Here is a 40,785-nt window from a genome sequence, read left to right as displayed (position 1 = left end):
GTTACTCTTATAATAGACGATATTATGAGAGAAAACGAAAAACAAACAAACCGATAAAGTAATCACTACGCTAGGTGATGAAATATCATATTAGAACATGCTGAAAAGTGTGACCTAATACAAAGGTTAAGCTAATAAGAGCGTATGGTGGATGCCTTGGCACTAAGAGCCGATGAAAGACGTGATAAGCTGCGATAAGCTACGGTGAGGAGCAAATATCCTTTGACCCGTAGATTTCTGAATGGGGAAACCTAATGGAGCAAACCTCCATTGACGTATGGTGAATACATAGCCATACGCCGGGAACCCGGGGAACTGAAACATCTAAGTACCCGGAGGAAGAGAAAGAAAACTCGATTTCCTGAGTAGCGGCGAGCGAAAGGGAAGGAGCCTAAACCGTGAGTTTACTCACGGGGTTATGGACCGCAATAAGTGACTTAGAGGGTAGAAGAATGGTTTTGGGAAAGCCAGCCAGAGAGAGTGAAAGCCTCGTATTCGAAACCTAAAGAGAGCGAGCGGTATCCAAAGTACAACGAGACACGAGAAACCTTGTTGGAAGTCCGGGGGGACCACCCCCCAAGGCTAAATACTACTTAGTGACCGATAGTGCATAGTACTGTGAAGGAAAGGTGAAAAGAACCCCGGGAGGGGAGTGAAAGAGAACCTGAAACCATATGTTTACAAGCTGTGGAACCACCTTATGAGTGGAACCGCGTACTTTTTGTAGAACGGTCCGGCGAGTTACATCCAGTGGCAAGGTTAAGGACAGAAAGTCTGGAGCCGAAGGGAAACCAAGTCTGAATAGGGCGCTGAGTCACTGTGTGTATACCCGAAACCGGGTGATCTATCCATGGTCAGGTTGAAGCTGCCGTAAAAGGTGGTGGAGGACCGAACACACATCCGTTGAAAAGGGTGGTGATGAACTGTGGATAGGGGAGAAATTCCAATCGAACCCGGAGATAGCTGGTTCTCCTCGAAATAGCTTTAGGGCTAGCCTCGATAAATCCTGCTTAGGCAGGCTCAAGTCTAACGGAGGTAGAGCACTGAATACCCTAGGGGGCGTCAAAGCTTACCGAAGGTTATCAAACTCCGAATGCCGTATAGATGATGATCGGGAGTCAGACTACACGAGATAAGTTGGGTAGTCAAAAGGGAAAGAGCCCAGACCACCAGCTAAGGTCCCAAAGTGTGTGTTAAGTGGAAAAGGATGTGAGATTTCAGAGACAACTAGGATGTTGGCTTAGAAGCAGCCATACATTCAAAGAGTGCGTAATAGCTCACTAGTCGAGAGATCTTGCGCCGAAAATGTCCGGGGCTAAAACACACCACCGAAGCTGTGGAATCATACTTCGTATGATTGGTAGAGGAGCATTCTTAACTGCGACGAAGCTGTACCGTAAGGAGCAGTGGAGTGTTAAGAAGAGAGAATGCCGGAATGAGTAGCGAGATAGAAGTGAGAATCTTCTAGGCTGAATATCCAAGGTTTCCAGAGTAAAGCTGATCTGCTCTGGGTAAGTCGGGGCCTAAGGCGAGGACGAGAGTCGTAGTCGATGGACAACAGGTTGATATTCCTGTACCATATAGTAACAGAACTGTGGGGACACAGAAAGGTAGGAAAAGCCGGGAATGGAAAAACCGGCGCAAGCACAAAGTCGAGCTGGATAGGCAAATCCGTCCGGTGATGGTGAAGTGTGATGCGGAGTGAAGTTTAAGTAACGAAGTTTCTGAACCTATGCTGTCGAGAAAAGCCGCTATTGTTTGCTATATGCCCGTACCGTAAACCGACACAGGTGGATGAGGAGAGAATCCTAAGGCCGACGGGAGAAGCATTGTTAAGGAACTCGGCAAAATGACCCCGTAACTTCGGGAGAAGGGGTGCCTGGGAAACCAGGCCGCAGAGAATTGGCCCAAGCAACTGTTTAGCAAAAACACAGGTCTATGCAAAACCGAAAGGTGAGGTATATGGGCTGACGCCTGCCCGGTGCTGGAAGGTTAAGGGGAGAGGTTAGACGCAAGTCGAAGCTTTGAACTTAAGCCCCAGTAAACGGCGGCCGTAACTATAACGGTCCTAAGGTAGCGAAATTCCTTGTCGGGTAAGTTCCGACCCGCACGAAAGGCGTAATGATTTGGGCACTGTCTCGACAATGCACCCGGTGAAATTGAAATACCAGTGAAGATGCTGGTTACCTGCGCCAGGACGGAAAGACCCCATGGAGCTTTACTTCAGCTTGATACTGGGATTCGGTGCTGCATGTACAGGATAGGTGGGAGACTAGGAAGTAGGAACGCCAGTTCTTACGGAGTCGCTGTTGGGATACCACCCTTGTAGTACTGGATTTCTAACCTGTAGCCGTGACCCGGCTAGGGGACAATGTCAGGCGGGGAGTTTGACTGGGGCGGTCGCCTCCGAAAGGGTATCGGAGGCGCTCAAAGGTTCTCTCAGAATGGTTGGAAACCATTCGTAGAGTGCAAAGGCATAAGAGAGCTTGACTGTGACACCGACGGGTGGAGCAGGTACGAAAGTAGGACTTAGTGATCCGGTGGTATAAAGTGGGATTGCCATCGCTCAACGGATAAAAGCTACCCTGGGGATAACAGGCTTATCACTCCCAAGAGTTCACATCGACGGAGTGGTTTGGCACCTCGATGTCGGCTCATCGCATCCTGGGGCTGTAGTAGGTCCCAAGGGTTGGGCTGTTCGCCCATTAAAGCGGTACGCGAGCTGGGTTCAGAACGTCGTGAGACAGTTCGGTCCCTATCCGGCGTAGGCGTAGGATATTTGAGAGGAGCTGCCCTTAGTACGAGAGGACCGGGGTGGACTGACCTCTGGTGTATCGGTTGTTCTACCAAGAGCATGGCCGAGTAGCCAAGTCGGGACGGGATAAACGCTGAAGGCATCTAAGCGTGAAGCCCCCCTCAAGATAAGATATCCCATTGCGAAAGCAAGTAAGACCCTTAAAGACGATAAGGTTGATAGGACAAAGGTGGAAGTGTGGTAACACATGTAGCTGATTGTTACTAATAGGTCGAGGGCTTAACCTAAAAGGTTTGTTTCAATATTATTGTATATAATATCAATATGAAGTTTTGAGAGTACAATGCTACAAGAGTAGAAAAATATTCTTAGGCTCCATGGTCAAGCGGTTAAGACACCGCCCTTTCACGGCGGTAACAGGGGTTCGAATCCCCTTGGAGTCATATTGAAAGAAGTCGATTACTTTAGGGTAATCGACTTCTTTATTATTCATGTCAAGGAAAAGTATGCTTCGCAAACTTTTCCTTGTTTAAAAAGTAAAGACAATTCTTAAAGTGTACATAAAATAAAAATAGCATCTCAGTAATCAGTAAATTTGACATAATAATTGCTTAGATATAAAATATATGGTAGAATATAACAAGTCGTGGACGGAATGAGCATGACATCATACTCAAGGGGAGGTAATAGGTGACGATATGTTACATATTAAGAACTTAGAAGATGGATTAAGCGTTTTCAAGGCACTTGGTTCCAGTGTGCGTATACAAATTATTAATCTTTTACTAGATAATAAAGAAATGAATATGAACGAGCTAGCATCAGCACTTAATATAACCAATGGTGCATTAACCGGACATATGAAGAAATTAGAGGAAAGTGGAATTATACAGCTAATTCCGGAGTATGCGGGACATGGAAACCAAAAGATTTGTCGAGTTGACGTTGATAAAATATTTATTGAAATTATGGATTTGGAAAATTCTTATGACAATAATATATACGAAACAGAAGTGAAAATTGGTCATTACTCGGATTATTGTGTATTACCTACCTGTGGTATTGCTACGAAAGATATGTTAATTGGTGAAGTAGATGATCCTCGTTATTTTTCCCATGTAAAACGTGTGGATGCGAATATTTTATGGTTTACAAAAGGATTTATTGAGTACAAGATACCTAATTTATTACCAGCGGGTCAGAAAGTAGACCAGATTACATTTTCACTAGAGTTGGGATCTGAAGCACCTGGAGTAAATAATGAGTGGCCAAGTGACATTTCTTTTTATATAAATAATAAGAAAATTGGTGTTTGGACCAGTCCAGGAGACTTTGGGGATAAGAGAGGAATTTTTACACCAAAGTGGTGGTTCACAAACTGGAACCAATATGGCTTATTAAAAATATTAGTGATTAATAAATCTGGTACATACATTGATGGAAGAAAAATATCTTCTATGACAATTGATCAGTTTAATTTAAACTATCGAAGTGATATTTGTTTTAAACTTGCTGTAGAGGAGGAGTCAGCTAATGTTGGAGGCTTAACTGTCTATGGCAGTGGTTTTGGAAATTACAATCAAGATATCAAGGTAAGAATCCATTATGAACCGATGCAATAAAAAATAAATGAATGAATTTAAACTTATAGTGTTATCTGACAAAATGCGAGAATCGATAAACTAACTGAATTAAGATATACTTAATTTAGAAGGTTTATTTGTTCTCGCATTATTGACTCTAGGTCAAATCTTTTGGGATGATTGTTCTTAATGTGTTTCAGTACTGGAGGTATAGTAATTTTACTTATGTTGTGCATGATTCATTAAATATATAAAAAAATATCAGACTAAATGGTATGTTTAACGAGGAATCTAGCCTGTTTGCTCATAAGATTTATATGGGATGCTGAATTATTATTTACCGCTAATCTTAATTAGTTAAATAGCCGATAATTATAGGGAATAAAGATATACTATTAGATTCTATTGCAGAATAAAAATGGAAAATAGTGTCGTTTTAACTATGTTACAATTGAATTATTTGTCATTTTGTCATATAATATATGTATATATACACAAATAAGGTAATTTCTAACGGATAAATTAAACTCAAGATGATATGGGGGTAGACCTATGGATAACAATATATTATTAGAAAGTGGCACAAATGAATTAGAAGTGCTTGAATTTACCATTGGCGGAAACAGCTATGGTATTAATGTGGCTAAGATTAGAGAGATACTTCCCTTTGTAAGCCCAACACCAGTACCTAATGCTCACCCTACGGTTGAGGGTATTTATATGCCCCGTGATTTTATTATGACAATCATAGACTTAAGAAAGACTTTAAACATGCAACAAGAGTCACATCAGGATGGGAAAGATATGATTATTGTAACGAACTTTAATAATTTACATGTTGGTTTTCATGTAAATAAAGTTTTAGGTATTCATCGTATCTCTTGGGGGGATATCACAAAACCAGATGCTACTTTAAGTAATGCTGGAATGGGAGTTGCAACTGGTATTATTAAATTGGAAAATAAGTTAATTATCCTACTTGATTTTGAAAAGATAGTAGCCGATATAAGTCCTGAAACTAGTTTGAAAGTATCAGATATGGATACATTGAAAAACAGAAGACGATGTGATTTACCAATTATTATTGCTGAAGATTCCCATTTGCTAAATCAATTACTAGTCGATTGTCTTGCGAAAGCAGGTTATACCAATATCACTAGAACGGAAAATGGGAAAGAAGCCTATGACTTACTTCTGAAGTACAAGCAAGAAGGAATTGTTGACAAAAAGGTTGCTTTAATAATTACTGACATTGAGATGCCAATAATGGATGGCCACCGTTTGACAAGGCTTGTTAAGGAAGATACAAAACTAGCACAAATTCCTGTCGTAATCTTTTCTTCTTTGGTGAATGAGGATATGCGTAGGAAGGGTGAAGCTTTAGGTGCAGACGCTCAATTATCAAAACCAGAAATCGGACAATTAGTGGCAAAGATCGATGAGTTACTTTTAAACGAATAATTCCTATAAAAAATATTAGGTGGTGTACAAATGGATAGATGCAAGATATGTCATGCAGAAGTAAAAGATAATAGCGAATATTGTTTAAACTGCAAAGAATTAGGCTTAGACGATCAATATCTTAACACGTTATCTGCATCTATGGAGTCACTACATAGTAACAAAGATATTACTACTACGGAAGAAGCAGAAGATTATCTAACAAAGAATTATAGTATATTTGATATGGAATCAGAGAGTATCACCGATAATAAGGAACTAAAAGATTTACTAAATCAAACAGTGTTAGATGAGCGTGATAATATTGAGGATTCCGTAAAAAAAATACAAAGAGAAACTGATATAACAGAACTTCAGCAAGAAATAGATATAGAAGAGCGGCAAGAAATAGATATAAAAGAGCAGCAAGAAATAGAGTTAGAAGGGCAAGATGATGCTAGTTTAGAAAATGACGTAGCTAATTTATCTTTTTCTGAGTTAGTTACAACGAAAGAAGATAACTTGCAAGAGAAAGAAAAGCTAAACATAAGCGATTCGCTGGAGAATAAAATAACTAGCAACTATTATAAAGAAGCAGAGGGAGAATTTGTGGTGGGTAGTACGCCTGATTTTGATGGAAATCAAGATATACTTGATTTATTAAATGAAATAAATAGAACACCGGAAGACGATAGTCAAGAGGATTATGCTTCAGATGTACTTTCCATTGATGATTTTATGGATAATGAAGAGTCTGGAGAAGACCCGTTATTAAGTCTATACGGTGATTCGGATGATTTGTTAAATCCTTCGGTGAAAGACATCGGTGGCATCTATCAGGATGCACTTGGTGGAATTTCTAGTTTAGAGGATGTAGGAATTGATGAAGATTTACTTAAATTAATACCAGATGTTCCTAACCAAGAGGAAGTTCAGTCAAAGGAAATAGAGAATCTTGAAACAAATATAAAGAAAAATAAAAAGAAAAATAAAAAGAAAAACAAAGAGAAAAATCCTACTGGTAGAAAGAAAAATATATTTGCTCGTGTTTTCGGAAATATAAAAGAGGAATTAACTGAGGAAGAAAAGGAGCAACTTAAGCAGAATGTAGTAGAAGAATCAAAGAAAAAAGAAACTGAAACCAGAGAAGCTGAAAAGGAAAAAGAGGCTACTAAGGCAAAGAAAAAAGCAGATAAATTAGCAGCAAAGAAGAAGGCTAAGGATGACGCTATTAAGGCAAAACAAGCCAAGGTGGAGCGAGCAAAAGCAAAGAAAGAAGAAAAAGAGCGGCTTTCGAAAGAAGTACAAGAGTTAATCGATGAGATTGATGAAAATGAAGGTAGAATTAATCGAATTGGCGCTTCCTTCGTATTTGCGTTATTTGCAAGTATTGCTTTATTTGTTGTGATAGGTACTAATGTATATAGTTATGCTATTAACATTCAAAATGCAACCAAGAATTTCGGTATGCAGCGTTATAATGATGCTTATAACGAGGTGTATGGTTTAGAGATTAGAGATGAAGACATTGAAATCTATGATAAGATAATGACAGTAATGTTTGTTAATAAGCAGTTAAATTCTTATAATAATTATTCTGCTATTGGTATGTATCCAGAAGCCTTGGATTCTTTATTAAAAGGGTTGGAGCGTTACGATAAGTATTATGCTCTTGCAATGAAACTTGGCATACAAACAGATTTAGATTATGTACGAAATCAAATTGTAAAAGAGTTAGATAATATATTTTATCTATCAGTTGAGGAAGCATATAATATCATCAATAGTCCTACACAATTGGATTACAGCGTGGCAGTTTATAATGTCGTATTAGAACATCTTGATGATAAGCTTGTTCAAAAAACAGAAAACGATAAGTAAGTAAAGGGACAGTATCCTAATGTTATTGAATAGGTTACTGTTCTTTTCTTATCTACTTTTTTCATAAAGGTTGAGTTTCTTGGGGTGTGATTACTATTATCATTGTTATTAGTGAGTTTCATCGTGCACTTATTAAACAGTTTCGTGGTATACTTATTATTAATTATCGCAAGAAGATGTTTACGGGGCACTTTTTTATATTTACTCCTTTACCACTTTAACAAATTATCTTGAAAAAATCTTTATTATCTATTATGATATACAAAAGGAAAAACTTTGAATTGATACTTTAGTAATCTACGATATCCGTTTGGCTATCGTTTATAAAATAAAAAAGGATGTGGCACTATGATAGCAATCATTGATTATGACGCAGGAAATTTAAGAAGTGTTCAAAAAGCTCTTCATCTTCTAGGAGAAGAGGCAGTGATAACAAGAGATCACGATGAGATTATGAACGCAGGGAAAGTAATATTGCCAGGAGTGGGGGCTTTTGGAGATGCTATGAAGAAATTACATAGCTATCATCTTGTTAATACAATTAAGGAAGTTGCTGATAGCAAAAAACCATTGATGGGAATATGTCTTGGTCAGCAGCTAATGTTTGAAGGCAGTGAGGAAAGCGATGGAATAGAAGGACTTGGCTTATTGCCAGGAAAGATCATTCGTATTCCTGAAGGGGAAGGGCTAAAGATACCTCATATTGGATGGAATAATTTAAACATAGCAAACGGAGCTTCTTTGTATCAAGGAATCGAAGGATCTCCTTATGTATATTTTGTACACTCTTACTATTTAAAATCAGAGGATCGAAGCATAGTTGCTGCAACCACGGATTATGGTACACGAATTGATGCATCTGTAGAAAAAAACAATCTATACGCCTGCCAGTTTCATCCGGAAAAGAGCGGAGAGATTGGTCTAAAGATTCTTAGCAATTTTGCTAGACTAGAAGAAAGGTAGGAAGGACTATGCATACAAAGAGAATTATACCATGTCTGGATGTACATAATGGTCGAGTTGTAAAGGGAACAAATTTTATTAATCTAAGAGACGCAGGAGATCCTGTATTAGTTGGTGCCGAATATGGTCAAGCAGGGGCAGATGAACTAGTTTTCTTAGACATTACCGCTTCTTCTGATGCAAGGACGATAAAGTTAGATATGGTACGTAAGGTTGCTGAAACAGTATTTATCCCATTTACTGTAGGTGGGGGAATCCGTACCATTGAAGATTTTAAGTTGATTTTACGTGAGGGAGCTGATAAGATAGCAGTGAATACTGCAGCTATTATGAATCCTAGCCTTATTAGTGAAGCAGCAGATAAGTTTGGTAGTCAATGTGTTGTTTTAGCCATCGATGCAAAACGTAGACCAGATGGTAGTGGGTGGAATATTTACAAAAATGGTGGTAGAATAGATATGGGCATCGACGCTGTGGAATGGGCTATGAAAGCAAATAAACTTGGTGCTGGCGAAATTCTATTAACGAGTATGGACTGTGATGGAACAAAAAATGGATACGACTTGGAATTAACGAGGCAGATATCAGAGAATGTATCGATACCAGTAATTGCATCGGGTGGAGCCGGAAGGAAAGAACATTTTTATGAAGCTTTCACTATAGGAAAAGCAGATGCTGTTTTAGCTGCATCCTTATTTCACTATAAGGAACTAGAAATTAATGATTTAAAAAAATACCTAAGATCGAAAGAAGTAAGCGTAAGATTAGAAGACAGGAGTTGTTAGAATGTCAATGATACAAAACGATTGGTTAGACTCTATCGGGGAGGAGTTTCATAAACCATATTACAAGCAATTATACAATTTTATAAGAGAAGAGTATAACCAGACTACAATTTATCCGCCAGCAGAGGATATCTTTAATGCTTTTCATTTTACCCCATTAAGTAAGGTAAAAGTGCTGTTACTGGGACAGGACCCATATCATAATGTCAATCAAGCACATGGGCTTAGTTTTTCGGTATTACCGGAGCAAAAGGATATTCCTCCTTCCTTACAGAATATTTACAAAGAATTGCAAGCTGATTTGGGGTGTTATATACCAAACAATGGATACCTTAAGAAGTGGGCAGATCAAGGAGTTTTACTATTGAATACGGTACTAACGGTAAGAGCACATCAGGCAAACTCGCATCAAGGGAGAGGCTGGGAGCAGTTTACTGACGCCATTATTCAAGCTGTTAATGCGCAAGATAGGCCAATCGTATATCTTCTTTGGGGAAAGCCAGCACAAAGTAAGATACCAATGCTAACGAATCCAAAGCATCTTATTTTAAAAGCTCCACACCCTAGTCCATTGTCTGCTTATCGAGGATTTTTTGGTAGTAAACCATTTAGCCAGACTAATGAATATTTTAAAGCAAACGGTATGGAACCAATCGATTGGCAGATTGAAAATATTTAATTTAAGATAAAAGAATTCCTTATGCTATATAATGTTTATAAACAATATCATATGCGTTAGGGATTTTTTTGTATCTTTAAGCAATGGTTATATATGGTTTAATTTGCTATATATCTAAAAATACAAGTGGGATTTTAACTTGAGAGGATATAAGGGGAAAGGGGAGGATCAACGATTGAAGTTACATAAAGGGGGAGAATGTAAGGAGAAAAAGTAATATTTCTTACATTTTAGAGACTATGCAATAAGGGAGAATGAGAGTTTATGTATCACCTATAGTAATGGAAGATTTCGACTATGCATATCGTATTGGAGATGGGATACACTTTATCGTTGCGAAAGATAACAGGGTGCATCATATCAGATTGATTGGATACGCAAGCAGTGAGCAGGAAGAAATAGAAACTAGATTATTTGTTGCTTTATCAAAGAACTTTCGATAATCTTTCACGTCCCTATCGGGAACATGCAGGTATCCGTACAGGAAGGAGATATTGTTGATGATGTGTCAAATTAAGAAATCAGAATTGGAAGTGAGAGAAGAAAAAGTCCGTGGGAAGAAATTAGCTTGTCTGATTATGAGAATCATATGAAATTGGATTCTGTTATGCAGCTTCAAACTATGAAATGGTTCTTCCTCATGTTGATTTGGTGGTAGCTAATTTGTTAATTGAATATATCGGATAAACTTTTCTTTGTCATGATTTATTAAAAAAACTGCTAAGAGTATGGAACTCTTAGCAGTTTGTCATTTATAATTCATCAGACCGCTACATTCGGTATCTTATAGTGGTGGTATCATGAATACTCTTTTATAAAATTAGTAAAGGAGGATATCGCATTTTGATACTCTGCCTTAAAGGATGGGTATAGTTCTTCAATCCCACTGAAAGATTGTTTGTGTCCGTATTTTTCTAACTCACAAGCGATACGGGAAAGCTCGATTGCGCCAAGCGTTTTAGCTGCTGACTTTATTCCATGAACTATTGTAGTAAACAGTAGAATATCCTCAAGGTCTTTTGCATTTGATAACTGCTCTGTTGTAGCTCTTGCATCATGTAGGAACTGTTTTACTGCGGTGATATAAATCTCAGTCTGGTTTGCACAGTTTACTAGACCGCTTTGATAATCAATGTTACCAAAATCCGCAACCTCTTGATACAATGGCTCACTAACCTCGGACTTTTGTAATTTTAGAAACGAGGATGGCAACCATCGTTTCAATAGAGCTTCCAAGTGGCTGATTGCAATTGGCTTACTTAAGTAATCATTAAATCCATTTGCAAGAAACATCTCTTTGATACCAGAAACAGCATTTGCTGTCAATGCGATGATCGGAACATTCTGGTGATACTGGGATGGAAGAGAACGAATTTCTTTGAGTGTTTCCAAACCATCCATTTGTGGCATCATGTGATCAAGAAAAATAATATGATAAGCTTCCTTTTGAATTAGTTTTAGACACTCAGTTCCGCTTAATGCAACGGTTACTGAGAGATCAAATAACTTTAGTAGACCACTTGCTACTTTTAGATTCAAACGATTATCATCCACTACAAGTACTTTAACTTCAGGTGCGGTAAATGGTGGTGAAATCTTATAGATAGCACCTGGCTTTAAGGTAGAAGCAGAGTTTTTTTGATGCTCTTGCGAATATACTTTTTGAGGCAAGGTGAATGAAAAATCACTACCTACCCCAAGGTCGGATTCTACCTGTATGGTTCCTCCTGCAGATTCTATAATTCTTTTACATATTGTTAAACCAAGGCCGGACCCCTCCACCAAAACTTCGTTACCTACAGATCCTTGTTCAAAACTGTGAAAGATACGCTTTTGATCTTCTTTTGCAATACCAAGACCGGTGTCTTTTACATGAAATAACAGTAGAGCAGTCTGGGTATCAAGATCATAACTCGTTAGTTCCACTTGGAGAGAAATAGTCCCTTTTTCCGTGAACTTTGCAGCATTATTCATGAGATTTATGAGAATTTGACGAAGTCGTAGCTCATCTCCATAGAAGTACTTCGGTAACTGATCAGAAATTGAAACCTGTAAGGAAATTGGTTTTGACATTAATTTTACACCAATAATATTGATTACTTCATGGATAACACTAGTTAGTTTATATGGTTCATCTACTAAGCTAAGTTTACCGGACTCTATTTTAGTTATGTCAAGAACATCATTAATCAGACTTAGGAGCGTTCCGCCTGCATGCTTAATATTAAGAATATCATTATGTAATTCATAATCAGTATCTTTATGAAGAAGGATATCCGTAAGACCAATAATGGCATTTAATGGAGTACGTATTTCATGCGACATATGGGCTAAAAATAAACTTTTTGCAGAGTTTGCTTTTTCTGCTTGCTCTCTCATATCAATCAGGTTCTTCATATAGTTTTTACTTTCTGTAATATCGAATATCCATGCAGAATATCCAACCAACTCATCATTATAACAAATTTTATTTATATGTGCGTTGTATATGCGTATCTCTTTTTGAAACTCATAAACCTGGTTTTGATGAAATAAACAGTCCAATTCTTTGGAAAGTTTGTGTAGGGGACTATTTAATTCAGATTTTTTTAATTCCGGAAATAATTTTTTAGCAGCAGGATTATAGTCAAGGAGATGAAAGTCGGCATCAACAACAACTAATGCCTCATCCATAACTTCGATAACGCGGTCTCTTGCGGTATGTATGATATCAAATAACTGATGGCGATAAATTGCTATTAATACTAAAACACCAGAGATTACAAAACTTGCAGAAGAAGGATCATATTCACGGAAGAAACTCATAAAATAGGAGGCGCAAGTAACACTAGGGAATAAACATGCACCAACGAAATTAAGTTCTTGCTTTCTTCTTTTTTTCCCTTGGCGAAAGTAATAATAAATTACGATAAAGAATATAATAAAATTTATTACTAAAACTTCAGCTTTAAATAAATTATAAAGAATTCCCTTGGTAAATACAACGTGGGGGAAAGAACCTTCTTGTACAAACTGAATGGAAGAGTAGTAATATGGATGATACTCACATGTGACTACTGCAAAGAGAATGAATGTATTAAACAAAAAGGGGCTGTGAAAAAAGCCCCTAACACAGAGACGTCGGTTTAACCGACGTCTCTAGTTGTTTTTAATCTAAATCAACACTCTAAAAAAGAGCATAAATCCCCCTACCCCATAGAATCAGCATTTTGGATTTTATGCTGATTTTTGAAGTCGCATCTTTTTATTATGATATTTATATAGATTTTGTCCGATAGAAACTAAAAAAATCTCTAATCGTACAGAATTGATTCCTCTTCTGACAATTCTTTTATAGTTTCGATCATTTTTCATGATTCCAAATGTTCCTTCTGCTTGAATGGATCGATTCATTCTTAAAAGTGCACCATGTATACTTTCAAGATTTTCAATCACTTCCTGATGCATCGCTGTCAGTTCTTGATTGATTCTTATAGTACGATTATTCTCTGTTTTCTTGCATTGAGCTGTATATGGACAGTTGCTGCAGTCTTCGCAGACATAGATTTCTTCCTGACGTCCGTATTCATTTCCACGTACTGCTCTTCGGTGAGAAAAAATAAATCTCTTTTCATTTGGACATATCATGTATCCTTCCGAATTAAATCTGAAATTGACAGCTCTGAACGGATCATTATGGTATTTTTTATCTTCGGTTTCCTTCTTGAACATAGTGAATTTCATGTATTTTTCCATATCATGCTGTTCACAGTAAATATAGTTATTATATGAACCATATCCGGCATCCGCAGTTGGATATTTCGGGTAAAATCCATATGTCTTTTTGAATTGCTCCATGAGTGGTACAAAACAGTCCATGTCTGAACGATACTGGTTAACGTCAACAACTGCTATATATTCATCAGCTACCCCAACCTGTACATTGTATGCCGGAAGTAACTGATCATTTCCCATGTAATCCGTTTTTATCCTCATAAATGTGGCGGAATGATCTGTTTTGGAATAACTGTTACGTGCAGGGCCACAGATATTCACCTTTTCTATGTATTCCTCCAGCTTTGAGGCATACTCTAAAAGCTTCTCATACTGCCTCTGCTGACAGGTTTTTCGATGTCCCTTTCCATAAACAAAATCGGATCTATCAACGTTCCAAACCTTGGCATACTGATCAGCTATTTCACGTAGCTGTTCAGGTGCATACTCTACGTTTGCTTCTATTTTAAGCCCTGACCATTCAAGGTCTGTATTGATTTCATGAAAAAGGGCAGTTATCTTTTCAAACAGTCGGTATCTGGATTTCTCAGTAGCTTTTTTCCATACCCAGCTGTACTTATTCGCATTTGCTTCAAATTTTGAACCGTCTATGTAAAGGTGGTTGAGGTCTACATTTTCCTGTTCAAAAATCTTTTTATTGATATCGTTGAAAATATCTTCAATGGAGTCACCTAAAACATCATTGATGAAATAGGAAAAAGTCCTGTAGGAAGGTCTTTCGTTATCAATTAAATACATGAATCTGATATTTACTCTGCAGTTATCTTCCAGTTCTCTTAGTGACATGTAGCCCTGGGTCATAAATCCAAAAAGCACCGTTTTCAGCATGTTGACGGGATTATATCTGATGCGCCCAGTTTCATGTTCTGGTATGTTTCTCAGATACTTAGCTAAGTCAATTCCCTCCATGAATTCGTCAAATGTCAAAACCGGATCACAAATATCAAGAAAATCTGAAATAAACATTGGCAAAATGCCTTGTTTTGATTTAGAATAAGTTGTGGTTTGATTTTTCATTGCAGATAAATTTTACCACAAAAAGAGGATTTTTAACTCACTAACGTGAATTAAAAATCCTCTTTTCTAGTTAGGTGCTTTTTTCACAGCCCCTTTTTGATTTTGCAATAATCTAACAAGAAGGATAAAAACAGAATATTCACATAAGCACTTCCAAGGTACTGGATTTTAATAGAAACCATCGCAGCATCCAAAGAAGTACTTGTAATCTCAAGTGTATAACCAAAACATTGAACCAGTACAGCTAGGCACAGTGCTAAAAAGATAGCTTGTCCACGAAATGGTTTCTTAATCAACAACACAAGGATAACTGTGAAGTTGGTTAAGAGAGCTATTATCTGGATTGTAAGCATCAGTGAATACATAATAATCTCCATTCTGGCGCATGTTCTTTGCGCATACAAAATTTGTACTGAGGATTACGCAAGCAGAAATTTTAGTGTGAAAAAACTAGATTTTTCACACTTGAAACCATGCCCGCTTAGTAGTAGGCCGGAAGTTTGTGCCGAGGACGACGCAGGCACAAACTTCTGTGTGAAAGAAATCGAAGATTTCTTTCACACTAACTCCGTCAGTAAGATATCGCTATTCTAGGTTTTTAACAGCGGTTGCTAACATAAGTTTGATTCGATTTAATTGGTTTACTTCGCTGGCTCCTGGATCATAGTCAACAGCAACTATGTTAGAGGATGGATAACGATTCCGAAGCTCTTTAATAACACCCTTACCGACAATATGGTTTGGTAGGCAGGCAAAAGGTTGCGCACAAACAATATTTGGAACACCAGTGTGAATTAATTCTACCATTTCACTAGTTAGGAACCAACCTTCACCAGTCTGGTTACCGATCGATACAATCGGCTCAGCCATTTTGGCTAATTCATGGATGTACTTTGGTGGATTGAAACGTTTACTTTCCTCTAATGCCTTTCTTGCTTCTTTTCTGGCGAATTCAAGAAAACGTATAATCAAATTATTATAAAAGGCATCTATTTTCTTTTTACCAAGGTATTGTGCTTTATAATTTGCATCATAAGAGCAGTATAAGAAGAAATCAATCATATCAGGCATTACAGCTTCAGCACCTTCAGCTTCTAACAAATCAACCAAGTAATTGTTAGCAGCAGGTAGGAACTTAACCAAGATTTCACCAACGATACCAACCCTTGGCTTTTTGATACTTTCATCTAATGGAAGTGTATCAAATGCTTCAATAATACCACGACAGTTATTACGGAATTCTTTCCATTTACCGTTCTGAACAGATTTAACACAGACATCTCTCCAGTGTGCATGTAGGGCATTAGCAGAACCAGGTTCTTTCTCATATGGTCTCGTACGATAGAGGACTCTCATAAAGATATCTCCATATACAAGTGCCTGTACTGCACGGACTACCATATTGTAGTTGATTTCAAAGCCCGGATTTTTTTCCAGACCAGAAGTACTGATTGATACAACTGGTATCTGCTCAAAACCTGCTTTCTTTAACGCTCTTCGAATAAAACCGATGTAATTGGTTGCGCGACAACCTCCTCCGGTTTGGGTGATCATAACAGCAACCTTATTTAGGTCGTATTTTCCGGAAAGAAGAGCATCCATAATTTGTCCTACAACCATTAAGGATGGATAACAGGCATCGTTATTTACATACTTAAGTCCAGCATCCACTGCAGCCTTGTTGTCATTATTTAATACTTCAAGGTGATAACCACAGGATTTAAAAGCAGGCTCAAGGAAGTCAAAATGGATTGGTGACATCTGAGGAGCCAATAAAGTATAGTCTTCTCGCATTTCTTTCGTGAAAACTACTCGGTGATAAGCAGGAGATTCTACTTTTATTCCAATGTGTTTACGATTACGATCGTTTACTGCGGAAAGAAGTGATCTGATTCTGATTCTTGCTGCACCTAGATTATTAACTTCATCTATCTTAAGTACAGTATAGATTTTTCCTGCACTTGTGAGGATATCACTAACGCCGTCAGTGGTAACAGCGTCAAGCCCACAGCCAAAGGAGTTTAATTGTATCAGTTGCAGGTTTGGTTGATTTCTAACATAAGAGGCAGCAGCATATAAGCGGCTATGGTACATCCATTGGTCTACAACAATCATTGGACGTTCCACAGTTCCAAGGTGAGAAACGCTATCTTCTGTAAGAACAGCAACCCCATAAGAGTTAATTAATTCTGGAATACCATGATTTATCTCAGGGTCCACATGATAAGGACGTCCAGCGAGAACAATACCCATACGACCAGTTTTTCTTAAATACTCCATAGTCTGCTCGCCTTGCTTTTTCATATCTTCTCTGGCTTCTTCTAATTCAGCCCATGCTAGGGAAGCAGCAGCCCGTATTTCTGCTTCTGTAATTTTACTGTTAGAAAAGTTATTCGTACATGCAAATTCACTTGTGTAATCCAATGAAGATTGGGAAGCCATACGTTGCTCCGAGAGAAGATATTCGACCAAACGGTTCGTGAGTATCTCCTGATTCTCAAAGGAGAGGAAAGGATTTTGATAACAGATGTGCTCAGATTTTAGTTCCTCCACATTGTTCTTTATGTTCTCCCCGTATGAAGTTACAATAGGACAATTGTAATGATTACCCGTACCCGATATTTCTTTTCTTTCATAAGGTACACAAGGATAGAATATATAAGGGATTCCTTGCTTAATTAGCCACATAATGTGTCCGTGTACGATCTTTGCTGGATAACATTCTGACTCACTTGGAATCGACTCAATACCTAGCTCATAGATACCTCTGGTAGAATCCGGGGATAGAATTACCCGATAACCTAGCTTTGTGAAGAAGGTGAACCAGAATGGATAATTCTCGTACATATTTAAGACACGAGGAATACCGACTACACCACGAGGAGCGAGGTCTTTCGCAAGTGGCTCATAATCCATATAGCGATGAAGTTTATATTCATAAAGGTTAGGAATATTATCTTTATTCTTTTCTTTTCCGATCCCTTTTTCACAACGATTACCAGAGATAAACTGTCTTCCACCTGTAAACTTATTAATTGTGAGCAGACAGCTGTTCGTACATCCTTTACAGCGAGCCATACTCGATTCAAATTTAAGTTCGTTAATACGCTCAATAGGAAGCATAGTAGTTTCTTCCTGATTGTAGTGTTCTCTAGCAATTAAGGCGGCACCAAAAGCTCCCATGATACCTGCGATATCTGGGCGTACTGCTTCGCAACCAGAGATTCGTTCAAAACTTCTTAAGACAGCATCATTGTAGAAAGTGCCACCCTGAACTACAATATGTGATCCCAGGTCTTTTGGGTCTGCTATTTTAATAACCTTATAAAGTGCATTTTTAATAACAGAATAAGCGAGTCCAGCGCTGATGTCAGCAACAGTCGCCCCCTCTTTTTGAGCTTGCTTTACTTTAGAATTCATGAAAACAGTACAACGGGAGCCTAGATCAATCGGATTTTTTGCAAATAATGCAATTTTAGCAAAATCAGCAACCTCATAATTTAAGGACTTCGCAAATGTTTCAATAAAAGAACCACAACCAGAGGAACAAGCCTCATTTAATTGTACGCTGTCGACAGTACCATTTTTTATCTTTATACATTTCATATCCTGACCACCAATGTCAAGGATACAATCCACCTTTGGATCAAAGAAGGCAGCAGCATAATAGTGTGCTACAGTTTCAACTTCACCTTCATCTAGCATCAGGGCAGATTTAATAAGGGCTTCTCCGTACCCAGTGGAGCAGCTTCGAACTATGTTAGCTTCCTTTGGTAATAACGTATAGATCTCTTTTATTGCTTTGATTGTAGTTTTTAAAGGACTACCATTGTTATTACTATAGAAAGAATATAAAAGGGAACCATCCTCACCAACAAGGGCTGCTTTCGTTGTCGTAGAACCAGCATCAATTCCAAGATAACAATTTCCCTGATAGGTGGTTAAATCACCTTTTCTAACTGCATGAGTGTTGTGTCTATGTAAAAACATCTCATAAGATTCTTCGTTATCAAAGAGTGGGTCCATTCGATTAACTTCAAAATCAAGAGTAATACCAGTTGTTAGATGGTCAATAAATGTTTGAAGGGAAGTGGTCACTTTTGGATTATGATTCATTGCAGATCCGATTGCTGCAAACAAATGAGAATGATCTGGTGCAATCGTCTGTTCTTTTGTTAGATTTAGTGTTCGTACAAATGCATTTTTCAGTTCAGATAAGAAGTGTAAAGGCCCACCAAGGAAGGCTACATTACCACGAATTGGCTTGCCACATGCAAGACCACTTATCGTCTGATTTACGACCGCTTGAAAAATAGATGCTGCAAGATCAGGTTTTGTTGCACCTTCGTTAATTAAAGGTTGGATATCTGATTTTGCAAATACACCGCATCGTGCGGCAATTGGATAGATAGCTTGATAATTTTTTGCGTAATCATTTAAGCCGGCAGCATCTGTTTTTAAAAGAGTTGCCATCTGATCAATAAAAGAACCGGTTCCTCCAGCACAGATACCATTCATTCTTTGTTCGATACCATTCGTAAAGTAAATTATTTTGGCATCTTCTCCACCGAGTTCAATGGCGACATCTGTATCAGGAGCATAATCTTTCAAAGAGGTTGCCACTGCAACAACTTCTTGTACAAAAGGTACATTAAGATGCTTGGAAATCGCCAATCCGCCGGAACCGGTTATTACAGGTGCTACTGTAAGGTCAGAAAGTGCAGATTTTGCACGAGTCATTAAGTCCGCAAGAGTACCTTGTATGTTGGCAAAATGACGCTCATAATCAGAAAATATCATCTGATTGTTGATGTCTAATACAGCGATTTTTACCGTCGTGGAACCGATGTCGATTCCTAAGGAATAGTTGGATTTTAACATAATAAACCTCTCGTTCTAAAACCATGGATAAGCTATCGATGATTTTTTACATTTTAAGCCATAAATTGGTGATAATCATAATATACCAGTTACTTATTATACGACACCCAGAACTTTAGTTCAACCAAATAATCCTCAATTTGTAAAAGTTAATGAAATTATAACGGAATCCTTGCTAATTACTTACTTGACAAAATTTAAGAATGTAGATACATATCATCACATTATCGAGGTAAATTTCATATATTATCTTGATACTATTTCTTCAAGGACTGCTATGGATCAAAAATCATGTAATGGAATTATTCATACGATTAAGTCCGGTGATACGCTATACAAATTAAGTGGATATTATAAGGTTCCACTGGCAGAAATTCTTCAAGCTAATCCATATGTGGATGTATACAACCTTCAAATCGGGGAGCGTATCTGTATTCCTAATGTAATCACTGGAACACCAACAATGCCGGCGACACCAATGCCACCAACTACATCAATGCCAACAACACCGGTAACTCCGATGCCACCAACTACATCAATGCCAACAACGCCGGTGACACCAATGCCACCAACTACATCAATGCCAACAATGCCGGTAACACCAATGTCACCTACTACATCTAATTCTACAGCTTCAGGAAAGCCAGTTCCTCCTATGATGCCGTCAAGTCCAAAGCCATCGAAGCCAAGTAAGCCAATGGAGAGACCACTTACCTGTGATGGAATGTTTCATGTGATTCGGTCTGGGGACACATTTTATAAGCTAAGTTTACAATACAATGTTCCACTGGATGCAATTATCCGTGCAAATCCTTATGAAGACCCATATAATCTTCAAATTGGACAGCGTGTATGTATTCCGGGTGTGTCAGGTGGAATGCCAGTACCGCCAGTGATGCCACCAGTGAAACCAATGCCACCAGTGATGCCACCAGTGAAACCAGTACCGCCAGTGATGCCACCGGTGAAGCCAGTACCACCAGTGATGCCGCCAGTGAAACCAGTACCGCCAGTGATGCCACCGGTGAAGCCAGTACCACCAGTGATGCCGCCAGTGAAACCAGTACCGCCAGTGATGCCACCGGTGATGCCAGTACCACCAGTGATGCCGGTGCCACCAAAACCAGTACCACCAAAACCAGTACCACCAAAACCAGTGCCACCAAAACCGGTGCCACCAAAACCAGTGCCACCAAAACCGGTGCCACCAAAACCAGCACCACCAGTTATGCCTCCAACTCCACCATGTGAAGATGGTATGTTGTATACAATAAAAGCAGGGGACACTCTTTATAAGTTAAGTTTAGAGTATAATGTTCCACTTGCTCTCATTATGCGAGCTAACCCTAATGTTGATGTTTATAATTTACAGATTGGTCAGCAAATCTGTATTCCTAGATTGCCTGAAGAGGTACCAGTACCACCAACAGCTCCAATGCCACCAGTAATGCCTCCGGTGCAACCGTTACCACCAGTATCACCAGCACCACCGGTAATGCCACCAGTGAGACCAGTACCACCACCACCACCTCAGATGCCTATACCAAAACCACCAATACCAATAATACCACCGATACCAGTACCACCAAGACCAGTTCCAAAACCTGAAATACCTCAATTAAGACCAATTCCACAAAGACCTCCGGTAACTCCGAAACCTGAAAAACCACAAAGACCTCCACTAAGACCTATTTTCCCAATATTACCGGAAGAGAAGGAAATCGTAATAATTCCAATTATACCGGTGATACCAGAGATTCCAACCTGTCCAATGGAGCCAGAATGTGAAGTTATGCCAGTCTGCCCAGTGGAGCCAGAATGTGAAATAACACCAATCTGTCCAGTAGAGCCAGAATGTGAACCAGTACCGATTTGTCCATTGTGTCCAGAAGAACCAGTTTGTAAAGTTCCGAGAAGAAATACCATGATTCATACCGTGAGAGAATGCGAATCACTTGGTGATATTCTTCACAATTGTGATATGACATTAGATGAATTTTTCATGATCAATGATCCATGTGATGTTTGTCTAAAACCATGTTCCGAAGTGAAAGTATTTCAAAAAGAACGAGGACCAAGGAGAAGGTTTTACTAGTTATTAAAAATTTGTTCACAGAACTAGGGGTTCCCAAAATAAGATATTGGGAACCCTTTTTCTAGGTCTAACGAATTATGAAAAAATTTTTCAACGAACTTGTTAGAAATTACTAAATATGCTATAATTTTATAATGTTCGACATAATATATTAAGATATGTGAAAGAGAAAAGAAAATAGAATAGCATATTAATGGGATTGTAATAAGAAAGAAGAAAACGAGAGCGATTTCGTAGTATGGTAGGTGCATGACTTACGAAGGAGGTGCTAATGACCTATAACAAGGATGTGTTAGGAACGCAGTTTACCCTAGAATTATCGAGCTATGCCTTGGAACTTATAAGTAGAGTAAATGATGTATCGGAAGCTATTTCCCTTCTTTTAGCAAAGGTAGGGAAGCAATTTTCATTAAGTCATATTACAGTGCTAGAAAAGCAACGCAATTTGCCATGTTTTATGGCAACTTATGAATGGCATACCGCTGAAAATGAGCCAATGCGAAATCATATTATAACCTATACTGAGGAATTAAAAGAGGTATTTTTCGAACGAAGGGATCAGTCGGAAGAGCTTTTTACTTTGCAAGAACTAAAAGGTATGAAAGAAGCAAAGAATATTATTCCTATTATTGAACAAAACAAAGCAGATAATGTGATATTGTGTGCATTAAAACAAAAAGAGAAATTTATTGGATTTTTGAATATTGAGACAAGGAATGGAATTGATAAGTTTTCTGAGGAGGAAATAAGCGCTTTCTTGCAAACAAAACGAATTCTTGAGAACTTTTTTCTGGTATGTAGAGCAAATCAGGAGGCTCAAAGACGTATTGAGCAAGTTACCTTATTTGATCCTGTTACGGGGCTAATTAAATACGATTCCTTTTTAGAGCAAGCAGAATTAATATATAAAAATGATTTAAATAATCAGTACATATTGTTTTATGCAGATATCAATAATTTCAAGTACTTTAATGAAACCTATGGATATGCAGCAGGGGATGAGGTATTGCGATTATTTGAACAACATTTTATGTCACAAAGTTCGCGATATATGATAGGTAGCCGTATTTTTTCTGATTATTTTATTGGAATGACTTCGTTAAGGGGGCCAATAATTGAACGAAAACTGATTCAAGAAACACAGATGTTAAGTTATAGCTTTCAAAAGAAGATACAAAGTATCTACCCAGAATCCTCGATTCATATTGCTGCAGGAGTGATATTGATTGATAATAAAAATTTAGATCTTCAAACCTATATAGATAATGCGAATCAAGCTAGAAAAATCGCAAAATTTAATCGAATCAACTGTGTTCTCTTTGATAAGGATATGGAAGCGGAAAGAAAAAAATATTACCGCATCACAAGTATTGCTGAGGAAGCTTTAAAGAATAACGAATTTTATTTTGAGCTACAGCCAAAGATTGATTTGAGAACAAAGAGGATTGTGGGTGCAGAAGCATTGGCTCGCTGGGCGCGCCCAGATGGAACTGTTGTCTATCCAAATGAATTTATACCGATTTTTGAGCAGAATGGCTTTATTACAAAGTTAGATTTTTATGTCTATGGAAAAGTATGTGAGTACTTATTAAATAGAATTAGGAACGGGATGGAGATTGTTCCTATCTCAGTGAATGTTTCAAGGGTACATCTGAAACAAGATAACTTTGCAAAAAAGGTAATCCGCTTAGTGGAACAATATAGGATTCCGCCAAAGTATCTTGAGTTTGAACTGACAGAGAATATCTTCTTAGAAAACTCGGAACAAGCGAAAAAAACATTAATGGAATTAAAAAAATATGATTTTAAAGTATCGATGGATGATTTTGGATCGGGATTTTCTTCTTTAAATCTCTTAATGAACTTAGAGTTTGATATCTTAAAATTGGACAAGGACTTCCTTACAGATAATATAATTACAAAAAAAGAAGAAGTAGTTATAAAAAGTATTATACGAATGGCAAAACTCATGAAAATGACTGTTCTTTGTGAAGGTGTTGAGACAAAAGAGCAGGTTGATTTTCTCGAACGTATGCAGTGCGATATGGTGCAAGGTTATTATTTTGGAAAGCCAATGAAAACGGAACTGTTTGAAATTTGCATGAGCTCTTAACTTAAATATGAAGAATGTATTCTATTGAAACGAAGATGTAGCTTAGATTCCCTCAGATATTAAGGAGATTAACTTAAAATCTGGGGGGATCTTGTTTTTATGCTATTTTGTATAAGAACTAAATGGCTATAATTTTACATAGATTTCACATAACTTATACAATAGTGTGATAGTTCACGCTTTTTTTTTATGTTAAATTAAGAGTGTCAAAAGGAAATGAAAGAAAAATAAAACTCATGGGAAAAGGAGAGTAAGTATGATGATAAGTAAATTTATGAAGAAGGCAGCAGTTATGGCTTGTTGCGTAGCATTAATCGGAGGAGTGCTTACCGGTTGTGGAAAGAGTGATGATAGCAAAGATGCAAACAATTCAAATACAGGGAATCCAGGTGTAACAAATGAACCTACAAAATCAGAAGATAATAAACAAGAAGATAATAAACAAGAAGATAAAAAATTAAGCGGAACAATTACTTTAATCGGCTCCACCTCAATGGAGAAGTTAAGCAATGCAGTAGCAGAAGATTTTATGAATAAAAATGGCAATGTAACAGTAACACCTGAATTCGTTGGTTCTGGCGCAGGTATTGAAGCAGTATTAAATGGAACAGCAGACATCGGTAACTCTTCGAGAAACTTAAAAGATGCAGAGAAAGAAGCGGGAGCAGTTGAAAATATTGTAGCTATCGATGGTATTGCAGTAGTTCTTGATAAATCTAACACGGTAACAAACTTAACCAAAGATCAGTTAATCGGTATCTATACCGGCACTATTCGTAACTGGAGTGAATTAGGCGGCAATGATCAGCCAATCGTTGTTATCGGTAGAGAAGCTGGATCTGGTACAAGAGGTGCATTTGAAGAAATCTTAAAAGTAGAAGATCAGTGTGTCTATGCAAATGAATTAGACAATACAGGTGCGGTAATGGCAAAGGTTGCTTCTACTGCAGGTGCAATCGGATATGTATCACTTGATGTTGTTGATGATAGTGTAATTGTAGCTGATTTAGACGGTGTAGCTGCAACAGCAGAGAATATCAAAGCTGGTAATTACTTTTTAAGCAGACCATTTGTAATGGCTACCAAAGGCGAAATCAGCGAGCAGAGTGAATTAATTCAAGCTTTCTTTGAATATATGAAATCAGAAGATGGAAAAGCAATCATTGAAGCAGTAGGTTTAATAACTGTAGATTAAGATGCGAACTAATTGACGAAAATTAGAAGAAGAAAATGGTTGCATAGGAGTTTTCTCCTATGCAACTAAGTACTTAGGTATAGAATGCTATAGAAAGAGGAAGGCAGTGTATGAAAAATAAGAAAGAGGAAAAAGCGATGCCAGTAAGTAGCACAATACATGGCGGGATGAATCATAAGGCTGCTGATAAAGTAGAGAAAATTGCGCATGGTATTTTTATTACCTGCGCTTTTGTTGCTGTCCTTGCGGTAGTATCTATCTCACTCTACATGATTATCAACGGTGTGCCAGCGATATTTAAAGTAGGACTAAAAGAAATTCTGTTTAGTACCGTATGGAAACCTACGGCGACAGAGCCTAGCTTTGGTATTGCTTATGTTATTCTAACCTCCATTGTTGGTACGTTTGCAGCAATTTTAATCGGTGTACCAATCGGTGTTGGTACTGCTGTATTTTTAACAGAAATCGCAAATAAAAAAGTAGCAGCAATCATAACTCCTGCAGTAGAATTACTGGCGGGAATCCCGTCCGTAGTATATGGTTTACTTGGTTTATTAATCTTAAATCCACTCATGTACAAATTAGAGATGTATTTGTTCAAGGATTCACCAACACATATTTTCACTGGTGGTGCAAATTTAATTTCTGCGGTACTAGTACTTGCAATTATGATTTTACCGACAGTAATCAGTATCAGTTCTTCTGCACTTCGTGCAGTTCCTGCTTCATTAAAAAACGCCTCTTTAGCAGTAGGAGCAACTAAAATTCAAACGATAACAAAAGTGTTACTTCCAGCTGCGAAATCTGGTATTGTAACCGCGATTATTTTAGGTATCGGTCGTGCGATTGGAGAAGCGATGGCGATAAGTTTAGTAAGTGGTAGTGTTGTTAATATTCCACTTCCATTTAATTCAGTACGTTTCTTAACAACTGCGATTGTTAGTGAGATGTCGTATTCTCAGGGAACCCATCGTCAGGTACTCTTCACAATCGGATTGGTATTGTTTGTATTTATTATGATAATAAACCTTTCCTTAAATAAAATCCTAAAGAAGGGAGGGAAGGTTGAAAGATAAAACATTCTTTCAATCGAAGTAAAGATGGATAGAAAAATTAGTATCTATGAAAAAAGAAGAAGGCCAAAAGATAAGATTCTAATCGGTTTTACTATTCTTTGCGCAGGAATTTCCATTGCTTTGTTCGTTGGTATCGTATCTTATGTTTTCATAAGGGGAATTAGGAGTGTTAACTGGGAGTTTTTAACGACTGCCCCAAGTGCTATTAAGGGTACGTTTGGTATTGCAGGAAATATTATTAATACTTTGTACATTGTCATCTTAACTTTATTATTAGTAACCCCAATTGGTATTGGTGCAGCGATTTATCTGAATGAATATGCAAAACCAGGAAAGGTAGTTCGATTGATTGAGTTCACGACAGAGACGTTAAGTGGTATTCCATCGATTATCTTTGGTTTATTTGGTATGGTGTTTTTCGGAACGACCCTTGGATTATCCTACTCCTTATTAACTGGTGCCCTAACCTTAAGTTTGATGGTGCTTCCCCTCATTACAAGAAATACCCAGGAAGCATTGAAGACAGTTCCAAAAAGCTATCGTGATGGTGCACTCGGTATGGGTTCTACCAAATGGCATATGATTAGAACAATACTGTTACCTTCTGCGATGCCTGGAATTATAACCGGTATTATTCTTGCCATAGGCAGAATTGTCGGTGAGTCAGCAGCTCTTTTATTTACTGCAGGTAGCGGTTATTTACTTCCGAAACTTGGAGAATATGGAGAAGGCTTAATCACAAAGGTAACCCAGCCAGGTGGTACATTGACCATTCAGCTTTATCTTAGTATGACAAAGGCAAAATACGATGATGCTTTTGGTATCGCGGTTGTTTTGTTAACGATAGTTTTAGGTATTAATATTCTAACAAAAGTGTTAGCACGTAAATTTGACGTGAATCGGAGGTAATAAAGTGAGCAAGGATAAGATTATAACAAGAGATTTGCAATTATATTATGGAACAAATCATGCACTCAAAGGGATTAACATGGACATTAAAGAAAAGTCCATCACAGCTTTTATAGGGCCTTCCGGATGTGGTAAGTCAACCTTTCTTAAGACATTAAACCGTATGAATGATTATGTAGATGGAGTTAAGATCACCGGACAGATACTTCTTGATGGGGAGGATATCTATGGAGAGAGGGTAGATACCACCTTACTAAGAAAAAAGGTGGGTATGGTATTTCAGCAACCCAATCCATTTCCTATGAGTATTTATGATAATATAGCGTATGGACCAAGAATCCATGGAATAAAAGCGAAAGCAGAGTTAGATGAAATTGTTGAGAAATCTTTACGTGGTGCAGCATTGTTTGAAGAGGTAAAAGACCGTTTAAAGAAATCTGCGCTTGGTTTATCCGGTGGGCAGCAGCAAAGATTATGTATTGCCAGAGCTCTTGCGGTAGAGCCAGAAGTATTACTAATGGATGAACCAACTTCAGCACTTGACCCAATCTCAACATTAAAGATAGAAGACTTAATGAGTGACTTGAAAGAAAAGTACACAGTTGCGATTGTTACTCATAATATGCAACAGGCAGCTCGTATTTCGGATTATACTGCATTTTTCTTAGTAGGAGATATGGTTGAATTTGCGGAAACAGAAACGTTATTTACAAGACCAACCGATAAGAGAACAGAAGATTATATTACAGGTAGATTTGGATGATAAAAAGTATATGGGTTAGGTTGAAAAATATTTTCAATCTGCATATTGTGATAGCGTACAAATATGCTATCATAATTAGTAGGCGTAAAAGCCCTGAATGGAGGATAATATGGCACCAAGAGTAAGTTTTGAATACGAGTTAACAATATTAAACAATAATTTAAGAGATATGGGTACCTTAATAGAATCAGCCATTGATAAAGTTATCAAGGCATTTGAAAATGAAGATGGAACGTTAGCCACAGAGATTATTCAAGGAGACCGTACCATTAATGATATGGAACGAGTGATTGAATCCAGATGTCTATCTTTAATACTACGCCAGCAGCCGGTTGCAAAAGACCTTAGGATTGTGACTACTGCACTTAAGGTTGTAACTGATATGGAGCGTATTGGGGATCACGCAGCAGATATTTCAGAGTTAATTCTTCGTAATATCAAGCAAAATACGTATACTATCGTAAAAGCAATACCAAAGATGGCACAAGTTGCAAAAGAAATGGTGCATGATGCAGTTGAGGCATTTATTTCTTGTGATACAGAGGCAGCAAGAGTAACAATAAAAAAAGATGATATTGTCGATGATTTATTCAATGAAGTGAAAAGTACTGTCATTGAGGCAATGAAAAATAGCGGTGAGAATGCAGATAGTTATATCGATATCTTAATGATAGCGAAGTATATGGAGCGAATTGGCGATCATGCAGTGAATATTTGTGAATGGACTGAGTTCCATGAAACTGGTTCTCTTAATAATGTACGGATTTTATAAGTGGTAAAGGGATGGTAAGCTATGAGAAGAGCGATTATGAAACGATTTATTCTAGTGCTGGTAGGGGCTATGGTGTTCAGTGGTATCTTATTTTATACAACAGTAAGTAATACTATGCACAAGAATACGAAGGAAGATATGAGACTAAGTCTGATTACGCTTGATAATTCGCTTGACTATACCGAATCTTTAATGAATCAGATAAAAATATTATCAACGACACTAGACCAGAAAAAAGCACGGTATACCATACTTAATGATAAGGGAGACGTTGTCGCAGATACTGGTACCAAGGATATTGAACGCTTAGAGAATCACTTAGAACGTGAGGAAGTGAAAGAAGCATTAAAGGATGGGCTTGGTTATGCGAAGCGATATTCTACTACAATGGAAACACAGATGCTTTATACCGCTATTTCTTCCAATAAGTCAGACTATATCCTAAGAATTGCGATTCCATATTCCGGTAACTCGGAATACTTGTTATGGTTACTTCCCTCCATCGTGATCAGTATTACTGTATCAGCATTATTAGCTGTTGTGATGTCAGACACCTTGACAAAATCAATTACAAGGCCGTTATATCAAATTGCATCCATTATGGATAATTATAAAGAGGAAAATCCAGAACTTTCCCTGCCGAGTACACCCTATGAAGAGTTAAACATCATTGCGCAATCAGCAAAGAAGATGGCTGATTCTGTTAAGAAGTATACGGAAGGAATTGAATTTGAGCGAATGGTGCGTCAGGAATTCTTTTCGAATGCGTCACATGAATTAAAAACGCCAATCACTTCTATTCGTGGTTATACCGAATTATTACTGGGCGGATTTACATCTGATAAAGCAACCAGTGAAGATTTTATGAAGCGAATACTAACGGAAACAGAGAATATGACGAATCTCATTAATGATATTCTTATGATTTCAAGACTTGAAACAAGGGACTATGAGATTGAAACGACTGAAATTCGCATGGCGATATTATTACAGGATGTCATTAACACGCTTCAACCAATCGCTGTAAAGCAAGGAGTTCATCTACAAACCGAATGTAAGCCAGCCATTATCAATGCAAATAGACAGCATATGAGAGAATTATTGAACAATCTAATTGGGAATGCGATTAAATACAATAAGCCAAATGGTATGGTTTATGTAACAATAAACACCTTAGGAAGAGATTTGATGATTGTTGTTAAGGATACAGGAGTTGGAATTCCAAAGGATTCGATGGCAAGAGTTTTCGAACGGTTCTACCGAGTGGACAAAGGAAGAAGCCGCAAGGTTGATGGAACTGGTCTTGGCCTATCCATTGTAAAACATATTGTAAATTATTATGGTGGTAATATAACATTAGAAAGTGAGCTAAATGTGGGCTCTACTTTTACAGTACGTTTACCCGAGGTGAAGGCAAATAGCTAGAAATCATAGATTTTATAAAAGGTTGTGTAAAAAGAAAGTGTAATGTTATAATGAAATTATAAACTTTAGCAATACTATATACAAAAATATGTTTTGCACACTGTGAGAAAGTACACACAATGCAACTGGATGGAGGTCTTAAGTGATAACATTTGCAGAGTTAGAGAAAAATGAAGCGGTAAATACGTATATTAGAAAAGCAGATGAAACATTAATCGCTCTTGGATATACAGAACATAGTTTTGCACATGTAAGAAAGGTAGCATTTACAGCAAGGAATATTTTATTGACTCTTGGTTACTCAGAACGGGAGGCAGAACTTGCCCAGATTGCAGGATATCTGCATGACATCGGGAATGTAATCAATCGAATTGATCATGCACAAAGCGGTGCTGTTATGGCATTTCGTATCCTTGATAAGCTAGGTGCTGATCCAGAGGATATTGCAACGATTATTACAGCAATCGGAAATCATGATGAATCGACAGCGTTTCCAGTCAATCCAGTTTCTGCAGCCCTGATATTAGCAGATAAAACTGATGTTAGGGATACAAGAGTGCGGAATCAAGATATTGCTAGTTTTGATATTCATGACCGTGTCAATTACTCTGTGAAAAAGTCTGAGATTACAATTAATACAGAGAAGACAATCATTGAATTAAAATTACATGTCGACACTTCTGTTTGTGCAGTAATGGATTATTTTGAAATATTTATGGGACGAATGCTTTTATGTAGAAGGGCGGCTGAAAAGTTAAACTTAAAGTTTCAGCTTGTCATAAACGAGCAAAAACTTATGTAGTAGGGGGATAAAAAATGGCTACGGAGGAAAAAGCATTGATCTATATTGTGGAAGATGATAGAAATATTCGTGAAATTGAAGGGTATGCATTAAAAAATAGTGGATTTGAAGTGGAAGTTTTTGAAACGGGAGAAGAACTATATAGAGCTTTGGACCAAGAAGTTCCAGAATTAATTTTACTAGATGTTATGCTGCCGATGGAAGATGGACTGAGTATTCTTTCTAATGTTAGAAAGAATCCAAAAACAGCGAATATTCCTATCATGATGGTTACAGCAAAAACCACGGAGATGGATAAGGTTAAGGGATTAGACCTTGGTGCCGATGATTATATTACGAAACCATTTGGGATTATGGAATTAGTCTCTCGCGTGAAAGCATTATTACGTCGAGCTGGAGGAAATGGTCAAAACTCTGGTTCTCTAAGCTTTCATAATGTGTCCTTACACGTTGAAAAACATAGTGTAACTGTGGAAGGTGAAAGCTGTGAACTTACGTATAAGGAGTTTGAACTACTTCGCTATCTTTTAGAGAACCAGGGAATTGTTTTATCCAGGGATCGCATCATGGAACGTGTATGGGGCTTTGATTACGAGGGAGAAAGTAGAACCGTAGATATGCACATAAAAACGTTGCGCCAGAAGTTAGGTGTTGGTGGTGATATCATAAAAACCGTCCGTAACGTAGGGTATAAAGTCGGGGACTAACAAATAGGAGGAAGTCCTATGAGTATGAAAAAAAGGATAACGGTACAGTTATGTGTAGTAGGTGGCATTGCCATTGTGGTTACCACGATGCTTTCAATGTTCGTCTACTATATGATGTTTCAAAGGCAAATCTTTAGTGATCTTGAAACAAACCTTGAGGTGATAGAGGTCTTGTTCGGAGATGGAACTATTGAAAATGGTTGCCAGATACCTTCGGAAGATGTGCTTCGCGTGACTCTAATTGATCAAGAGGGAGCGGTATTATACGATAGTGATGCTAATTCTTTTAGTATGGAGAATCATAAAGAGCGACCAGAGATTAAAGAGGCGCTAAAAGAAGGAATAGGTAAGGACATTCGAGTATCCAATACGATAGGACAGAACACCTATTACTATGCGAAGCAAATAGGAAATAATTATGTTTTACGTGTTGCCAAAGAAGCGAATGGTATGCTTGCTTTATTTTATGAAGCTCTTCCAATTATCATAGTGGTTGCAATCCTATTATTGCTTATTTGCTCGTTATTAGCGAAATATCTTACAAAGCGAATTGTTCGTCCAATCGAGAATATGGCACAAGAATTGTCACTTATTACGGAGTTTGAAGAGATAGTTCCTTATGAGGAGTTGATTCCATTTGCTACGATGATTAAGGATCAGCATAGTAATATACATAAGCAGCTAAGAGATTTGGAACACAGTGAAAAAATTCGTCAGGAATTTACTGCAAATGTATCTCATGAGTTAAAGACTCCATTAACCGCGATTACTGGATATTCTGAGCTGATTGAGGAAGGGATAGCCTCGCAAGGGGATACGATACGATTTGCAAAAGAAATAAGGAAGAATGCAACAAGGTTACTTCATCTTATCAATGATATCATTGAATTATCTGAACTTGATATTGCAGAAGAAGAGGTAAAGAAGGAAGAGTTAGATTTATATGAGATAGCTAAAAATTGCACGGATACTTTGAAAATAACTGCAAAAAATCATGAGGTAGAGTTAAAACTAATTGGAAATAAAGTAATGCTTTATGCGAATAAAAATATGATGGAGGAGTTAATCACAAATCTTTGTGATAATGCAATTCGATATAATAAAAAGGGTGGTATTGTAAAGGTTGTTCTCTATTCAAAGGATGAGAATGTGATACTTACAGTAGAGGATACTGGTATAGGGATTCCCAAGGAGCATTTTGCACGAGTATTTGAACGTTTTTATCGTGTGGATAAAAGTCGTTCCAAGCAAACTGGTGGTACCGGACTTGGACTTGCGATTGTAAAACATATCGTAGCGAAGCACGGTGCTAAGATTACATTAAAAAGTGAAGTAATGATAGGAACAACGGTTACCATAGAGTTCCCATCGCAGAATAAAGTAGAAAAAAAGTAAGGTGCTGCTTAACTAATAGCACCTTACTTTTTTATTCATGACAAGGAAAGGTTCGCAAAGCGAGCTTTTTCTTGTTTATACAATATAAACTCCGCAATGCGTGTTTTTCTTGTCTTACATTTGCAAGAAAGCTTGTTGATTTATCTTGTGATGCTGTTAATCATTTTGATATTTCTGTATCATCAGGAGAAAAAATAATGACACTACTCGTTAGTTATCTCTGGTAGAGCATATTTTTTCTTATTTGCTTCAAATTGTTCTGTAAAAGAACGATCACCAGTGTATTTTACATCATGAAGATATTCATGAGTATCAAAGCTGTTTTCACTTAACTGTAGCATGCTTACAGCAATGTTAGAACAGTGATCCGACACACGTTCATAGTTTGTTAAAATATCAGTATAGACAAAACCAAGTTCTGTTGTGCACTGTCCTTTTTGTAATCGTTTAATATGTCGATCTTTTAACTCTTTTCTTAAGTGGTCAATTACTTCTTCCAGTGGTTCGATTCTTTTTGCTAATTCTAAGTCATCAGTAACAAATGCTTTTATTGTCATATTTAATATATCGGTTACAGCGCTTGTCATAACATCTAGTCCATCTTGTGCTTCTTTCGAGAAGTTAATCGATTTTTGATGAATCTCCTTAGCAAGATCTAATAGATTAACTGCATGGTCACTGATACGTTCTAGATCACCAATGCTGTGCAAATACATAGAAACTGAGTTACTATCAGTGATTGACAAATTCTTGGTACTTAATTTAACAAGGTAGGTCCCAAGCATGTCCTCATATTTATCAACCTTATCTTCATTTACCATAATGGATGCGCCTACTTTATCATCAAATTCTGTAAGCAGACGAATAGAAGTTAAGATTGTTTCTTTTGATAACTCAGCCATTTGTTTGGTGGCTTCACTACACTGATCTACTGCATAACCTGGGGATGCTAGAAAACGCTCGTCAATTCCGGTGATTTTATCTTCTGAAACCTTAGAATCCTCACCATCCTTTATTGTAATACAAGCCAGTTTCTCAAGGCCTCTTGTAAATGGAAGTAATAATGCAGTAGCTAATAAGTTAAAGGTTGTATGAACCGCAGCGATAGAAACAGCATCTACGGAATCATTAATAAACGGAAATCCTATGGTATATTGAATCGTGTAAAAAATTAATAAGAATATGATTGTACCAATCATGTTAAAGTAAAGGTGAACTAATGCAGCACGTTTTGCATTCTTGTTGGCACCGATACTAGAAATTAATGCAGTTATACAAGTTCCTATATTCTGACCCATGATAATTGGGATAGCTGAGCCAAATGTGATACCACCAGTCATAGAAAGTGCCTGTAGGATACCTACTGAAGCAGAGGAACTTTGGATGACTGCTGTTAAGATTGCACCTGTTAATACGCCAAGGACTGGATTTGAAAACATCGTAAGAATATTTCTGAACTCTGGGATATCTGCTAAAGGTTTCACAGCACCGCTCATTGTATCCATACCAAACATAAGGATGGCAAATCCAATTAGGATGCTTCCGACATCTTTTTTCTTATCTTTCTTTGCAGCCATAACTAAGATAATTCCAATGAACGCAAGAATTGGCGCAAAAGAAGAAGGCTTTAAGATTTTTACGAGAAAACTGTCACCTTCTAATCCGGAAAGGCTTAGAATCCACGCAGTCGCAGTGGTACCAAGATTAGCACCCATAATGATGCCGATTGCTTGTCTTAATTTCATGATACCAGAGTTTACAAATCCAACTACCATAACAGTAGTAGCAGAAGAAGATTGAATGACAGCTGTAACAAGAGCACCAAGTGCCACCGATTTAATTGGATTTGAGGTTAATTTTTCTAATAGTCGTTCTAATCGACCGCCAGCCACCTTATCCAAACCTGCGCCCATAACATTCATTCCGTAAAGAAAAAATGCTAATCCTCCTAACAGGGTAAATAACGAAAAAATATCCATAGGGATTCTCCTTTTTATCAAGTTATCATTTGTCTTCCTAGACCAATTGCCTTTTTAGGATAGAAGATAAATGTAAAATGAAATAGGTGTATTTGTAAAATCTGTGTAAAATTTATAATGTTGCTTTATTTTTATATTAAACTAAAATACGATATAGTATTAGTTTTTCACTATATTATGAAAATATGACATAAAAAATAAAAAAATTGATCAAAAGCTATGAAATGAATAGAAAAAAATTGATAAAATATAGAAGAATAGGAACTAGTGAGAAGAAAAGATTATAAAATAGATCATCAATTAAAATAGCTAAAAAGATTATTCATAGAATTAATACGAAAGAAGTGGAAATGAAGAGAAAGAATAAAGAAAGATGAAGAAAGAATAGAAAAAGAACAGAGAAAGAATAAAGAAAGAACAGAGAAAGAATAAAGAAAGAACAGAGAAAGAATAAAGAAAGAATAGAGAAAGAATAGAGAAAGAATAGAGAAAGAATAGAGAAAGAATAGAAAAAGAATAGAGAAAGAAGTAGAGAAGAAGCAGAAAAAGAATAGAAAAAGAATAGAAAAAGATGTAGAAAAGAAGCAGAAGAAGTAGAGAATGGAGTTAAGAAACATAAAAGTGCCCAGAACATTAGTTGAGTGTTCTGAAACTAATGTTCTGAGCATTAGAAACGGAGGTATGGTTGTTCTTTTAAAAAAGTTATTGTGGACTTTTGTTAATAGCTTAATTTAATGGAATAGTTTATTATTCTCGTAGGTTGGTTCAGAGGTTAAGTGCACACCTAGCTTTTTAAATACTTTTCGGTCAACCTCAGATAAAATAACGCTGGTATGAACTTCACAACCTTTTAATTGTGGAAGCTGTTCCATTGCCTTTCTGGCATACTCATCTTCTTTCGCACTGATGGAAAGAGCAATCAGGACTTCATCCGTATGAAGTCTTGGATTAGAACTTCCGAGATACTGAGTTTTTAATTGCTGTATAGGTCCGATAGCAAGTGGTGAGATGACATGAGTCTTATGAGGAATTCCAGCAAGAGCTTTTAACGCATTTAATAACACAGCTGCTGATGCGCCTAGTAATTCACTTGTTTTACCGGTAATTATGCTTCCGTCTGCTAATTGCATAGCAACTGCTGGAGATTTACGAAGGTCTGCTAAGTCATTTGCAGCTTTTATAACAGGACGATCCTCTACGGATACACCTACCTGATTTAGGAGAAGCTCCAGCTTATATACTTCATCACTATCACTTACACCTGTTATAACATTGCAGAGTGTCTGGTAGTATCTTCGCAGAATTTCTTGTTTGGAGGCATCTCGACAGGCCTGATCGTCTATGATACAATTCCCAGCCATATTAACTCCCATGTCGGTTGGTGATTTGTATGGACAATGTTCATCAATCCTTAAGAAAATTGCTTTTAGTACTGGGAAGATCTCAACATCTCGATTGTAATTAACCGTTGTTACACCATAGGCTTCCAGATGGAACGGATCAATCATATTAACATCATTAAGATCAGCAGTTGCTGCTTCATAAGCTACATTCACTGGATGCTTTAAAGAAAGATTCCAAATTGGGAAAGTCTCGAATTTAGCGTAACCTGCGCGTACGCCACGTTTATGCTCATGATAGAGCTGAGAAAGACAAGTTGCCATTTTACCGCTACCAGGGCCAGGAGCAGTAATTACAACAAGTGGTCTGCTAGTTTGGATAAATTCATTTTTTCCATAACCATCGTCACTTAAAATCAATGAGATATTATTTGGATAACCTGGAATAATATAATGAAGGTATACTTTCACTCCTAATGCTTCTAGTTTTGATTTAAAAAGATCAGCACTGCTTTGACCTGAATACTGGGTGATAGTAACACTACCAACATATAACCCCTTACTCTGGAAAGCATCGATAAGTCGGAGTACATCCAAATCGTAAGTAATTCCTAAATCCCCACGAACTTTACTCTTTTCTATATCAATGGCACTAATTACGATTACAATCTCCGCTTGATCTTTTAGTTCCAGAAGCATCTTTAATTTACTATCTGGTTCAAATCCTGGTAATACACGGGATGCGTGATAATCATCAAATAATTTACCTCCAAACTCTAGATAAAGTTTGTTATCAAACTTACTGATTCTTTCCCGTATATGCTCCGATTGCATCTTTAAATACTTTTGATTGTCAAATCCGACTTTCATGTGGTACCGTCCCTTCTTTATTTATCCTATTACATTTTTATTTTGATAAGAGAGGTCAACTCAACCTCTGTTTTGACTACCAATTAGGGTATTACTATAAAATACAACAATATGGGTCAATAGATCTCAAACACGACTATTATAGCACAGGAAAATACAGTACTCAACCCAAAAGAGTTATCATTTTTGTGACTAAATATTCGTTTTTGGTATATTAGTATAATCTAATAGAATAAATGTATTCTATTTTCTATAATTTTCAATATTGATAATCATTGCTATTTCTTATATAATGATGCTAAGAACTTGGAATAGATTTTTTTACAATATATTGTCTATTTTTTAACAACTCATCAATATGTTGTGGTTTACTGGTCAAGCTTTTCGTAATAATAAGCTTGCTCCCGAGTTCATTCCACACAGCTGCAACAGCGTAAGGAGGATAATGATGACTTCAGTTATGAAACAGGAATGGGAAGGTTTTAAGCAAGGAAGATGGTGCACCACAGTAAATGTTCGAGATTTTATCCAGAACAATTATACAATGTATGATGGTGATGAATCCTTTTTAGCAGGACCAACCGAAGCCACCAATAAACTTTGGGCTCAGGTTATGGAGCTTTCTAAGAAAGAATTAGAAAAGGGCGGAGTCCTTGATATGGATACTAAAGTAGTATCTACTATCGTTTCTCACGGTCCTGGTTATTTAGATAAAGATCTTGAAACAATTGTTGGTTTTCAAACCGATAAACCTTTTAAGAGATCCCTACATGTATTTGGCGGTATTCGTATGGCACAGAATGCATGCCATGAAAATGGATACGAGGTAGATGATGAGGTAGTGCGTATTTTTACGGATTACCGTAAGACACATAATCAAGGTGTATTTGATGCGTACACGGATGAAATGAAACTCGCCAGAAAATCAGCAATCATTACTGGTTTGCCAGATGCCTATGGTAGAGGTAGAATTATTGGAGATTACCGTAGAGTAGCACTTTATGGTACAGATTTCCTTATAGAAGACAAAAAAGAACAACTTGCAACATCTCTAAAGAGAATGACAAGTAAGAATATACGTTTAAGAGAAGAATTAGCAGAGCAAATTCGTGCATTAAAGGAACTAGCGAAGCTAGGTTCAATCTATGGATATGATATTACTAAGCCAGCTACCAATGCAAAAGAAGCAATTCAGTGGCTCTATTTCGGATATCTTGCAGCGGTTAAGGAGCAAAACGGTGCGGCTATGAGCTTAGGCCGTACATCTACCTTCCTTGACATTTATATCCAGAGAGATTTAGACAATGGTGTTATTACAGAAAAACAAGCACAAGAATATATCGATCATTTTATTATGAAACTTCGTCTTGTGAAGTTTGCAAGAACACCTGAATACAATGCCCTATTCTCCGGTGACCCTACTTGGGTAACAGAGAGTATCGCAGGTATTGGGACTGATGGACGTCATATGGTAACAAAGACTTCCTTCCGTTACCTTCATACTCTTGATAACCTTGGTACTGCTCCAGAACCAAACATGACAGTGCTATGGTCTACTAGACTTCCAAGATATTTTAAGGAATACTGTGCGAAGATGTCAATTAAGTCATCCTCCATTCAGTATGAAAATGACGATATCATGCGTCCAACTCATGGTGATGATTATGCAATCGCTTGTTGTGTATCCTCTATGAGAATTGGTAAAGAGATGCAGTTCTTTGGAGCTCGTGCAAATCTTGCAAAATGTCTTCTTTACGCTATCAATGGTGGTGTGGATGAAGTCCTTAAGATTCAGGTAGGACCAAAATACCGTCCAGTTGAGGGTGAGTACCTAAATTATGATGATGTTATGGCAAAATACAAAGATATGATGGAGTGGCTTGCAGAGCTTTATGTGAATACATTAAATGTAATCCACTACATGCATGACAAATACAGCTATGAGAGAATTCAGATGGCACTTCATGACCGTGATGTAAAGCGTTACTTTGCAACTGGTATTGCTGGACTTTCTGTTGTAGCAGACTCTCTAAGCGCAATTAAGTATGCTAAAGTAAAAGTAATTCGTGATGAGAATGGCATTGTAACAGATTACGAAATCGAAGGGGATTATCCAAAGTACGGTAACAATGATGACCGTGTTGACGATATCGCGGTACAATTAGTTCACGACTTCATGAATATGATTCGTAAACACCACACTTATCGTGATGGATACCCAACTATGTCAATTTTAACTATTACTTCTAATGTAGTTTATGGTAAGAAGACTGGTAATACTCCAGACGGACGTAAGAAAGGTGAGCCTTTAGCACCTGGTGCTAATCCAATGCATCGCCGTGATACTCATGGTGCAGCAGCCTCACTTGCATCTGTTGCAAAACTTCCATTCCGCGATGCTCAGGATGGTATTTCCAATACCTTCTCCATTGTACCAGGAGCATTGGGTAAGAATGATGTATTATTTGCTGGAGACTTAGACTTAGATCTTATGGCTGACGACTAAGAAAGGATGGGTCCGATATGACTGAACAAGAAAGAATTAATGAACTGGTTGCTATGCTTGACCAATTTGTCGAAGGCGGTGGCGGGCATATGAATATAACAGTAGAGGATTCTAATTTTATGGCAGCGGACCGGATAGATAAGAAGTCCATCAGTGCAGATTGTAGGGGTGGCAACGTTGCATGCCAGGTTCCGACATTGCATAAAGGTTTTGATGACATGTAAGAAGGGTCCTAGAAAAATAAGTTAGAAAATTTGTTGTTTTTCTATTATCTTAGTTATAAAAAATTCCATAGCATAAGACTAAGATTAGTTAAAAACAGCATACCAAGATAATCTAAAGTTAAGTCCTTTTGGATTTTATCATAGATTTTTATATTTATATACTATATAACGGTATATCGCTCTAAGGTGTGCCGACATGTGGCAGAAGGAGGTTAGTATGTCGAATCAACAGGTAGAAAACTTAGTATCTTTATTAGATGGTTATGTTGAAAAAGGTGGCCATCACTTAAATGTTAATGTGTTCACAAAAGAAACTTTATTAGATGCACAGGCTCATCCAGAAAATTACCCACAGCTAACAGTACGTGTTTCTGGTTATGCAGTAAACTTTACAAAACTTACAAAAGAGCAGCAGGATGATGTTATCTCAAGAACATTTCATCAGTCTATGTAAGTAATTATTTTGTGAGTAAAAGTGAACTCCAATCACTTTTAGGAAAATAAAATATGAAGTGAAGTCGATAGGAGTTTGCTACCGTTTTATTCATGACAAGTGAGACAGCTTGCTGGCTCAACTTAGGCATGGTGGTAGTGGGCTCCTATTGTTTCTATTATATGGTGTTATATAGAAAAGTTAAAATTATGGAGAGGCGTTTTAACTCGAAAAATAGCGATGAGATGTATATTTAGTCATTGACTTGAATTCCAATATTTGGTATATTATAGCTAGTCCAATATTACTAGTTTTGCATAAAAAAGGAGTAATATTGCCTTGCATTTTCTTGGTTTGTGTTGTAATTTCCTTGTAAAATGCGTTTCGACCAGTGATTTAGTTTTTTTTGCTGGCGAATCTTAT

Annotated in this window: 27 protein-coding genes, 1 tRNA gene and 1 rRNA gene; 23 read left to right on the top strand and 6 right to left on the bottom strand. The window is 37.3% G+C overall.

Annotated elements, in window-relative coordinates; all coding sequences use genetic code 11:
- Positions 1-124: 124 nt before the first annotated feature.
- The 9 genes from CC92_RS0105315 (at position 125) to CC92_RS22415 (ending at position 10,529) form a co-directional block, all read left to right on the top strand.
- Positions 125-3,042 (top strand): 23S ribosomal RNA (locus tag CC92_RS0105315).
- Between the two features lie 84 nt (positions 3,043-3,126).
- Positions 3,127-3,198, top strand: a tRNA-Glu gene (locus CC92_RS0105310).
- Positions 3,199-3,453: 255 nt separating this feature from the next.
- Positions 3,454-4,377 (top strand): ArsR/SmtB family transcription factor, encoded by a 924-nt coding sequence (locus CC92_RS0105305; RefSeq protein WP_029504022.1) that lies wholly within the window; start codon positions 3,454-3,456, stop codon positions 4,375-4,377.
- A gap of 513 nt (positions 4,378-4,890) precedes the next feature.
- Positions 4,891-5,799, top strand: a complete 909-nt coding sequence (locus CC92_RS0105300) for a chemotaxis protein (RefSeq protein WP_029504023.1) — start codon at positions 4,891-4,893, stop codon at positions 5,797-5,799.
- A 30-nt stretch (positions 5,800-5,829) separates the two neighbouring features.
- Entirely contained in the window at positions 5,830-7,659 is a 1,830-nt protein-coding gene (locus tag CC92_RS20755; protein WP_034218461.1) for a hypothetical protein, read from the top strand.
- A gap of 348 nt (positions 7,660-8,007) precedes the next feature.
- Positions 8,008-8,622 (top strand): imidazole glycerol phosphate synthase subunit HisH, encoded by a 615-nt coding sequence (gene hisH, locus CC92_RS0105290; protein ID WP_029504024.1) that lies wholly within the window; start codon positions 8,008-8,010, stop codon positions 8,620-8,622.
- A gap of 8 nt (positions 8,623-8,630) precedes the next feature.
- Complete coding sequence (gene hisF / locus CC92_RS0105285; RefSeq protein WP_029504026.1) at positions 8,631-9,407, top strand: imidazole glycerol phosphate synthase subunit HisF; 777 nt, start codon at positions 8,631-8,633, stop codon at positions 9,405-9,407.
- Position 9,408: 1 nt separating this feature from the next.
- Positions 9,409-10,086 carry a uracil-DNA glycosylase gene (locus CC92_RS0105280; protein ID WP_029504028.1) on the top strand — a complete coding sequence of 226 codons (678 nt, stop codon included), beginning with the start codon at positions 9,409-9,411 and terminating at the stop codon, positions 10,084-10,086.
- 254 nt (positions 10,087-10,340) lie between these two features.
- Positions 10,341-10,529, top strand: coding sequence for a hypothetical protein (locus CC92_RS22415; RefSeq protein WP_029504029.1), 189 nt, complete (start codon positions 10,341-10,343; stop codon positions 10,527-10,529).
- A gap of 355 nt (positions 10,530-10,884) precedes the next feature.
- Here the strand turns inward: CC92_RS22415 and CC92_RS21460 are convergent, their stop codons facing one another.
- From CC92_RS21460 to CC92_RS0105250, 4 genes are all read right to left on the bottom strand, one after another.
- On the bottom strand, positions 10,885-13,170 hold the full coding sequence (locus CC92_RS21460; protein ID WP_051650822.1) for an ATP-binding protein: 2,286 nt from the start codon (positions 13,168-13,170) through the stop codon (positions 10,885-10,887).
- Between the two features lie 132 nt (positions 13,171-13,302).
- Positions 13,303-14,877: an IS1182 family transposase gene (locus CC92_RS0105260; protein ID WP_029501492.1), complete on the bottom strand. Its 1,575-nt coding sequence runs from the start codon at positions 14,875-14,877 to the stop codon at positions 13,303-13,305.
- Between the two features lie 83 nt (positions 14,878-14,960).
- The gene (locus CC92_RS0105255; RefSeq protein WP_029504032.1) at positions 14,961-15,242 is read right to left on the bottom strand and encodes a histidine kinase N-terminal 7TM domain-containing protein; all 282 of its coding nucleotides are present in this window, start codon (positions 15,240-15,242) and stop codon (positions 14,961-14,963) included.
- A gap of 220 nt (positions 15,243-15,462) precedes the next feature.
- The gene (locus tag CC92_RS0105250) at positions 15,463-19,761 is read right to left on the bottom strand and encodes an acyl-CoA dehydratase activase-related protein (protein WP_242841394.1); all 4,299 of its coding nucleotides are present in this window, start codon (positions 19,759-19,761) and stop codon (positions 15,463-15,465) included.
- Between the two features lie 274 nt (positions 19,762-20,035).
- Here CC92_RS0105250 and CC92_RS21455 point away from each other — a divergent pair, with 274 nt between their 5' ends.
- The 11 genes from CC92_RS21455 to CC92_RS0105195 all read left to right on the top strand — a co-directional run bounded on the left by CC92_RS21455 (position 20,036) and on the right by CC92_RS0105195 (position 33,010).
- Complete coding sequence (locus CC92_RS21455) at positions 20,036-21,853, top strand: LysM peptidoglycan-binding domain-containing protein (protein WP_051650823.1); 1,818 nt, start codon at positions 20,036-20,038, stop codon at positions 21,851-21,853.
- Between the two features lie 271 nt (positions 21,854-22,124).
- The gene (locus CC92_RS20745; RefSeq protein ID WP_029504036.1) at positions 22,125-23,966 is read left to right on the top strand and encodes a putative bifunctional diguanylate cyclase/phosphodiesterase; all 1,842 of its coding nucleotides are present in this window, start codon (positions 22,125-22,127) and stop codon (positions 23,964-23,966) included.
- A gap of 256 nt (positions 23,967-24,222) precedes the next feature.
- On the top strand, positions 24,223-25,161 hold the full coding sequence (locus CC92_RS0105235; RefSeq protein ID WP_029504037.1) for a phosphate ABC transporter substrate-binding protein: 939 nt from the start codon (positions 24,223-24,225) through the stop codon (positions 25,159-25,161).
- Positions 25,162-25,328: 167 nt separating this feature from the next.
- Positions 25,329-26,237, top strand: coding sequence for a phosphate ABC transporter permease subunit PstC (gene pstC, locus CC92_RS0105230; protein ID WP_029504038.1), 909 nt, complete (start codon positions 25,329-25,331; stop codon positions 26,235-26,237).
- 24 nt (positions 26,238-26,261) lie between these two features.
- A complete protein-coding gene (pstA, locus tag CC92_RS0105225) occupies positions 26,262-27,146 on the top strand; it encodes a phosphate ABC transporter permease PstA (RefSeq protein WP_029504039.1) in 885 nt (294 codons plus the stop codon).
- 4 nt (positions 27,147-27,150) lie between these two features.
- On the top strand, positions 27,151-27,909 hold the full coding sequence (gene pstB, locus CC92_RS0105220; RefSeq protein ID WP_029504040.1) for a phosphate ABC transporter ATP-binding protein PstB: 759 nt from the start codon (positions 27,151-27,153) through the stop codon (positions 27,907-27,909).
- A gap of 109 nt (positions 27,910-28,018) precedes the next feature.
- On the top strand, positions 28,019-28,681 hold the full coding sequence (phoU, locus tag CC92_RS0105215; RefSeq protein ID WP_029504041.1) for a phosphate signaling complex protein PhoU: 663 nt from the start codon (positions 28,019-28,021) through the stop codon (positions 28,679-28,681).
- Between the two features lie 21 nt (positions 28,682-28,702).
- Entirely contained in the window at positions 28,703-30,106 is a 1,404-nt protein-coding gene (locus CC92_RS0105210) for a sensor histidine kinase (protein WP_029504042.1), read from the top strand.
- Positions 30,107-30,248: 142 nt separating this feature from the next.
- Positions 30,249-30,908: an HD domain-containing protein gene (locus CC92_RS0105205; protein WP_029504043.1), complete on the top strand. Its 660-nt coding sequence runs from the start codon at positions 30,249-30,251 to the stop codon at positions 30,906-30,908.
- 14 nt (positions 30,909-30,922) lie between these two features.
- Positions 30,923-31,615 carry a response regulator transcription factor gene (locus CC92_RS0105200; protein ID WP_029504044.1) on the top strand — a complete coding sequence of 231 codons (693 nt, stop codon included), beginning with the start codon at positions 30,923-30,925 and terminating at the stop codon, positions 31,613-31,615.
- Between the two features lie 18 nt (positions 31,616-31,633).
- On the top strand, positions 31,634-33,010 hold the full coding sequence (locus CC92_RS0105195) for a sensor histidine kinase (protein WP_051650824.1): 1,377 nt from the start codon (positions 31,634-31,636) through the stop codon (positions 33,008-33,010).
- 203 nt (positions 33,011-33,213) lie between these two features.
- Here CC92_RS0105195 and CC92_RS0105190 read toward each other — a convergent pair whose 3' ends face one another.
- The gene (locus tag CC92_RS0105190; RefSeq protein ID WP_029504047.1) at positions 33,214-34,989 is read right to left on the bottom strand and encodes a Na/Pi cotransporter family protein; all 1,776 of its coding nucleotides are present in this window, start codon (positions 34,987-34,989) and stop codon (positions 33,214-33,216) included.
- Positions 34,990-35,720: 731 nt separating this feature from the next.
- On the bottom strand, positions 35,721-37,199 hold the full coding sequence (locus CC92_RS0105180; protein ID WP_029504048.1) for a DUF1846 domain-containing protein: 1,479 nt from the start codon (positions 37,197-37,199) through the stop codon (positions 35,721-35,723).
- Between the two features lie 460 nt (positions 37,200-37,659).
- On the opposite strand from CC92_RS0105180, the gene pflB reads away from it, so the two are divergent.
- The 3 genes from pflB (at position 37,660) to grcA3 (ending at position 40,383) form a co-directional block, all read left to right on the top strand.
- Entirely contained in the window at positions 37,660-39,705 is a 2,046-nt protein-coding gene (gene pflB / locus CC92_RS0105175; RefSeq protein ID WP_031420197.1) for a formate C-acetyltransferase, read from the top strand.
- Positions 39,706-39,722: 17 nt separating this feature from the next.
- Positions 39,723-39,929, top strand: coding sequence for a hypothetical protein (locus CC92_RS0105170; protein ID WP_051650825.1), 207 nt, complete (start codon positions 39,723-39,725; stop codon positions 39,927-39,929).
- A 217-nt stretch (positions 39,930-40,146) separates the two neighbouring features.
- The gene (grcA3, locus tag CC92_RS0105165) at positions 40,147-40,383 is read left to right on the top strand and encodes an autonomous glycyl radical cofactor GrcA3 (protein WP_029504053.1); all 237 of its coding nucleotides are present in this window, start codon (positions 40,147-40,149) and stop codon (positions 40,381-40,383) included.
- The last annotated feature ends 402 nt before the right edge of the window (positions 40,384-40,785 follow it).

Source organism: Lachnoclostridium phytofermentans (assembly GCF_000733755.1).
GTDB classification, from domain to species: Bacteria; Bacillota; Clostridia; order Lachnospirales; family Lachnospiraceae; genus Lachnoclostridium; species Lachnoclostridium phytofermentans_A.
This window is presented reverse-complemented; position numbering and strand designations above follow the sequence as displayed.

Excerpts from the sequence above, each read along its gene's own strand:
- CC92_RS0105305 (WP_029504022.1), top strand. The coding sequence starts at position 3,454 with ATGTTACATATTAAGAACTTAGAAGATGGATTAAGCGTTTTCAAGGCA.
- CC92_RS0105300 (WP_029504023.1), top strand. The coding sequence starts at position 4,891 with ATGGATAACAATATATTATTAGAAAGTGGCACAAATGAATTAGAAGTG.
- CC92_RS20755 (WP_034218461.1), top strand. The coding sequence starts at position 5,830 with ATGGATAGATGCAAGATATGTCATGCAGAAGTAAAAGATAATAGCGAA.
- hisH (WP_029504024.1), top strand. The coding sequence starts at position 8,008 with ATGATAGCAATCATTGATTATGACGCAGGAAATTTAAGAAGTGTTCAA.
- hisF (WP_029504026.1), top strand. The coding sequence starts at position 8,631 with ATGCATACAAAGAGAATTATACCATGTCTGGATGTACATAATGGTCGA.
- CC92_RS0105280 (WP_029504028.1), top strand. The coding sequence starts at position 9,409 with ATGTCAATGATACAAAACGATTGGTTAGACTCTATCGGGGAGGAGTTT.
- CC92_RS22415 (WP_029504029.1), top strand. The coding sequence starts at position 10,341 with ATGAGAGTTTATGTATCACCTATAGTAATGGAAGATTTCGACTATGCA.
- CC92_RS0105260 (WP_029501492.1), bottom strand. The coding sequence starts at position 14,877 with ATGAAAAATCAAACCACAACTTATTCTAAATCAAAACAAGGCATTTTG.
- CC92_RS0105255 (WP_029504032.1), bottom strand. The coding sequence starts at position 15,242 with ATGTATTCACTGATGCTTACAATCCAGATAATAGCTCTCTTAACCAAC.
- CC92_RS21455 (WP_051650823.1), top strand. The coding sequence starts at position 20,036 with ATGGATCAAAAATCATGTAATGGAATTATTCATACGATTAAGTCCGGT.
- CC92_RS20745 (WP_029504036.1), top strand. The coding sequence starts at position 22,125 with ATGACCTATAACAAGGATGTGTTAGGAACGCAGTTTACCCTAGAATTA.
- CC92_RS0105235 (WP_029504037.1), top strand. The coding sequence starts at position 24,223 with ATGATGATAAGTAAATTTATGAAGAAGGCAGCAGTTATGGCTTGTTGC.
- pstC (WP_029504038.1), top strand. The coding sequence starts at position 25,329 with ATGAATCATAAGGCTGCTGATAAAGTAGAGAAAATTGCGCATGGTATT.
- pstA (WP_029504039.1), top strand. The coding sequence starts at position 26,262 with ATGGATAGAAAAATTAGTATCTATGAAAAAAGAAGAAGGCCAAAAGAT.
- phoU (WP_029504041.1), top strand. The coding sequence starts at position 28,019 with ATGGCACCAAGAGTAAGTTTTGAATACGAGTTAACAATATTAAACAAT.
- CC92_RS0105210 (WP_029504042.1), top strand. The coding sequence starts at position 28,703 with ATGAGAAGAGCGATTATGAAACGATTTATTCTAGTGCTGGTAGGGGCT.
- CC92_RS0105200 (WP_029504044.1), top strand. The coding sequence starts at position 30,923 with ATGGCTACGGAGGAAAAAGCATTGATCTATATTGTGGAAGATGATAGA.
- CC92_RS0105195 (WP_051650824.1), top strand. The coding sequence starts at position 31,634 with ATGAGTATGAAAAAAAGGATAACGGTACAGTTATGTGTAGTAGGTGGC.
- CC92_RS0105190 (WP_029504047.1), bottom strand. The coding sequence starts at position 34,989 with ATGGATATTTTTTCGTTATTTACCCTGTTAGGAGGATTAGCATTTTTT.
- CC92_RS0105180 (WP_029504048.1), bottom strand. The coding sequence starts at position 37,199 with ATGAAAGTCGGATTTGACAATCAAAAGTATTTAAAGATGCAATCGGAG.
- pflB (WP_031420197.1), top strand. The coding sequence starts at position 37,660 with ATGAAACAGGAATGGGAAGGTTTTAAGCAAGGAAGATGGTGCACCACA.
- CC92_RS0105170 (WP_051650825.1), top strand. The coding sequence starts at position 39,723 with ATGACTGAACAAGAAAGAATTAATGAACTGGTTGCTATGCTTGACCAA.
- grcA3 (WP_029504053.1), top strand. The coding sequence starts at position 40,147 with ATGTCGAATCAACAGGTAGAAAACTTAGTATCTTTATTAGATGGTTAT.